The following is a 57,671-nucleotide window of genomic DNA, read 5'->3' on the forward strand; positions in this document are numbered from 1 at the left end:
TTTACGCCAAGACGGATTGATTCGTACGTATGTATTTTTCTGTTTCTCTACAATCCACTTCTGCAGTTTTTCTTCACTACGGTTGGCAGTTACAATATCTTTCAGACGCTGATAGTCTTCCGAAATTGTGGCTTTGTGTCCATCAATACGGTTTTTCAACTTGACGATAGCACACACTTCCTTACCTTTGGCATTGATCATGGTAAACGGCTGAGAAACCTCTCCAATTTGCATACCTTCTACGGTTTTGGCCACTTCCTGTGAAACCAATCCGGCCAGCTGCTGCATCTCGAAACGGGAAGTAGAAGTCTGAGGGTTGGCCAGCAAACCGTGGTTGTTACGTGTTTCCTTATCCTGGGATACCCATATAGCAGCCTCATCAAACGTCACTTTTCCTTTACGGATGTCATTTGCCAAGGTATCCAGTTTATTCAGTTCTGCTTCAATTTCCTTTTCATCCACACGGGGCTTAATCAAGATATGACGGTAGCTCACACGGTCACCACGCTTTTCAATCAGTTGGGCAATGTGATAACCATATTCTGTCTGGAATACTTTCGAAATTTTCTTGGGGTCTGTCAGGTTGAACACCACATTGGCAAATTCCGGAGTCAGCTCTCCACGCCCTGTAAAACCATATTCACCTCCACGACGGGCAGAACCCGGGTCTTCAGAATACATACGCGCCAAAGTAGAAAAGGTCGTCTCCCCCTTATTGATACGCTCCGTAAAATCACGCAATTCTTTCTTTACCCGTTCAATTTCTTCTTCCTTAATCTTAGGTTCACGTGTAATAATCTGTACTTCCACCTGTGTAGGTACAAACGGAATACTATCCTGCGGCAGACGACTGAAATAGTTTCGCACTTCTGCCGGAGTCAGTTTGATATCTCCCACAATTTTCTTCTGCATTTCCTGTACGGTCAGTCCGTCACGAATATTCTCACGCAACATCTCCCGAATCTGAGTAGAAGTCTTATTATAATATTCCTCCAGTTTTTCCTTTGAACCAATCTGTTCGGTAAGCCAAGCAATTCGTGACTCCACTTGCTGAAGCACTTCCTGATCACTGACTTCGATACTATCTATCTCTGCCTGATGAAGGAACAGTTTCTGCACAGCCAGTTCTTCCGGTATCACGCAATAAGGGTCACCATCAAAACGGCGTCCTTCATACTGGGCATTCAAACGTTCATTTTCTACATCCGATTTAAGAATGGCTTCATCGCCGACAACCCACACCACTTCGTCAATCACGTTATCTTGTGCCATCGTGGGAACTGTTCCAGTCAAGGCAAATAAGAAAGCCAAGACGCCAGTCATAATCAATTTATTCATTTTCTGTCTATTTGATTTGTTTGGTCCATTACATTACAAAGGACGAAGATACGGCATTAATTACTTTTTTCCGCTACAATTAACGGTTTTTAAAATGTCTTGGTTTATTTCAATTCTGAAACGTTGCTGCAATTCTTCCAACCGTGATTTTTCCATTGACAAACGATAATCACGCTGCACTTCAGCACGTACATCCGTAAAGTCTTCCGGACCTTTCTTCAAACGTTTTCCCAAGACAAATGTATAAGGCAAATCCGTACGAGGCGTAAAGTGTCCGCATTTAAAAGCCAGCTTATCCACATAAGGATTACTTCCTATCTGAAACAATCCAACCTCTACCTCTGCTTTCAGACTTGCATCCTCCTTCGAGAAGGCATCAATCTTCTCTTTCCATTCGTTCAAGGGAAGTTTTTTCAACTTCTTCTTCAGTTTAGAAGCAGCTTTTTTATTTAAACAATACACTACACCGCCTTTAAAATGAGGAAGTTCCCATGCATATTCCTTTTTATGAGCCTCAAAATAATCCTCCAACTCTTTATTGCCGACATTACCTGAAGGCGCCACCACATGACGTTTGTCCCAATAAGCTGCCAGCAGGCCCTCAGTGATTTGCTTCCACTCGATATTATCAGGTTCCGACTCCTCTTTTGGAATATTGGCCACCTCAGCCTTAGATGCAGGATAGTCTTCTTGCTTACAATCCAGCAGGCTAACCACATGAATACCCAACGGAGAGAAAAACGGCGCGGAAAAGTCATTTTTTTTCAGGGCGTCCAACTGCTCCGAGAATTCTTTTACCAGACAAACCTCCGGAATCCATTCCCCATCTGCATAAGGAGAAGACGCACTCGCCTCTGAAGAATAATTGCGTGCCAAGGCCTCAAAATCAGCCCCCTCTTTCAAAGCCGCATATACTGAATCCATGCGCTGCCTTGCCTGACGTTCTTGTATTGCCGACACATGCTGCGGCAACAGGATAGATATCTGACGAAATTTCACCCACTTCATGGGAACAGATTTCAGCACGCGCGACTCTCTCTCTCTACCCATCTCATTTTGCAGGACACTGCACTGCAAACGAAAATCAGGCAACGTATCCCATCCTTGCTTTTTGGCATCGGCCACTTTCAGCTTATAATACAAGAAATGCGGCAAGAAATGCTCGGTTGAAATACCATTCACCGCATGTATCCGCGCGTAATAATGTGCAAACTCCTCCACAGAAGTTGCTTCTCCGTCAATCCGAAACACAACTTCTCGCTCTTCCGCATAAGAAGTCACTCCCACACACATCAGATACAAGCATAATAATACGAGTCGACACATGGCTAACCTTAAAATTTCATCAAACAAAAAAATCATTCCAGCCGTCAGGCAAGTCTGCCTCACACAAACTTTCCTGACGTTTAGAATGATTATCTATAATATAAATAAAGTCAAAGACTGTTTTTATTATTGAGGACGGCTATAGTTCGGGGCTTCACTCGTAATAGCCACATCGTGCGGATGACTTTCCAGTACTCCGGCATTAGTGATGCGAGTGAACTTCGCATTATGCAGTTCCATAATGTTGTGTGCTCCGCAATAACCCATACCGGCACGCAGACCACCTACCAGCTGATAGATAACTTCAAACAAAGAACCTTTGTAAGGTACACGCGCAGCAATACCTTCCGGAACCAACTTCTTCACATCGGTAGTTCCACTCTGGAAGTAACGGTCTTTTGAACCATTTTCCATAGCTTCCAAAGAACCCATACCACGATAAGATTTGAACTTACGTCCATTGAAGATAATTGTGTCGCCCGGAGATTCTTCCGTACCAGCAACCAAAGAACCAATCATTACGCTATAACCACCGGCAGCCAAAGCTTTTACCACATCACCAGAATAGCGCAAACCACCATCTGCAATCAAAGGAACACCCGTTCCTTCCAAAGCTTTAGCGACATCGTACACAGCTGTCAGCTGAGGAACACCTACACCGGCTACCACACGAGTCGTACAGATGGAACCCGGACCGATACCTACTTTCACAGCATCAGCACCTGCTTCTACCAGCATCTTGGCTGCTTCACCTGTAGCCACATTACCTACCACAATATCAATATTGGGGAAGCGCTTCTTGGCCTCTCTTAATTTTTCAATGACATACATGGAATGACCATGAGCCGTATCGATGACAATGGCATCTGCACCGGCATTCACCAACGCTTCAATACGGTCGAAAGTATCGTTCGTCACACCAACACCGGCAGCCACACGCAAACGGCCTTTAGAGTCCTTGCAAGCCATCGGTTTGTCTTTTGCCTTGGTAATATCCTTATAAGTAATCAAACCTATCAGCTTACCGTCTTTGTCTACTACCGGAAGTTTCTCAATCTTGTTTTCCTGCAGAATTCTGGAAGCAGTTTCCATATCTGTTCCCGGTTCTGTAGTCACAATATTTTCTTTCGTCATCACCTCGTCGATACGCTTGTTCATGTCCTTCTCAAAACGCAAATCGCGGTTTGTCACGATACCTACCAGGTAATTTTCATCATCCACCACAGGAATACCTCCAATCTTGTATTCAGCCATCAAATCAAGTGCATCCTTTACGACTGAACCTCTTTTTATGGTTACGGGGTCGTAAATCATTCCATTTTCAGCACGCTTTACGATAGCTACCTGACGAGCCTGTTCCTGAATGGACATGTTCTTATGGATTACACCGATACCGCCTTCACGGGCAATCGCAATTGCCATCTGTGCTTCGGTAACTGTATCCATGGCAGCAGTTACAAACGGAATTTTCAACTCAATGTTGCGTGAAAACTTAGTCGTGAGTTCGACTGTTTTAGGTAATACTTCAGAATAGGCCGGAATCAACAATACATCATCGTAAGTTAATCCGTCCATTACAACTTTATCTGCAATAAATGACATAGGGCTTTATGCTTTAGATTTTATTGCGTGCAAATATACGAATTTTATTCAGAATAAAACGGACGATTAACATCTTTTTAAAAAGGAAGCTTTCGTGCGAAAAAACAATCGGCCGGTGTGAGATATTACACACCGACCGACAGCAAATATCAAAAAAAATCTTCCGTCAAAAATCAATTGGCCATTTCTGAGATAAACTTGATACGCACCAAGCGAATTTCGTCCTCCGTATAGTCGTCACCCAATTCATCCATGGCATCATCAATCTTATCGGTGGTCGATTCCTTGAAATAATCATAAATATCCTGCATGTGGTCCTCGTCCATGATTTCCTCCAGGAAATAATCAATATTCAGTTTGGTACCTGAATAAACGATGGCCTCAATCTCATCCAACAGTTCGCTGAATTCGATTCCCTTTGCCACTGCAATGTCATCCAATGCCACCTTACGGTCAATGCTCTGAATAATGGAAACCTTCAGCTTTGACTTGTTGGCCACCGTACGTACCCTCAAATCTTCCGGACGGTCGATTTCATTCTCGTCACAATGCTTTTTGATCAGTTCGCAGAATTCCTGACCATAACGTTTGGCCTTTCCGGCTCCAACTCCCGGGATATTCTGCAGCTCTTCCAGAGTCACCGGGTAAATTGTAGCCATTGCTTCAAGAGAAGGATCCTGGAATATTACGTATGGAGGAACATCCAATTTCTTCGACATCTTCTTACGCAAATCTTTCAGCATGGAATACAATACCGGATCGACCGCACAAGAAGCTCCACTCCGCATCGGAGTTTCTTCCACTTCCTCCTCATCAAAATCCGCATCTTCTACTATTTTGAATGACTTCGGCTTTTTCAGAAACTTATGTCCTTCCGGTGTCACCTTCAACAGACCGTAGTTTTCCACATCCTTTGCCAGGTAACCTGCAATGAGAGCCTGCCGAATGACTGCATTCCACAACCGTTCTTCTTCTCCCATCCCAGAGCCAAACACTTCCAAATCTTCATGCTTGTGCGCAAGTACTTCGGATGTTTCCTTACCTAACAATATATCAATTATATAATCTTGCTTAAAGTTTTCTTTTACGGCAATGATCGTTTCAATCACTGCACACAATGAATCCTGAGCCTCCACTTGTTTCTTTGGATTTAAACAGTTATCACAATTACCACAATTATCTTCCGTATATTCTTCACCAAAATAATGCAACAATATTTTCCTCCGGCACACTGAAGATTCTGCGTATGCCGCCGTTTCCTGCAATAGCTGACGTCCGATTTCCTGTTCCGAGATGGGTTTCCCCTGCATGAACTTTTCCAGTTTCTGCAAATCCTTGTTCGAATAGAACGTGATGCACTGCCCTTCGCCTCCGTCACGTCCGGCCCGACCCGTTTCCTGGTAATAGCCTTCCAGACTCTTCGGCACATCATAATGGATGACAAACCGCACATCCGGTTTGTCTATTCCCATTCCAAAGGCAATCGTAGCCACAATCACATCAATATCCTCTTTCAAAAAAGCATCCTGATTGGCATTACGGGTAGCAGAATCCATTCCTGCATGATAAGCACGCGCTTTAATGCCATTGGCCTGCAGTATTTCCGTCAGCTCTTCCACCTTCTTACGGCTCAAGCAATAAATAATACCCGACTTCCCTTCATTCTGTTTGATGAATTTGATGATATCCTTGTCCACATTCGCCGTCTTGGCACGTACCTCATAGTACAGGTTCGGACGATTGAAGGAAGATTTGAACTCTACGGCATCGGTCATCCCCAGATTCTTCTGGATATCCATTTTCACCTTTGGAGTAGCCGTTGCTGTCAAAGCAATTACCGGAGCTTTCCCGATTTCGTTGATAATCGGACGAATCCGGCGATATTCCGGACGAAAATCATGTCCCCATTCCGAGATACAATGTGCTTCATCCACCGCATAAAACGAAATCTTCACATGCCGCAGGAAATCCACATTCTCCTCTTTTGTTAAAGATTCAGGTGCCACATACAGCAATTTTGTCTTCCCGGCCAGGATATCCGATTTTACCTGATCCGTAGCCGACTTGGTCAGTGAAGAATTGATAAAATGGGCTATTCCATCCTCTTCACTAAAATTGCGCATGGCATCCACCTGATTCTTCATCAAAGCGATCAGCGGCGAAATCACAATAGCAGTTCCATCCATCAGCAAAGAAGGAAGCTGATAGCATAACGACTTTCCCCCTCCTGTAGGCATTAATACAAATGTATCCTTTCCAGATAATAAGTTCCGAATAATCGCCTCTTGGTTCCCCTTAAAAGTATCGAATCCAAAATACTTTTTGAGTGCTGCTGATAAACTGATATTTTCCGCCATTGTCCTTTGGATTTAGATGTTTGTTGATTGTAAAAATATTGTCTCCGTATGTAACAAAGTTATAAACAACTTTCCATATTACACAAATATTTCAGTGAATATTTCATCGGAAATTCTTTTTTTCTCACTAAAAATCTCTCTTTTTATGCCATTTGCAAACGAGATAGGTTAGCTTTCCCCATCTGTTGCTTGGCATAATCCAATGTTACGACAAAGCGTTCCACATGCTGTGAGGGTATTTCAAACATGACATCATTCATAATGGTCTCCACGATAGAACGCAGTCCCCGAGCTCCCAATTTATACTCGATGGCCTTGTCTACAATATATTCAAACACCTCCGGTTCAAACTCCAGCTTTACACCGTCCATTTCAAACAACTTGATATACTGTTTGATGATTGAGTTCTTGGGTTCTGTAAGAATATTACGCAAAGCCGTACGGTCCAACGGGTTCAAATAAGTGAGCACCGGCAGACGGCCAATGATTTCCGGAATCAGACCGAACGATTTCAAGTCCTGGGGAGCAATGTATTGCATCAGATTGCCCCTGTCTATTTTCACCGCCTCCTTTGCCGCACTATAACCCACCACGTTGGTGTTCAGACGCTGTGCAATCTTCCGTTCAATACCGTCGAAAGCACCTCCACAAATGAACAGGATATTCTTGGTATTGACCGGAATCATCTTCTGGTCTGGATGCTTGCGTCCCCCCTGAGGCGGCACATTCACTACGGAACCTTCCAGAAGCTTCAACAAGCCCTGCTGCACTCCCTCACCACTCACATCACGCGTAATCGACGGATTGTCTCCCTTACGGGCAATCTTATCTATCTCATCAATAAACACAATCCCTCTTTCTGCTTCTTCCACATTGTAATCGGCTACCTGAAGCAGACGGGTCAGGATACTCTCGATATCCTCTCCCACATACCCGGCTTCGGTCAGCACCGTAGCGTCTACAATCGTAAACGGCACATGAAGCAGTTTCGCAATGGTTCTTGCCAGTAAAGTTTTTCCGGTACCCGTACTTCCCACCATGATGATGTTCGACTTTTCAATCTCCACCTCATTCTTGTCTTTCGGCTGAAGCAAACGTTTGTAGTGGTTATACACTGCCACCGCCAGATAACGCTTGGCGTCATCTTGTCCGATGACATACTGGTCCAGAAAGTCCTTGATGTCCTTCGGTTTGGGAAGTTCCGACAAGTTCAATTCAGGACCTCCCTTACCCTGCTGATGCATCGCCTCCTTCACTATCTCGTGTGCCTGTTCCGCACAACTGTCGCAAATACATCCGTTGACTCCTGTAATCAGGAAGCCCACTTCATCCTCTGTGCGACCACAAAAGCTGCATCGTCTCTTCGCATTTCTTGAAGTCTTTTTATCTTCCAAAGTCTATCTAGTTTTGAATTAAATTCTCCTTAATTATAGTGAAGGCTTACGTGAAAGCACTTCATCAATCATACCATATTCCTTTGCCTCAGAAGCTGTCATCCAATAATCACGGTCAGAATCGGCCCAAACCTTGTCAAAATCCGTGTGAGAATGGTCTGCAATAATAGTGTACAATTCTTTCTTCAACTTCTGAATCTCACGAGCCGTAATCTCAATATCCGAGGCCTGTCCTTGAGCTCCTCCCATCGGCTGGTGAATCATCACGCGTGAGTGAGTCAACGCCGAACGTTTACCTTCTTTACCTGCCACCAGCAACACAGCTGCCATGGAAGCGGCCATACCGGTACAAATCGTCGCCACATCGCTACTGATGAATTGCATGGTATCATAGATGCCCAGACCGGCATATACAGAACCACCCGGAGAGTTGATGTAAATGGAAATATCCTTTCCTGAATCCACTGAATCCAGATACAACAGCTGTGCCTGCAACGTATTGGCCGTATAGTCATCAATCTGGGTGCCCAGGAAAATGATACGGTCCATCATCAGACGGGAAAACACGTCCAACTGCGTCACGTTCAACTGACGTTCTTCCAAGATATACGGATTCAAATATCCTGCCTGCGACTTAATGACGTCATCAAGCACCATACTGTTCATTCCGAGATGCTTGGTAGCATATTTTCTAAAATCATCCATCATAATTTCTAAAATTAAATGATAATAAAAGAGGCTTCTAACCTCCTTCTTCCGAAAAAACAAAAGTACAAAACACTTCCGTCTTACAGAAGAGGTCCCGTTAAAAGCCTCCTTTTTTAAACTATTTTAGCAGTCAATTCTGAATGCTAAAATGATTTATTGAAACATCTTGTTGAATTCTTCTGCAGAAACAGCCTTATGATTCAATGTAACCTGACCTTTCAGGATTTCAGAAAGTTTCGCTTCAATGACACGGTTCACCAAAGCTTCTACACTTTCACGTTTCTTCAACATTTCCTTAGAATAGTTTTCCAACAATTCATCGGGTACATTAATCATACCGTACTGGGCAAACTGAGCACGAGTAGCTTCTTTTGCCATGTTGGTGATATCAGCCTGTTCAACCTTAATGTTGTTAGCTGCCACCAGTTTTTCCTTAATCAGGTGCCAAGTCAATTCGTCCAAGCTCTTTTCGTAGTTTTCAGAAACGAATTCTTCACCTTTATCCTTGTTGTTTTCCAGCATGATACGCTTCATCAGTTCATCTGCAAACTGCAATTTACCCACTTTTTCAGCCAGATAAGTACGTACATCCAGCAAGAACTTGTAATCGCTGTCTGATTCAAACTGTTTTGCAATCACTTCCTTAATCTGAGCGCGGAATTCTTCTTCGTTGTGAGCTTTTCCTTCACCCAGAACCTGATCGAACAGTTCCTGATTCAGGTCGCCCGGAATCATACGAGTGATTTCTTCAATCTGGAAGCTGAAGTTGCCTTTGTAGTTAGCCACTTCTTCTTTCTTGATCTTCAACAGAGAAGCCAATTCTGCTTCGTTATTGTCAAAAGCAACCGACGGATTGAATACCAATACCGTGTTTACTTTCGCACCGTTGAAAATAGCTTTCTGTTCGTCGTTCTTCATGTAAGTAGGCATCATTACCGCACCTTCTACCTGAAGACCGTTTTCTTTTGTATTGCCGTTTTCGTCCAGCTCAGCCAACAAACCTTTCAGCATGTCGTTGTCCTGGTAATCTTCTACTTTGTCATATTTAGCAGTACGCTGAGTGTACATCTTCACCTGCTGGTCTACCATTTCATCCGTTACGTTGATGTCATAGTAGTCAATTGTATCATTGTTAGACAATTCCACGTTGAATTCAGGAGCCAAAGCGATGTCGAAAGAGAATTCAAAGTTTTCATCTGTTTCGAAGTTTGCGTTGTTTTCCTTCGGCAGCGGAGTACCCAACATATTTACTTTGTTGTCACGGATGTATTCGCCTACTTTTTCCTGCAACAGTTTGTCTACTTCTTCCAGCAATACAGAAGTTCCATACTGTTTCTTAATCAATCCCATAGGAACCATTCCCTTACGGAATCCCGGCATATTTACTCTCTGACGAAGCGTTTTCAGTGCTTTTTCAACCTTTTCCTGATAATCAGCTTTTTCAATCTGGACAGTAAGTACAGCACTTACATTGTCTACATTTTGCAATGAAATATTCATTTCCGACTTATTTATTTAATTATTAATTATTTCGTTCGAATCAAAAGTGGTTGCAAAAATAATGTTTAATCTTTCAATAACCAAACCGACAAGCTAAAAAATATTTACGGGCAACGAATCCAGCCACTTGCAGAAATTTCAGGAGCTCCGTTATCTTCCCCTTCCAATATCCTCTTCTCCATAAAAAAAGACGGCAGAAAGTTTCATCCTCCCGCCGTCTTTTTTACAAGTATTTCTTTACTTTTCCAACGCCAACTAAAGTTTTTGCGTCTTGTTATTCTCTTCTTTTTTCACCTTCTGCAACAAATCGGAAGCAAATATAAAGTTGTTCAAGCGTTCGTTCGTCGCATTGAAAACCTCATCTTTCGTTCCCTCCCATTCTTTGTGACCCTGATAGATATACAAAATACTGTCACCGATTCCCATCACCGAGTTCATATCATGCGTATTGATGATGGTAGTCATGTTATATTCCGTGGTAATGCTGTGAATCAAATCATCAATAACCAATGACGTCTTGGGGTCAAGCCCGGAGTTCGGCTCGTCGCAAAACAGGTATTTGGGTTGCAAAGCGATGGCACGGGCTATGGCCACACGTTTTTGCATACCCCCACTGATTTCGCCCGGATATTTAGACTGGGCATCAATCAAATTCACACGGTCCAGACAGAACCGCGCACGCTTCACCCGCTCCCGATACGTGTCATTTGAAAACATATCCAACGGGAACATCACATTTTCCAGTACTGACAAGGAGTCGAACAAGGCAGCACTCTGAAAAATCATCCCCATCTCCCGTCGTAAGGCTTTCTTTTCTTTCTTTCCCATATCCAGCAGGTTACGGCCGTCATACAGAATTTCTCCACACTCCGGGGTAAGCAATCCCACGATACACTTCATCAGCACCGTCTTACCGGAACCGCTCTGCCCGATAATCAGGTTCGTTTTCCCGCTATCAAACGAGAAATCAATATTTTCAAGGACCGTACGCCCCTCAAACGACTTACATATAGACTTTAATTGTATCATCCCATCAATAATTGTGTAAGTATTAAATCTGAAAACAAAATCAAGACACTGCTTGATACCACCGAATCCGTACTGGCTTTACCCACTGCAATGGAACCGCCTTCCACCGTATAACCAAAATAGGCCGATACGCTGGCTATAATGAAGGCAAAAAACAAGGATTTAATGAAGCTGCACCAGATATACCACTCCACAAAACTATATTGCAAACCATATTCCAAGTCCGTGGCATTCATGATTCCGGCAAACCAAGCCGTACAAAATGCGCCAATGATACCCGCAAAAATACTGAATATCACCAAGAAAGGAATCATGGTCATCAGCCCCAAAATTTTGGGAAGAATCAGATAGGATGCAGAGTTCACCCCCATAATCTCAAGGGCGTCAATCTGTTGTGTCACCCGCATCGTACCAATCTCAGAGGCAATGTTCGAACCGACTTTACCCGCCAGAATCAAACACATGATGGAAGAAGAAAATTCCAGCAACAAAATCTCACGCGTAGTATATCCCACCACAAAACGTGGCATCCAGGGACTTTCAATATTCAGTTTTATCTGGATACAAATCACGGCACCAATAAAGAAAGAAATCAGCAACACAATGCCGATGGAATTGATGCCCAGCTGTACCATTTCATTCCGGTATTGCTTTAAATACATCCGGATACGCTCCGGTCGGGAAAAGACACGCCCCATCAACATGAGGTACTTTCCCAGATTCGTGATAGGCTTTATCATACTGTTACAATCATATTTGGTACAAAAGTACTGCTTTTTAGCTATATTATGATAAAAGACGGGAGGATTTTCGAATTAAGAACCACAGAAGCCAAGATTTTTACTACTTTTGCACGACTGAACAGCAAACAGAAAAACAATGGCAGCGCAAGAAAATCAAGAATCTACAGCCGAAAAGTTTGAATTGCCTTCCGACGGAAGAATGGTGCTCCGTACCGAAAATCTGGTAAAGAAATACGGAAAGCGAACGGTGGTAAGCCATGTTTCCATCAACGTGAAACAAGGGGAAATTGTGGGATTACTTGGCCCCAACGGAGCCGGAAAGACCACTTCCTTTTATATGACCACCGGACTGATTGTCCCCAACGAAGGACATATCTACCTGAACGATAAGGACATCACCTCCTATCCCGTATACAAACGGGCCCAAAACGGAATCGGTTATCTGGCACAGGAAGCTTCCGTATTCCGCAAGATGAGTGTGGAAGACAACATTGCCTCTGTGCTGGAACTGACCAACAAATCGCCCGAATACCAGAAAGAGAAGCTGGAAAGTCTGATTGCCGAGTTCCGGCTTCAGAAGGTCCGCAAGAATTTGGGCGACCAGCTTTCCGGAGGTGAACGCCGCCGTACGGAAATCGCACGTTGCCTGGCCATCGACCCGAAATTCATCATGCTCGACGAACCGTTTGCCGGAGTCGACCCGATTGCGGTAGAGGATATCCAGCACATTGTCTGGAAACTGAAAGACAAGAACATCGGCATCCTGATTACCGACCACAACGTACAGGAAACATTGAGTATTACCGACCGCGCCTACCTGCTGTTTGAAGGAAAGATTCTGTTCCAGGGTACGCCGGAAGAACTGGCCGAAAACAAGATTGTACGCGAGAAATACTTGAGCAACAGCTTCGTGCTGCGAAGAAAGGATTTCCAGCTGAAAGAAATCAGAGAATAAGGACAAATGCTATAACCGTAAGGATATTCCTGTCCTTCCAAAAAGAGATACCCCCGCCACCAATTTCCGTGACAGGGGTATTTTCATATCAAGATATTCAGTCCTAGTCGAGGGATCCGATTCCCTCCGTAAAGTTCAACGAAATCTTTTGTCCCGGATTGGCAGTCAGGGAGTATTCCGCTCCCAAATCCGTCCATCCGTTATTCACTGCATTGTTTTCACGATAGAATATGGTGGCACCGTCCTTCAGTGTAAATTCAAGCCGCCACCAGTCTGTATCTGCCTTGATACACATGCGAACTTCACCCGTTGCGGTCAAAGCAGGGGAAACAAAGCTGCCATCCTTATCTTCCGGTACAGAGAACATATAGGCATCGTTATAGTTCCAGTCACCCACTGTATTGCCCAACACATACACATTCGGCTTGTAAAAATTCAAGGTGTACTGATAATCCTCTCCATTCACTTCCGCCACCAGATACACAATGTACCAGCCTCCTTTACTTACCTTGATATTATCGCCGCTGTCAGACAGTCCGGCTCCGGCATTATCCTTAAACTGCCGAATCTTGGAATAACCATTCCAATCCTGTTCAAACTTGCCGAACTTGAACTCTGCGCCCGCATCAAAATAAACCATGCTCCAGAATTCTCCAGCCAATCCGTTCACGCTCACCATCGGTTTCCACGTTGCCCAAGCTGTTCCGATACTAGAACCTACCAGATACATTTCCTCGGGAGGCGCTATCGTAGAGACCACTTCTCCCAGTTTCACTTGGCTGACTTTAACCACATTCGATACCGAACTGCCCAGTTCACTGCCGGTAATAAATGCTGTAAGCCGGAAATATACCGGAGTCACCGTACCGATATACGCATCTGCTTCCGGATTGGCCTGTTTCCACAAATCCACTACAGCCGTATTCAATTCCGCAGGCTTCAAAGCAATGGAAGTGGAAGTATAAGTTGTCGACAGAGTCTTGTAATTCGCCTCGGTTCCTTCTGCGCCATCCATAAAAGATTCATTCAGTGAAACCTGTACACTGTAAGTCGTAGCCGCTGTAAAGCCATAGGCAGGCTGCACACAATTCAAGACAATCGTATCCTGACCCGCTCCTAAATCATACACATTGTCCTCCGGAGTCTCCAATACAAAAGTCTCTGCTTCATGTAATGTCGGATTGTCGTCGCGGTCTGTATTACAAGCCGTCAATAACGGGAGTCCGCATCCGACTAACAACAAAATGGGAAATAATATCTTTTTCATGTTACTTGCTTCTAATAGATTAATAACCTTCATTCTGGTGCATGTTCGTATTGTTGTTCAAGTCTGTAGCAGGAATCGGATAGACATTGTAAATGTCACTGACCGACTTGCCTTCTTTCACGCCCCCTTTCCAGTCCCACAAATACTTGTCGGTGGTAAAGCAGTCGAAACGCACCAAGTCACTGCGGCGACGGCCTTCCAGATAGAATTCACGCGACCATTCATCCAACAAATACATCTCGGTAATCTCGTTCAAGGCAGGCTGCTTGACACACCCGCGTTTCGCACGCACAGTCTTGATATCTTCCCATGCCAGACTCTTTTGGTTCAAGCGATAGTTTGCTTCCGCACGGGTCAGATACGCTTCTGCCAATCGGAACAACGGGATATCCGTATCCGGATATTCGGTATGGCTGGTAGAAGCTCCATCCGAACGGATGTTCTGCCATTTCACAACAGACAATCCACTCTGAAAACCGGTGATGGATTTCGGGTCCATTGTCCTGCGTCCGCCACCTGCACCCGAATAGAACATGGCACGGTCATCACCCGCTGCCTGAATCATATCCTGTGTCCGCACGCCATACTGTGCATCCCAAGCATCAATGGCCTCATCGTTGGCAAAATCGCTCTGTCCGGGTACTTCCACATCTTCCGGAATCATTGGCACTTCGCCTTCCTTAAAGAATTTATATACCAGCGCATTGCGGGCAATCAGACACGACCATCCGTTAGTAGTTCCCATGTGGGGCATTCCTCCCGTACGTGTGCCACAAATCAAATAGGTGGAACCACCATAGTTTCGGGTCTTCATACCGTCCTGACGAATGGGAAGAATGATTTCCTTCATAGCCTTTTCATTCTGGTCGTTGTCGGCCATGAACATCAGCTTATAGTCATCACACAATTCATAATATCCGCTATTGATCACTTTATCCGCATACGTCTTGGCATCTTCATAATCTGCCGTACCGGTGTAAACCTCTGCATTCAAATAGACACGGGCCCTCAACAGCCAGTTGGCTGCTTTGTCTGCACGTCCGAAAGGAGCCTGACCCGGTTCATACATGTCCGCTTCACATTCATCCAATTCTTTCTGGATATAGTCATACAAGTCCTTTCCTGTTATCTCTACCGGAAGTTCATTATCAAAATGTTCCTTGAAAGGTGCCTTTCCAAACAAGTCCAGGAAATAAGAATAGTGCAAGGCACGCAAGAAACGCACCTCCGCACGCTGGCGAAGGGATTCTTCATCCGTTTTATCGGCAATCTGGTCCAAGAAGAAATTCATCTGGGTAATGTCATAACCCAAACGCACATACACCCATTCCGTCCGCTGACTGGAAGAATTCCACGCAATGCTGGTAAACTGAGAAATATCCACGTTGTCCTGCCATACCCATACACATTCGTCGGTAGGCAATTCCTGGCAATTAAAGATGGTACGATAGAATCCGGACTCCCCTTCATCCTGTCCATCCAGGTCGGGAGTACCTGCCAGACCTTTCTGTCCTGTCAGACCCAGCAAGGCATACTGCTTGACAAAAGCCCCCTCCTGATCAAAGCTGGAAGAACTTTGCGGGTCAATGGAACTGATATCCAAGTCATTGATGCACGATACATTTCCCAATGAAACGGCTACTATCAATGCCGCTGAAAATATATGTTTCAAATAGCTAGTTTTCATACGTCTTAATGTTTTCATAAATTAGAATTGTAAATTAACTCCCAGCAGGAACGTGAAGGCACGCGGATAAGGATTAGAGTCAATGCCACTCTGCACTTCCGGATCCAGTCCCTTGTACTTGGTGATAATAAACGGATTCTGAGCCGTTGCATACACGCGTCCGCCAATGCCTTTATAGGCCGAGGTCTTGAACAGGTTCTTAAACGAATACCCCAATGTAATGTTGTCACAACGCAGGAAAGAAGCATTCTGTACAAAATAGTCGCTCATGTAATAATCTCCTTTTCCTGTAAAGCCCAGTGCGATGGCTTCCGGGGTCGTATTCGAATACGCTGTATTGGAGAACAATCCCGAGCTGCTCACGTTCGCTTTTCCAGCCAGAAAGTCGTAATACACATAGTTATTCAGGCTGCTGCGCAAAGAAAAGCTGAAATCCCAATCTTTATAAGTCATCTTCGAAGTAAGTCCCATCATGAAATCGGCTGCCGGTTTCTTGTAGATATACTTATCAGAGCTGTTGATGATGCCATCCCCATTGCGGTCGACAAACATATTCTCAATCGGATTACCGTTTTCATCATATACCTGCTGGTACACATAGAAAGAGTTAGCCGCATAACCCACCTTGTTGACCTGTACCTTCGTATTGTTACCACGGGAGATGCTGTTACCTGTTTCTACGTAATAGTCTGCATCATCTCCACCGGTCAGCTTGGTAATCTCATTATGGTTCCAGGTAAAGTTATAGGTCACGTCCCACATAAAGTCTTTCGTAACCACCGGTTTCACGTTAAAGGCAAATTCCACACCGTAATTTTTCAGCGAACCGATATTCTGCAACATTTGTGCATTGAAGTTTGTACCCACCGGAATCTTCACACTGTTCAGCAAATCGTTTGTCTCACGATAATACCCGTCCACATTACCACTGATACGTCCGTTGAGGAATCCGAAATCCAATCCGGCATTATAGGTTGTGGTCTGCTCCCACTTCAAGTTCGTATTGAAGGCATTGGCACGCGAAGTATGATAATATGTATCTCCAAACGGATACTGTGCATAATCGTCACTCACCACATACAGCGGCATGTAGGCAAAATCCGAACTTACATCCTGCTGTCCGGTGATACCCCATCCCAACCGAAGCTTCAGGTCAGACAGGAAATTGACATCTTTCAAGAAGTTTTCTTCTTTCATCTTCCAAGCCAGAGCCAGAGAGGGGAAAGTACCCCAGCGGTTTCCGTCAGCAAAACGGGAAGAACCATCCCAGCGCATGGTGAAGGTAAACAGATAACGGTCTAACAACGTATAGTTCAAACGTCCGAAGTAAGAAACCAACGTATTGCGGGTAGCATACGCCGTCTGTTCCTTCAACACGGCATCATGAATATCTCCGGTATAAGGATCCACTCCATTCCCGATGGTAAATCCATTCCGGTGGAAATGCTGTTCCTCCCCGCCGGCCATGATATCAAAGGTATGTGCACCCAATGTCTTGATATATTGTGCATATACGTTATACGACAAATTGTATTTGTATTCAGTCACAGCCGAAGTATTCCCATAATAGTTGTAAGAGAATGAATAGGGTGAATAAATGGTAGTCTGCGTACCATCTGCATATTCACCACCCAAACTGGCATGCAAATGCAGGTCGGGCAAGAAATGGAATTTATAATCCACTTCCACATTCCCTACGAAATCGTTGCTGTTGGCACTGTCGTCTTTCTGTTCCAAGGCTGCCACCGGATTCTGCGGCGTATTCTTATTTGCCGTATACCGCCAGTCCGGATCCGAAAAATCAGAAGTAGACTGTGCATTCTGATAATAACCTCCAAACACGTCATACATGCTGTCACCGCCATATACCGGACGAGTAGGATCCATGGAAAGTGCACCTCCAATAGCGGCTCCGGCATCTGCATACCGGTTCTTTCCATTCATGTATTTGGCCGTTACATTCACCTTCAAATGGTCGTCGAAGAAAGAAGGAGCCAGATTAACCGATGCGGTAAAACGCTGGAAATTGGACGTCTTCAGAATACCATTGTTATAACTGTATCCCAATGAAACACGATATGGAAGATTCTTCAGTCCTCCGTTGATAGACACATGATGGTCGGTACTGATGGCCGGACGGAAGATTTCATCTTGCCAGTCGGTATTGGCCGTACCCAGCGATGCCGGCAACTCATCGCCAAAAATCTGCTGGGCGTATGCCCGGTATTCGTCTCCATTCAGTACATCGTATTTCTTCTGAATGGTGGATACGGAAACCGAACCATTGTAGCTGACTTTCGGAGCCTGACCGTTCTTTCCTTTTTTCGTAGTGATAATGATGACACCATTGGAAGCACGGGAACCATAAATGGCTGTAGCCGAAGCATCTTTCAACACCGTAAACGTTTCAATATCTTCCGGGTTCACCATGGAGAGACCGTTCGACATACCCTTGACACCGCTGTTATCGATGGCCAGTCCGTCAATCACAATCAGCGGATCGTTGCTGGCATTCAGGGAAGAACCTCCACGGATACGAATCTGCGCACCTCCACCCGGAGTTCCGTCATTGGAAATCACACTCACACCGGCTACCTTTCCGGTCAACATATCCTGCGCATTGGTGGTAATACCCTTACTCAGTTCATCCGGCTTGATGGCTGTTACTGACCCGGTGGCGTCATTTTTCTTCACCGAACCATAACCGATGACCACCACATCATCCAACACTTCCGTATCATCCTGAAGCGTCACATTCATGGTAGCCGCTGCAGGAAGTTCCTGCGTCTTATATCCGATAAAGGAAATGACAATCACATCCCCTTTCTTGGCTTCCAGTGTAAAATTACCATCCAAATCCGTAATCGTACCCACGGTAGTTCCCTTCACCAGCACATTGGCTCCGATGACTCCCATACCGGCGTTGTCTTTGACTACTCCTTTCACGATAAGGCCTTGTGCAAAAGCCTGTACGGAAAGTAAAATTCCGACTATCCATACAGACAGGAATTTACTCGCATTGTTCAATTTTATTTCCATATTATTAAATTAAAGTGTTACCTAAATTCGGGGTTCAAATACCTATTGAAAACCACAATCTTTTCCTTATTGTTTCCTATTTCACCTCCTTGATGGAAATGGCATAACCTCCACCCACAGCAGCTTTCAGGTTCAATTTAGTCTTATTGGTTACTTTTTTCTTGGTAATGGTATAAGCCTGCGGATTCTTGTCCCAGCTGGCATCCTTCGCATCTACATAAATGGTCGCTTCATATTTCTTTCCCGGCTGCAGGAAATCAAGAGACAATTTCGATTCATGACCGTTATATCCTGCAGTACATCCTACATACCAGTCGGTAGTACCCTTGGCACGGCGTGCAATGGTGATATACTCTCCCGGTTCAGCCTCCAGGTATTTGGTTTCGTCCCAGTCTACTGCCACATCCTTGATAAATTGGAAGGCATCCATGAAACGTTCATAATTTTCAGGCACATCGGCTGCCATCTGCAGCGGGCTGTACATCGTCACATAAAGGGCCAACTGGCGTGCCAGAGTGGTACGTGCATGCGACTTGTTATTCGGATTCATCTTACTGCAATCCGGTTCAAATATACCCGGTGTATAATCCATCGGGCCGCCAATCAACCGGGTAAACGGCAAAATGGTCGTATGGTTCACATTGTTTCCACCAAAAGATTCGTATTCCGTACCGCGGGCTGACTCATTGCCAATCAAGTTCGGATACGTACGGCACAAACCGGTCGGACGAACTGCCTCATGGGCATTCACCATAATCTTGTAGTCGGCCGCTTTCTTCACTGCATACAGATAGTGATCTACCATCCATTGTCCATAATGATGTTCTCCACGCGGAATGATGTCGCCCACATAGCCACTCTTTACCGCATGGTATCCGTTGTCCACCATAAACTGATACGCTTTGTCCATGTGACGCTCGTAGTTACGTACAGAGGCCGATGTTTCATGATGCATAATCATCTCTACCCCTTTGCTGGCCGCATAGCGATGCACTTCTTCCACGTCAAAGTCAGGATAGGGAGTCACAAAATCGAACACATAGTCCTTGCTCTTGCCAAACCAGTCTTCCCAGCCCTGGTTCCATCCTTCCACCAATACGGCATCAAAACCATTTTCGGCTGCGAAATCGATGTAACGTTTTACGTTTTCGGTATTGGCCGAATGTTTTCCGTTAGGTTTAGTCTTGGAATAATCCGTCTCACCCAGTTTCACACTCGCCAAATCGTCCGTATAAGCCCAGGTACCTTTATTGGTAATCATATCCCACCAAATACCGATGTATTTCACCGGATGAATCCAAGACGTATCTGCAATTTTGCAGGGTTCGTTCAAGTTCAGAGTGATACGTGACGCCAGAATATTGCGGGCATCGTCACTCACGATTACGGTACGCCAAGGCGAGTTACACGGTGTCTGCATATACCCCTTATCCCCTTTCGCATCGGGAGTCAGCCAAGATTCAAATACCAGATTCTTGTCATCCAGGTTCAGGCTCATGCAAGAATAATCTTTCAACGCCGCTTCATGCAGGTTGATGTACAATCCGTCGTCCGTCTTCATCATCAACGCCGTCTGTACCCCTGTCGGTGAGAACACAAACTGTGAAGAATTCTCAGTGACCGCCTCTTTCATCTTTCCGCGAATCTCTGAAAGACGGGAAGTCGTATAATCATATTCCTGCGTGTCATAATCGCCCGGAATCCAAAACGCAGTATGGTCGCCTGTCATGGCAAACTGCGTATGTTCTTCCTTGATGACAAAATAATTCAGGTTCTTCTGTTGAGGAAACTCATAACGGAAACCCAGTCCGTCGTTGAACAAGCGGAAACGAATCACGATGTAACGGTCATTTTCCGGTTGGTCGAGCGTGACTTCCAGCTCATTGTAATGATTGCGGATTTCACTTTCTTCTCCCCACACCGGACGCCAAGTCTCATCAAAGGTAGAAGTATGCGTTTCCCTTACTTTAAAACCTGTCATCAGATTGGTCTTTTCATCCACACGTTCCTTGTCCTTGCGTTCTGTCCATTCAAATCCAATCCGTTTTTCCGGGTCTTCCCGTTTCAACTCCAAGCCTAAAGTACTGGGCTTGATGACCTGTTTGTTCTTAAAGGTAAGCTCATATACCGGAGCACCTTTCTGGTTCAAACTGAAATCCATCACCAGATTACCATCCGGAGAAGTCAGTTTCTGTGCGTGTGCCAAAAGTGCACAACAACACATTGCTACAAAGGCAAAAGTTTTTTTTGTTTTCATACGTTTTTCGCGGTATTAATTTAATTGGATTTATGTTTTTCAATTACCGGAAGCAAAATTAGGCTTCCTCCTCAATTTTTATATTCGTAAACAGAAAAATAGAAATCCATAAAATATTTAATCATCTATAAATAAATCACTTAACTGAAAAACAAAAGGCTAAAAATAGAAATACATTAGAACTCCATCACAAGGTTCTCACGTCCCTCCAAAGCCAATTTTCCCTTCAGATTCACCTGCTTTCCCGTCAGCACGTCCCGTGCATTGCCTGCCGGAAGAATTTCCTTGTAAAGAATCAGGTCGAGTACTTTCGGTGAATCGGTTCCGTTCATCACCACCACCACCGATTTGCCATTAAATTCCCGTTGATAGACATACACTCCCTGACAGATGGAATAATGCTTCAGCGTACCTTTTCCGATAACCGGGTTCCCTTTCCGCCAGTTCAACAACTTGCGCGTAAACTCGAATGCCTCATTCTCCAGCGGTGTCCGTCCGCTGGCTTCAAAACAGTTACGGATATCGCCCGGCCATCCACCCGGAAAATCCTTACGCAAGTCACCGTCACCTTTTCCCTTGTCTCCGGTCATCAGGATTTCCGTACCGTAATAAATCTGCGGAATCCCCCGGGTAGTCAGCAAAAAGACCATAGCCTGTTTGTAACGCTTCAAATTCTGCGCCATCTCATCCGTCCGGGTAAAGCGCGAAGTGTCATGATTGTCCAGAAAGGTCAGCAAATTCATCGGGTTCGCATACACCAAATCCTGTGTCTGATAATCATACAGTTTATAAAGCCCTCCTCCCCACTCACCGGTCTCTTCATCAAAAGCCTGGTTCATGAGTGCCTGTAAAGGAAAGTCCATCACCGTCGGCAGATTGGAGTTCAACGGGGCAGCCAGCTTGCTGTCCTTCTGCCAGTAAGAAACCAGCACATTGCTGTTCAGCCAAGTTTCCCCTACGATATTAAAATGAGGATATTCCTCCAACACCTCCTTGCACCACTGGCTCATAAAATCAAAATCCGCGTATGGATGCGTATCCTGCCGGATACCATTGATACCTGCATATTCAATCCACCAGATACTGCTTTGAATCAGGTAACGCGCCACATGACGGTTACGCTGGTTGAAATCGGGCATCACGGAAGTGAACCAGCCATCGGTGGCAATCTTCTTTTCATACTCACTGGCATGGATGTCCATCACACTGGCTGTCTTGAACGAAGTCTGCACATAATTGGAATGAAAGTTGAACCACTCCTTCGAAGGCTTGTCCCTAAATAAATAATTCTCGCTGCCGCAATGGTTGAAAATCATGTCCATCACCACTTTCAAGCCTTTTTCGTGTGCCTTGTCCACCATGTCACGGAAATCCTCATTGCTACCGAAGCGTCTGTCCACCTGATAATAATCCGTAATGGCATACCCATGATAAGAACCTCCCTCCATGTCATTTTCCTGCGTCGGGTTCAGCCAGATGGCCGTCACTCCCAAATCGGCGATATAATCCAAATGGTTCGAGATACCCAGAAGGTCTCCCCCGTGACGGGCAAACGAATCCGTGCGGTCCAATTTCGTTTCTTTCATGCCTTTCACCACGTCATTATCCGGATTCCCGTTGGAAAAGCGGTCGGGCATAATCAGATACAGCACATCCTCGGAAGTAAACCCTTTCACATCTTCTCCTTTTCGCATACGCGCCTTCAGTTCATACGGAATCTGAAGCTGCTTCTTTCCATTCTTTAATTGGATATGGAAAGTCTGCGCCCCTGCCTCCGACAAATCAACATACAGCAACAGGTAATTCGGATTCTCCTGCTTCACGACTTCTTCCAAATAAACTCCCTCTCCCGACACGGTCACATCGGAAGAAGCCAAGTCATCACCATACAGCAAAATCTGCAATTCGGAATGTTTCATTCCCGCCCACCAGAAAGAGGGGGCAATCTTCTTTACGTCCATGGCCCGGGCAGTCTGCCCCATTCCCCACACGAAGAGGAACACAGCCCATAAAATCAATGTATGTTTCATGATATTGAGGTTGAATGTTTTTCATCACAAAAATAGATTCCTGAAAAAAGATTTCTTATCTTTGGAAGCAAAATATAAATACATACAGAATATAATCAACTGATTTGCAATATAATAACAAAAATATTAGTAATTAAAATATAAATTAGATAATACGTCCTATTCAACCTTAAGGCTATGAGAATACGATTTTTCCTTCTACTTCTCGTATTGGGAAGCGGCTTGCAAACCACTGTTTGCGCGCAAACCTCCAACGAGCGGATATTGGCACAACTTGACAAAGTCATCGCTCAAAAAGAAAAATACCGGAACGAACGGGAAGCCACCATTTTTCAGATGAAGCAACACCTGAATTATGCCACAGACCCCAATGAACAATACAAAATCTGCGGCACCCTGTTCAACCTGTACCTTCACTACCAGGCCGACTCTGCCTGCCATTATCTTCGTCGGAAGATACATTACAATTCCTTGCAACCACAGCCTGAAAGGAATATCGAAATCATCATCAACCGGGCAGAAGTAGCAGGAGTCATGGGAATGTACAATGAGGCCTTGGAAGAACTACAGACCCTCAATCCACACCAGTTAGACTCCCTCAACCAAAAATATTACTATTTCACCATCAGAGCCTGCTACGGATGGATGGCCGACAACACCGTCGACAAATCCGTCAAAGAAAAATACCTGGAAAAGACAGGACTCTACCGGGATTCCCTTCTAGAGATTCTTCCCCAAAGCAACAACCGCCAGATTATTCTGGCAGAAAAACTGATTCTGGAAGGACACCCGGACAAAGCCATTCCGCTCTTGAACAAAGTACTCACCTCTTCACTGAGTATGCAAGATAAGGCATACGTGTACTATACCCTTTCACTGGCGTATGAAGCAAAGAAAGACATGGACATGGAGATTTACTATCTGGCGCAGACTGCCTTAACCGACCTAACCTCTTCTACAAGGGAATATGCCGCCTTGCAAAAACTGGCCCGGCTGGTCTATCTGAAAGGTAATCCAGAAAGAGCATACACCTACGTCAGCTGTTCGATGAAAGACGCCGTGGCCTGTAACGCCCGCTTGCGTTTTCTGGAAGTCACCGAATTCTATCCCATCATTGACAAAGCCTACTCAGACAAGAAAGCCCAGGAAAAACGATTGGGATGGATTCTGATGGTCAGCATCAGTTCATTGGCCATCTCGCTGATTGTACTGGCATTCTATTTATACAATGGGATGAAGAAACTGGCTTTCATGAGACGAGACTTGTCGAAAACCAACAACGAACTGGTGGCGGTCAACAAACAACTGCAGCAAACAGGAAAAATCAAAGAGGTCTATATCGCACGCTATCTGGACCGTTGTGTCAGCTACCTGGACAAGCTGGAGCAATACCGGCGTTCCCTCGAAAAACTAGCCATGGCTTCCCGCATCGAAGAACTGTTCAAGGCCATCCGTTCGGAACAATTCCTGCGCGAAGAGCGCAAGAATTTCTACAACGAGTTTGATAAATCATTCCTGGAACTGTTTCCCCACTTCATCCGCGATTTCAACAATTTGCTTACCGAAGAAGGAAAGATTGAACCCAAACCGGGCGAGATACTGAACACCGAGCTCCGCATCTTTGCACTTATCCGGCTGGGAGTGACCGATGCCAACCGGATTGCTCATTTCCTAGGCTATTCTCTGGCCACGGTCTACAACTACCGTAGTAAGATACGCAACCGAGCCAAGGGAGACAAGGAGAACTTTGAGCAGGAAGTGATGAACCTGTAAACGCAAAATTCCCCACCCAATTCTTGCTTTTCCCTTTAATTATAACTACCTTCACCAAAGAGATTTCTCTGTTTCACACTGTGGGATACAAAAACCACAGTGTGGAATACATATTTCACAGTGTGAAATATGTATTCCACACAATGAAACAGAGAAATTACCGAAGGAAAAGAAAGAATTCGTTTAAACCTTTAAATTTATAACCAACGATGGCGGCAACTTACACCATGCAGGAGATGAAAGACCTGCACAACGAGGAGGAAACCCTTCTCTATCCGAGAATGATTATCAAAGGCCAATGCAGCACCGAAGACCTGGTGAATGACATAGCCAAACAAAGCAGCTACAGCGCGGGCGAAATAAAAGGCATGCTGATGGCCTTACACGAAGCCATGACCCGCGAAATGGCACGAGGCTACTCGGTCAAACTCGACCAAATCGGCACCTTCACTCCCTCCTTGGGACTGGCAAAAGGCAAGGAGGCTGAACTCCCCGAAGGAGATACCCGCCGCAATGCCCGCAGCATCCGCATCCGGAACATCAATTTCCGGGCCGACAAGGAACTGATTCAAAAGACGAGCCTGCACTGTACGCTCGAAAGAGAAAATGGCACGTCCCGACTGAAAACCTCCCGGCACAGCAGTGAGAAACGACTGAAAATGGCACAGAGCTTTCTGCAGAAGCATCCCTACCTTACGGTAGCCGACTATATGGAACTGACCGGACTGAGCCATACGACCGCGGCCCGCGAACTGCAAACCTGGAGCCGTACGCCCGACACGGGCATACAAGCCAAAGGACAGCGCACGCATCGGGTGTATGTGGCCGTTTCTCCTGAAGAAAAGTAAGGAGGACAAAGCCGGAAAGCAGCAGATAAAGAGTTTTTTTATACCTTTGCAAAACCATTCTTTTTTGACATGAAAAGATTTGCTATTTTATTCACACTGATGGCCTGCTGCCTGATGGCATGCACGGGCAATCAAAAAAAGACAACCGATATGGAAACTGGAAACGAAACACTTGTACGTCTGGAAACGACCATGGGCAACATCACGGTCAAACTGTATAACGAAACACCCAAGCACCGCGACAACTTCATCAAGCTGGTCAAGGAGGGCACTTACGACAGCACGCTTTTTCACCGTGTCATCAAGAACTTCATGATTCAGGCCGGCGACCCGCAGAGCAAAACGGCCACCGATACGACTACATTGGGCAACGGTGACGTGGGTTATACGCTTCCGGCAGAATTCAACCCGAAATTCTTCCACAAGAAGGGGGCACTGGCTGCAGCCCGTCTGGGAGACGACGTGAATCCGAAAAAAGAATCTTCCGGCTGCCAGTTCTACATCGTGACCGGACGGAAGTTTTCGGAGGCACAGATGATCAGCATGGAAAACCAGTTGAACGACGCCCGCCTGGAGAACGTGTTCAACGAACTGGCCCGTAAGCACATGAAGGAAATCTACAAGATGCGGAAAGCCGGCGACAACGACGGCCTGCTGGAACTGCAGGACAGTCTGGAAACGCAGGCACGGGCTATCGTGGCCAAGGAACCGGCCTTGAAGTTCAGCCGTGAACAGATTGCGGCCTACACCACCGTGGGAGGAGCACCTCACCTGGACGGAGCTTACACCGTATTTGGGGAAGTGACCGACGGAATGGACGTAGTGGACAAGATTCAGGCAGTCAAGACCAACCGGGCCGACCGTCCGGAAACTGATGTTCGTATCCTGAAAGCAACCGTGATTGAATAACCTGACACCCGCATGATTCAAGTAAACCGTTATACACTGGACAACGGGCTGCGGATTGTACACAATGAGGACGACTCTACCCAAATGGTCGCCCTCAACCTGCTGTACGACGTGGGAGCCCGCGATGAAGACCCGTCGCACACGGGCTTTGCCCATCTGTTCGAGCATCTGATGTTCGGAGGCTCCCTTCATATCCCTGATTATGACACGCCGGTACAAAATGCCGGAGGGGAAAACAATGCCTGGACCAACAACGACATGACGAATTATTACATCACCCTGCCGTTCCAAAACGTGGAAACGGGGTTCTGGCTGGAAAGCGACCGCATGCTCAGTCTGGACTTCAGCCCGAAAAGTCTGGAGGTGCAACGGCAGGTAGTCATTGAAGAGTTCAAACAGCGCAACTTGAATCAGCCGTACGGCGACGCTTCGCATCTGCTAAGGGAACTGGCTTACGAATCGCATCCTTACCGCTGGCCGACCATCGGCAAGGAGATTGCACACATTGCCCATGCCACACTGGAAGAGGTGAAAGACTTCTTCTATCGTTTCTATGCCCCCAACAATGCCATCCTGGCCGTAACGGGGCACATCACTTTCGAGGAAACCATCCGACTGGCGCAGAAATGGTTCGGTCCGATTCCGGCCCGGAAAATTCCTCCCCGCCAGCTTCCGAAAGAGCAGCCGCAAACGGCCATCCGCCGCAAGACGGTGGAACGGAAAGTCCCCGTGGATGCCATTTACATGGCTTTCCACATGTCCAACCGCATGCACCCGGATTATTATGTGTACGACATGATTACGGATATCCTCTCCAACGGACGTTCTTCCCGTTTCGTACAGTCGCTGGTGCAGGAACAGAAATTGTTCACTTCCATCGATGCCTATATCTCGGGCAGTCTGGACGAGGGATTGCTCCACATCACCGGAAAACCTGCCGCAGGAATTTCGCTGGAACAGGCCGAAGAAGCCATCTGGAAGGAACTGGAAAAGATGAAGACCGTACCCGTCAGCGAACAAGAACTGGAAAAGGTGAAAAACCGCTACGAGAGTGAGCAGATTTTCAACAACATCAACTATTTGAACGTGGCCACCAACCTGGCTTTCTTCGAACTGACAGGAAAGGCCGAAGACATCAACGACGAAGTGAACAAATACCGCGCGGTAACCGCTCCGCAAATTCAGGCGGTTTCCGCCAAATGTTTTGTACCCGAAAACTGCAGCATTCTTTATTACAAGGCAATTCCATGAAAAAATCCAACTACCGGGCGCTTCTCTGGCTGGGCATCCCCATTGTCATCGGACAAATCGGGGTCATCGTACTGGGTTTTGCCGATACCTTGATGATTGGCCACCACAGTACGCAGGAGCTGGCCGCCGCCAGTTTCGTGAACAACATGTTCAACCTGGCCATCATTTTCAGCACGGGATTCAGTTACGGGCTGACACCCATCGTGGGAAGCCTTTTCGGACAGCACCACCATGAAGCAGCCGGAAGGGCGCTGAAGAACAGTCTGGCAGCCAACACCTTGCTGGCGGTCATCGTCTGCCTGGTCATGGGACTGCTCTATTGGAACCTGGAACACCTCGGCCAGCCGGAGGAACTGATTCCGGTAATGCGCCCCTATTATCTGGTACTCCTTTCCTCCCTGCCTTTCGTGCTATGGTTCAACGGTTTCAAACAGTTTACCGACGGCATTACCGACACGCGCATTTCCATGTGGATTCTGCTGGGTGGCAACGTGCTGAACATCGTGGGGAACTACCTGCTGATTTACGGGAAAGCAGGCTTGCCGGAACTGGGGCTGTTGGGGGCCGGTATCGCGACCCTGACCTCACGTATCCTGATGGTGGTGGCCTACCTGGTTCTTTTCTTCGGCACTTCCCGCTACGAAGTATTCAAAAAAGGATTTACCCAAGGACATATCAACAAGACTGATTTCGGACAACTGAACAAGTTGGGATGGCCCATTGCCGGACAGATGGGCATGGAAACCGCCTCATTCAGCCTCAGCGCCATCATGGTGGGCTGGCTGGGCAGTACGGCACTGGCATCCTATCAGATTATGATGGCCGTATCGCAGGTTTGCTTCATGATGTACTACGGCATGGGAGCCGCCGTATCCGTACGCATCAGCTATTTCTTCGGACAAAAAGACTTGGAAAATGTACGCCGCACGGCCCGTGCGGGCTTCCATATCATTCTGGCGATGATTGTGCTGACCGGTATTCCCATTTTCCTGCTCCGCCACCACATCGGAGGCTGGTTTACAGACGATGCGGCCGTAAGCCTCATGGTAGCCCAGGTCATCATCCCCTTCCTGCTCTACCAGTTTGGCGACGGCCTGCAAATCAATTTCGCCAATGCCCTGAGAGGAATTGCCGACGTACGTCCCATGATGCTGTTCTCGTTCATCGCCTACTTCCTGATTTCGCTGCCGGCCGGCTATTTCTTCGGATTTGTCTGCCAGTGGGGTGTGACGGGAATCTGGGCCGCCTTTCCTTTCGGACTCACCAGTGCCGGAATCATGTATTACCTGCGTTTCAGATACAAAACCAAACAACCCTGTTAAACCATGTTTTCCACTTCTTCCAAAATCGTACTCGGCTACATCGTACTGGTCGGGCTGCTGATGGGAGCCTTTACCTACACCATCCAGCAGATGAACCTGCTCACCACTCCCTCCAACCTGAACGAACAGCTGGACCATCGCCGCCACATCACCCACCGCATCATCAGCCAGCTGTATGATGCGGAAATCATCGGACAGACCCTGCGTACCGGCAAACTGAATGAATACTATCATTATCTGGAGGCCATGAAAGAAGTGAATGCATCCATCGATACCTTGGAAATCATTCTGACCGACACCTTGCAGCAGGCCCGTCTGGATACGGTGAGGAGTCTGCTGCGCCACAAACAATGGAATATGTATGCCGTGCTGGAGGCCATGCGGAACACGCCGACCGACCAGATTTATCAGGAACAGCTGGACAGCCTGATTGCCCAGCAGGATTCCTTGCTCAGCACACCTCACATACGGAGAAAAGTCATCACGCACCACAATTCCTACACTATCCATCATAAAAAGAAAGGATTCTTCAAACGCCTGGCCGACGTATTCGCCCCGGGAAAGGAGGACTCTACCCAAGTGAGCAACGTGATACAAGAAGAATATACCGATACACTCGATGAGGTATATAACCCCATCGACACCATCAGCAGCATGATTACGGGCATCCAGCACAAGGTGTTCCAGACCCGGCAGAGAGAAACTGAAATGCTGAACGCACAAATCAACAGCCTCCGCGTCATTGGAAGCGGCCTCAGCCAGCGCGTCAACCAGCTGCTGGAGAACATTGAACAGGATGAACAGGAAGCAGCCCGCATCAAGCTGATGCAAGAGGAAGAGATACGGAAAGAGGCAGCCGAAACCATGGCGAAAATTGCCATTGCGGCCTTCATTCTGGTACTGGTGTTCTCCATCGTCATCGCTCGAGATATCACCCGCAACAACCACTACCGGAGAGAACTGGAGAAGGCCAAACTGTATGCCGAGAACTTGCTGGTGGCCCGCGAGAAACTGATGCTGACCATCACACACGATATCAAGGCTCCGGCCGGCTCCATCATCGGCTACATCGATCTTCTCATCCGGCTGGTTCACGACCGGAGACAGCAGTTCTACCTGTCGAACATGAAAAGCTCGGCCCAGCACCTGCTGGCTCTCGTCACCTCCCTACTCGACTACCATCGGCTGGAAGCCGGAAAAATGGATCTGCACCCGGTGGCCTTCAGTCCCCACGAATTGCTGACCGACATCTACCACAGCTTTCTGCCTCTCGCCGAGAAAAAACAACTCCAATTGACTTTCGACGACAAGCTTCCGGAGTCACTTACCTTGGAAGGGGACCCTTTCCGCATCCGACAGATTGTGGAGAACCTGCTGTCGAACGCCCTGAAGTTTACGGCAACCGGAAAAATCACGCTGGAAACAGAATACCATGGCAACCAGTTTGTGTTCCGTGTTTCGGATACGGGTTGCGGCATGACCGCCAAAGAACAGGAACGGATTTTCAAGGAATTCACCCGTCTGCGCAGCGCCCAGGGACAGGAAGGCTTCGGACTGGGACTTTCCATCACGCACAAGCTGGTGGAACTGCTGCTGGGAAAAATCGAGATTGAAAGTACTCCGGGCAAAGGCAGTACCTTCCAGGTATCCATGCCCTTGCCTTCCATCGCCTCCAAGACCGTTCAAGAAACGACAGAGGTGCCGCTCACCCTACCGGAAACCTTGTTGCGGGTACTCATCATTGATGACGACCGGATACAGATGCATCTCACGGAAGCCATGCTCCACAACGTCGCGGAGGAAGTGAAAGGACTAAAAGTGGAAACCGTCTGCTGTGAACATCCGGAAGAGCTTGTGGCCCAGCTACAGGCACACACCTTCCACCTGCTGTTCACTGACATCCAGATGCCGGCGATGAACGGATTCGAACTTCTCAAACATCTCCGCAGCCTGTCGCTGCCGCAAGCCCAGTCCATCCCGGTCATTGCCATTACAGCCCGCGGAGATATGGACGAAAACGATTTCCGTCAGAAAGGATTTGCCGGCATGCTGCAAAAGCCTTTCAACCAGTCGGATCTGAAAACGGTATTGAAGGCTGTGTTGTTCGGGGAAGAAACGAATCCGGACACAGTCTGCCAAGAAATCCCTCAGGAAAAACAGACAACGGAAGGAACGTACAACTTTTCTCCATTGACTGCCTTTTCGGAGGATGACCCTGAAGCAGCCAGAGAAATCCTCCGGACATTCGCACAGGAAACCCGCAAGAACCTGGAAAAGATACAGGTTGCCCTGCAAGCGGAAGACATGGAAACCTTGTGCGCCGTGGCGCATAAGATGTTGCCTACCTTCCTCATGATTGAGGCCAGACAGGCAGTTCCTTCCCTTCAATGGCTGGAACAACAGAGGGGCACACACACTTATTCACCCGAAGCCGCACGGGCTGCAAGCCTTATAGTGGAAGAAACACAAAAAATCCTTGAGTGTAAAATATTGAAGGATGCGGAAAGGGTATCGTAAAAAAGATTATCTTTGTAAAAGCTATTAAATAAAAAAACATGGTTCCGTCTATATTAATCGTTGAAGATGACTTAACATTCTCTACCATGCTAAAAACTTGGCTGGGGAAAAAAGGGTTTGAAGTGGAAACTGCGAGCACACAGGCAAAAGCGCGCAAGCAACTCGGTACGCGTAGTTTTGACCTGATTCTGTCCGACTTGCGTCTCCCTGACCAAGACGGGATGAATCTGCTTTCCTGGTTACGGGAACAGCAGAATGAGGTTCCTTTCATCATCATGACCAGCTATGCAGAAATACAAAGTGCCGTACGGGCCATGAAAGAAGGAGCTACGGACTATATCTCCAAACCGGTACAGCCCGATGAACTACTGAAAAAAATCAGAGAAGCCATCCAACCGGAAAAACCGTCTTCCCCTTCTGAGAAGAAAACGGTCTCTCCGACCGCCCACAGCTTTCTGGAAGGAGAAAGTGAAGAGGCCCGGAAACTTTACAATTATGTCAGCCTGGTAGCCCCTACCCAAATGTCTGTACTCATCAACGGAGCCAGCGGAACCGGTAAGGAATATGTGGCTCACCGTATCCACCAGCTCAGCAAACGTGCGGACAAACCTTTCATCGCCATTGACTGCGGCTCCATTCCCAAGGACTTGGCGGCTTCCGAATTCTTCGGACACGTGAAAGGCTCGTTCACCGGTGCCTTGAATGACAAAGTGGGAGCTTTTGAGGAAGCCAACGGCGGAACTCTTTTCCTCGACGAAATCGGAAACCTGAGCTATGAGGTACAGGTACAGCTGTTGCGTGCCCTGCAAGAACGGCGCATCCGCCGTATCGGTTCTACCAAAGAAATAGAGGTCGATGTCCGATTGGTCAGTGCAACCAATGAGAATCTGAAAGAAGCCATCGCAAAGGGAAATTTCAGGGAAGACTTGTATCACCGTATCAACGAGTTCACCTTGCAAATGCCAGCCCTAAAAGAACGTCAGGAAGACATTCTGCTGTTTGCCAATTTCTTTCTGGACCAGGCTAACCGTGAACTGGAACGTACATTAATCGGATTCGATGCACAAGCCAGCGAGGCCTTGCAAAAATATCCGTGGCCGGGCAACTTACGCCAGCTGAAGAATGTGGTCAAACGGGCTACCCTGCTGGCCCAAGGTGACTTCATTACCCTCAAAGATTTAGGAGAGGAAATCAGCGAAAGGAAAATACAGGAAAACGACGGCCTGAAAACAGAAGAATCGTTCATGCTGCACGATGAAGAAACGGAAAAGCAACGCATCTTGAAGGCTTTGCAACAAACCGGACACAACAAGTCGAAGGCTGCCGCCTTACTGGGTATTGACCGGAAAACCTTATACAACAAGCTGAAACTTTATCAGATTCCACAATAAACGTGTGGAATATTTCCACACGTTCCACACTTATTCCACAGCGTTTGGTTTCTAAACCCCTTCTACAAGGCTTCTGGCGGTTTGGCACGGGTTTTGTGTTACATTCTACAAATAAACAAAACAATGAACAACCCAAACAAACTAGGCTAAACCCAACCCCATAGAATAAAGTTCTGAGATTGTTTACCTCAATTTAATTGAACTCTCAATTATTTTACAATCTCATGATAAAATGAAGATGCCTATGTGTTAAGAGAAGGGGACGCTGTGAAGCGTTTACCTTCTTGTCTTTTTTTATACCATCCCAAAACCTTTCCAGAGATTTCCTTCGGGAAGAGGAGCTACCAGTTCGATGGGTTCCTTGGACACCGGATGGATAAACCGTACCCTGCGGGCATGCAAACAGATACTTCCATCGGGGTTGGAGCGCGGAAAACCGTATTTCAAATCGCCTTTGATAGGGCATCCCATCTTGGCCAGCTGACACCGTATCTGATGATGACGTCCGGTCTTCAGGTCTACTTCCAGCAGATAATAATTTTCCGAACGGCCTATCAGGCGGTAATGAAGGACTGCTTTCTTAGAGTTCTTCACCTCCTTATCGTAAGCGTACGATTTATTCTGTTTTTCGTTTCTGACCAGATAGTGCACCAGTTCTCCTTCCGTTTCCTTGGGTGCCTGCTTCACAATGGCCCAATAGGTCTTCTTCACCTCCCCGTTGCGGAACATTTCGTTCAGACGGCTCAAGGCCTTGCTCGTCTTGGCAAATACCACCAGCCCACTTACCGGACGGTCCAACCGGTGTGTCACTCCCAGGAACACATTGCCCGGCTTGGCATATTTTTCCTTCAAATATTGCTTCACGGTTTCCGACAAAGGCACGTCGCCTGTCTTATCACCCTGCACTATTTCTGAAGCAGTCTTATTGACTACTATGATGTGATTATCTTCGTAAACTACTGTCATATACAAAAAAATGAAGAACAGGAAATGAAAGAAAGCAGCTTCCCCCGATTCCCTATTCTTCACTCTCTATTATTATGGTTTGTATTACATGTTCATACCACCGTCAACCTGGATAACCTGTCCTGAAACGTATGAAGACATGTCGGAAGCCAGGAACAAAGCGATGTTGGCCACATCTTCCGGTGTACCGCCACGACGCAAAGGAATACGTTTGTTCCATTCAGCCTTCACTTCGTCAGACAATTTCGCAGTCATGTCGGTGATGATGAAGCCCGGTGCAATGGCATTGGCACGGATACCGCGTGAACCCAACTCCTGTGCGATAGATTTAGCCAAGCCAATCAGACCAGCCTTGGAAGCAGAATAGTTGCACTGTCCGGCATTACCGTGTACGCCTACTACAGAAGCCATGTTGATGATGTTGCCATGTTTCTGACGCATCATAATCGGAGTGCAAGCGTGGATGAAGTTAAATGCAGATTTCAAGTTCACAGTCAGCACTGCATCCCACTGTGATTCGCTCATACGCATCATCAGACCGTCTTTCGTGATACCGGCATTGTTCACCAGAATATCGATAGAACCGAAATCATTGTGAATCTGTTCCACTACCTTTGCGGTATCTTCAAAACTTGCCGCGTTGGAAGCATAACCTTTTACCTTTACACCATAAGCAGCAATTTCTTTCTCTGTATTCTGACCGTTCTCATCGATAACCAAGTCTGTGAAGGCGATGTTTGCTCCTTCAGCAGCAAACTTCAATGCAATAGCTTTACCGATACCACGTGCGGCACCTGTAATAATGGCTGTCTTTCCAGTTAATAATCCCATTTTCTTTATTTTTTAATTAAACGATATGATTATTTTTCTTTCTCTTTACACCCCAATGCGCCGAACACAATCTTCGACACATAGCGCCATCCCGTTTCATCATCCAGTTCCTCACCGATTTGACCGCGGATGTAGGGCACTTCAATTCCTTTTATGCAATAATGCAAGATGTCGGCCGTAATCTCCACATTGTCTATGTCAAAGAGATTCGCCTCCTTCCCTTCCCGCAGAATACGACGGAACAAGACCACCTCTTTCCGGTCAAAATCTTTCCGCATGGCCTCTACTCTCCAGATATCCCGGAAAAAATCGGCCCTCAACGTACCGTTACGATATACCACCATCTTGATGGCATCCAGATGCGTCATAATCAGTTCCAGAATTTTCTGGTCCGGAGAAATCGGTTTGGTTGCTGTCTTCTCCAGCTGGTCGGAAAGCATTTCCAGTTCAGACTCCACTACTGCCATGTAGATTTGCTCCTTACTTTTAAAATAAGTATAAAGCGTGCGCCGTCCTTTCTTCGAAGCCTGGGCAATGTCGTTCATTGTCGTATCTTCCACTCCCTTCTTCGCAAAAAGTTGCCGGGCTACATCTACCAGTTTAGCTCTCGTCTTTAATACTGTCATCTCTCTTTATTGCACAACTCATAAAAAACTGAGCAAAAGTACTGTTTTTCTTGATACTACACAAATATAAGGTCCCAAATTCACCCGAAAAGCCCGCTTCTCCTCTTTTTTCGTACCAAAAAACGGCCAACATTATTTATTATTCTAAATAAAGATAAAGTTTTCTATATTTCTTTCATAAATATTTGCTTTTATAAAACTAAGTCCGTACCTTTGCACCGCATTTAAGAAAAAACATCGCGGAGTGGAGCAGTTGGTAGCTCGTTGGGCTCATAACCCAAAGGTCGTCTGTTCGAGTCAGGCCTCCGCAACTAAAAGCGAATATCGCGGAGTGGAGCAGTTGGTAGCTCGTTGGGCTCATAACCCAAAGGTCGTCTGTTCGAGTCAGGCCTCCGCAACCAAGTAGAGGCTGTCTCAAAATGAATTGAGATGGCCTCTGTCGTTTCATATCAGACTGAAGTCGTTTGGATTTTTCTCAAAAAAAGGAATTTACAAGTTTCTTTCTACAGATTTCATCGCTTTAAACGGTTTTTTCTTGGTCAGAAGCCTCCTAAGAGGCTACTTTTGCAAGATTATGCGCTATGGCCAGCAGGCCAAATTCAATTTCCACCTTCTTCAGTCCACGGAGATGGAACCTCTTGAAGTGCTTGTTGTTCTTGAGGTTTCCAAATACGGCTTCCACATCCTGCGGCCGCTGGCTCCGGTATTTAAGACCTTCCGCAGAAAGGAGTTTCTCACGTTCCCTTTCCTTGATTTTCCTCAGCCTGTGGTTTACCTGCACAATCCTTTCCGACCGGCTTCTGTGACACCGGCATCTTAACGGGCAGCCCTTGCAGTTCCGGGCCCTGTACCTTGAGATGGTCTGTACAAAACCGTTGTCCGTCGTCCGCTTTACATCGGAGAGTCTTTTCATCCTCTGTCCCATCGGACAGTACATCCCGTCGGTTTCTTCATTATAGTAAAAGTTGGCAGACAGGAACGGGTCATTCCTGAAGCTCCTTTTCTGTTCCTTGTGGAAATAGCTGTACTTTATGAAGGTTTCAATGCCATGCCTGAAGGCGTACAGGTAGTTCTCCTCGCTTCCGTATCCGGCGTCACAGACGGACACGTCAGGATATCTGCCGTACAGGGAATGGAAGTCTTCCATGTGCAGGGGATAGGTGGAGGTGTCACCGGCACACTGGTGGAGGGTATAGTTCAGGATGAACTGTCTGTTGGTACTGACCTGCGGGTTGTATCCGGGCTTGAGCTGCCCGTTCCTCATGTGGTCCTCCTTCATCCGCATGAACGTGGCGTCGGGGTCTGTCTTGGAGTAGCTGTTGCGCCCATCGAGAATCTTTCCCTGGGATTCATATTTCTTCAGCTGTTCGGGCCATGCCTTCCTCACGCGCCGAACCTTGGCCTTCACTTTCCGGTCCGCATCCGTTCCCTCCAAGGCTTCATGTATCTGCTCCAGCGCCCTTTCCACCTTCTCGGGGGTGATGTCCTGGTAAGTGACGGGAGCGGAGTCGCGCAACTCCTGCTTGGTGACGGACTCGGCGTACCGCCATATTTCCTCAAGCTGTTCCGCGATTCTGGAGATGCGGGTGTGGATGGACTTGCCCCAGACGAACGTATAACGGTTGGCGTTTGCTTCCATCTTCGTCCCGTCGGTGCAGGCCACGTCCAGACTTACAAAGCCCTCCGCCACGAGGAACTTCACGATGGTGGCGAAGACGGTCTTGAGCACATCCTTCAGCCGACTGCTGCGGAAACGGTTGATGGTGTTGTGGTCAGGAGTCACATTGCCGGTCAGCCACATGAAGCGGATGTCATTGCGGCAAAACTCTTCGATGCGGCGGCTGGAATAGATGTTGCGCAGATAGGCATATACCAGAATCTGCAGCATCATGCGGGGATGGTAGGCCGGACAGCCTTTGACGGAGTACTTGCGGTAAAGTTCTTCCAGGCTGATCTGTTCAATGATACGGTGAACAACCCGGACCGGGTCGTTCTGGGGAATAAAATCGCCTAAACACGGAGGTAAAAGCAGATTATCGTTGGAGGTATAGTTTTTAAACATTATCTTTGGGATATATTGCTTGATTCCCTAAGATACAAAAAATTAGGGAGACGGGCAAGTCCTGACTGAGCGAAGTTGGGGCTTGCCCGATTTTTTTTGCAGACACAAAAAAGGCCATCTCAAATTATATTTCAATTTGAGACAGCCTCATTTTTTATACCCTAATATACCCTAAAAAAGGTATTTCCTCTTATCCATCTTCCCCCTACCTTTGCAGAAAAAAGAAAAAACTATGGAACGAATCAAGAAACAACTTACAGAACTTATCGGGCATACTCCTTTACTGGAACTCGCACGTATCGGAAAAGCACACGATGCCCAGGCACGTATCATCGCCAAACTGGAATATTTCAACCCGGGCGGCAGCGTAAAAGACCGTATCGCCTTGGCCATGATTGAAGATGCCGAACAACGAGGCCTTCTGAAGCCTGGAGCGGTCATCATTGAACCAACCAGCGGAAATACAGGAGTCGGACTGGCCTGGGTAGCAGGGGTGAAAGGATACAAAACCATTCTCACCATGCCCGAAACCATGAGTGTAGAGCGACAGAACCTGCTGAAGGCTATGGGAGCCCAACTGGTACTGACTCCTGGAAACAAAGGTATGCGCGGAGCCATCGAGAAAGCGAATGAATTGCGCGACAACACGCCGGGAGCCGTCATCCTGCAGCAATTTGAGAACCCAGCCAATCCGCGTACGCACGTATCTACCACCGCACAAGAAATCTGGGAGGATACCGATGGAAAAGTGGATGTGTTTATTGCCGGGGTAGGCACAGGCGGTACCGTAAGTGGAGTCGGTGAAGGACTGAAGCAGCATAATCCACATATTGAAATCATTGCTGTAGAGCCGGACGCATCGGCTGTACTCTCAGGCGACAAACCGGGCATGCACAAGATACAGGGAATCGGAGCCGGATTTATTCCTAAAACCTTCAATCCCAAAGTGGTGGACAAGATTATCCGTGTAGCCGACGACGATGCCATCCGCACAGGACGCGAACTGTCTCTAAAAGAAGGACTGTTGACGGGTATTTCCGCCGGAGCAGCCACCTTCGCCGCCTTACAGGTAGCCTCACAACCTGAATATGCAGGAAAAAACATTGTCGTACTACTGCCCGACACGGGAGAACGATATTTATCGACCGCCTTGTTCGCATTCGAAGAATATCCGCTCTAAAAACACAATCAAACCATCAGATACAATATTCTACCGGATTGACAATGCCTGCACGAAGCGCATACCGAATCGCTTCGTGCGCATTGTTCACCTGTAGCTTGCGAAAGATGTTCTTCCGGTGAGTGGCCACCGTGTACACACTCGAAAAACGTTCTGCCGCAATCTCTTTGGTACCCTTCCCCAAAGCCATCGCCCGCAAGATTTCTTTCTCTGTCTGTGTCAAAGGAGATACCTTTTCTACCTCTCTCTTTCCAACCTCCCCCAACAAGTCTTGCGCCTTCCGGCAAACAAACTGGCGACCAACGGATACACTTTCCCAACACTGCTTGACTTCCTCCCAAGCCGCATCTTTCATCAACACATGAAACACTGACCCGGCCCACAGCATACGGCGTACAAAATCCATTCCCAGCTGCTCACTGAACAAAATAAAATTAGCCTCCGGAAAGCGCTCATGCAATACCAACAACTGACTCACCGTACAATCAAGCAGCGTGTAATCCAAGACTACGCAAGCAGTGGGAATCTCCTTCAGGCATTTTGCCAGATGCTTCCAATCGGGCACCTCCACACATATACACTTCGGAAACAGCTCCAACGCAATGGCTTTCATCCCATAGCGAGTGATATCCTGATTATCTGCCAGAATCAATGTTTGCATATATACAAAAGGAATTAAAAAAAGAAAGCCTCGCAACATTGCGAAGCTTGACGTGGGCGTTGACGGATTCGAACCGCCGACCCTCTGCTTGTAAGGCAGATGCTCTGAACCAGCTGAGCTAAACGCCCAATAAGGGAAAGTTGACAATTAATTCGGTGTGGGCGTTGACGGATTCGAACCGCCGACCCTCTGCTTGTAAGGCAGATGCTCTGAACCAGCTGAGCTAAACGCCCGAATAATCTTTCTTTTTGGGAAGTGGGCGTTGACGGATTCGAACCGCCGACCCTCTGCTTGTAAGGCAGATGCTCTGAACCAGCTGAGCTAAACGCCCCAAAAAGAAAAAGCAATGATTTACGAGAAATTCGTTGAGTGGGCGTTGACGGATTCGAACCGCCGACCCTCTGCTTGTAAGGCAGATGCTCTGAACCAGCTGAGCTAAACGCCCGATAGTCTCGTTCTCAATTGCGGTTGCAAAGGTACAACTAAATTTGTAACCTGCAAACTTTTGGTTCATTTTTTTGGTAAAAAGTGGAAAAAGAGAAGCAGTAAAGGCGGAAAATTCCATTTTAAAGGGAAAATTCGCCAGAAAGAACCGAAACAAATTGAATTATTGTACGTACCTTTGCAAGGCAGAAACGGATAAAAAGCTCATGGAAGAAACATTTGCAAAATACATCAATGTCAAAGGAGAATTGCTGGACTTATCCCAGCCTAAGGTGATGGGAATCCTCAATGTCACTCCGGATTCTTTTTACGCAAACAGCCGGAAGCAAACCGAAAAAGACATTCTCTGCCGAGTTCACCAGATTCTGGACGAGGGAGGCACTTTCATTGACATGGGAGCTTATTCTTCACGTCCGGATGCGGCAGACGTCTCTCCGGAAGAAGAAATGCAGCGGCTGCGACAAGGACTGGCAATCATTCAACGGGAATGCCCTGAGGCCGCTGTTTCAATTGATACTTTCCGAGCCGATGTAGCCAAGATGTGTGTGGAAGAATATGGCGCCGCTCTTATCAACGACATTTCTGCAGGAGATTTGGACCCGGAAATGTTTCCTACCCTTGCCCGGTTGAAGGTTCCCTACATCCTGATGCACATGCAGGGGAATCCACAAAACATGCAACACGCTCCCCACTACGACAATCCGGTAAAAGAGATTATCCGTTACTTTGCCGAAAAGATAGAAAAACTGCGGGTGTTAGGCGTAAAAGACCTGATTATTGACCCCGGATTCGGTTTCGGGAAAACCCTGCAACATAATTACGAAATACTGCACAAACTGGAAGAATTCCAAATATTCCAACTGCCTGTACTTGTCGGAGTATCCCGCAAATCAATGGTTTACAAGCTGGTGGGAGGAGGTCCTGAAGATGCACTGAATGGAACGACCGCCTTACATGCCATTGCTTTAATGAAAGGAGCCCAAATACTTAGAGTACACGACGTGAAAGCCGCAGTGGAAACCGTCCGTATTTTCAATGCACTGAATGAACCACAATATTAAACACACATTCACCTAAACATTTTACAGATTATGCCTTTCGATATCTACATACTTAGTTTCAAGGATATACTTGATATACTACTGGTAGCCTTTCTGTTGTACAAGACCTACAAGCTGATGAAATCGTCGGGCTCCATCAATATTTTCATTGGGATTCTGGTATTTATCATCATTTGGATGATTGTATCGCAGGTACTCCAAATGCGGCTGCTGGGCTCCATCTTCGACAAGCTGGTCAGCGTGGGCGTCATCGCACTCATCGTCCTGTTTCAGGATGAGATACGTCACTTCCTGCTTTCCCTTGGCTCCAGACACCGCAGCAACAGTTTGTTCCGCTTTCTGAAAGGAAACAAGAAAAGCGAAACGGAACGGGAGGACATCATGCCCATCGTCATGGCCTGCCTGAACATGAGTAAAGGCAAAGTAGGGGCCTTGATTGTGATTGAAAAAGATTTTCCACTGGACGATATCGTACGCACAGGCGATGTGATTGATGCCAACATCAACCAGCGGCTGATTGAAAATATATTCTTCAAGAACAGTCCGCTCCACGACGGGGCCATGATTATCAGCCACAAACGGATAAAGGCAGCCGGATGTATCCTGCCGGTATCCCACAACTTGGAAATCCCCAAAGAATTAGGACTCCGCCACCGTGCAGCACTGGGTGTTTCACAAGAAACGGATGCCATGGCCATCATCGTATCGGAAGAGACGGGAGGTATCTCCATAGCCTACCACGGACAATTCCACCTGAAACTTACTGCCGAGGAACTGGAACGCATGCTGACTTCTGACAGCAACCAATAATCGGCCCTTAATTCAGCATCAAACTCATATATGGATGTTTTCCATCAAACAGCAGGCGAGTCAATTCTTCAATGGAGAGTACACGGTATTCACGTTCTTCCATCCGTCCGTTAATATAACATCCATCTTCGATATTATGCCAGCCATTATTCTCGGGGATAGCCTCATCACCTTCTACCTTTATATAAAGATTTTCGTGAAATTTCTTGGCCAATAAACGGAACATTGCTTCCACATGGATAATTCGTGCCATCCCCAGCCCATAAAACACCTCCCCTTCTCGGCCCAAGCATTCTGCCTGAGGTCGATGATAATGAGACAGCAAATAATCTACCAACACCTGTTTCACTTCTTTCTCCGTACTAACCAATTCCGTAATCTTCAATAGACTTTCATCTGGAACACAAAAGCACAGCCCCTGCAAAACGTTATCTCGGTAAGCCCCCCACAAAGCACCGCCACTCAAATGCAAATCGGTTAATATAATGTGGAAATCTTCCCAGTCATGTTGTATGTAAGCCTCCTGAGACGACTGGAAATGATAAAAAAAACGATAAGCATCGTTGCACAGAGCACTTCCTGGGGTGATTTCAACTATTTTCAACAGGGGGGAAAAGTTATCAACAGATAGAGAATAAGCTGTTAATAACTTTTTCGTCTGTGAGAAACAGGTCGCATATCCTGAACAAGCATAATACCCCTTCAACCATTCCTCCGCCGGAATCAAGGTGGAAAACATAATCCCTTCCCGATACATCCGACGGTGTGCCTCTGCCAATAGATGACGCATCACGCCTTTGTTGCGGTAAGACGGTTCCGTACAAGCTCCAGAAATATACGCGACAGGCATCTCCATTCCTTCGTAAGTCAGCAAATAAGGGATACGCTGCAAAGCAGCAATAACCCGACCGTCCGTTTCCACATAACTGTTCAGGTCATCGGCATACCGCTTCCGAAAATAAAAATCAATGAATTCATCCGTATCATGGAAACACTGTTTCCAGAGGATCTTGACTTGTTCCTTTATTGTCATTTCAATTCTGCCACATATTTTTCGAGAAGCACCTCCGGATGATACGACAATTTCGCCCTGCGGAGCCCTTCCAAGCCCAGATCCTCTTCCCGATTGATATAAGTATACTGTTCCGGGATATGATTGGCAAACTCATAATTAATCATAGCGTATGCCCCCTCAATCTCCGTATTAGCCTTTTCCACACACGTATCAAAAGTCTCGTGGTTAATGGGAGCTCCAAAAGTAAAGGCCGCAATCTTGCCATCCACATAAAGTACCCCACCTTGTATATCCAGCTGTTCCATGTGTTGCAAAGCCGCTGTCATCGAGCGACGCTCGTCTTGCAAAGCCTGATTCTCGGCACAATCGTTCGCCTTACACCACTCCGTTTCCAGTTGCAGACATTCCGGAATCAGTTCCGGAGTCAGAAGTTTGTATTCATAATCCGGATAAGCCGCCTTGAACTTGTTAATGTGATTTCGTTTGGGCTGGTATTTCTTTCCACGCAAGGTAGCCAGGTCAGTCCGTAAATACACATAATCAAAATAGTCTCGGTCGGCCACAAAATCAAACTGAAAAGGAAAAGCCGATTCCAGTTCCGCACGCATCCCGACGCATACACCCAACAAGCGGAAAGGAGCTCCCAAGCTGCGTGCATCTGCCATCAGTTCTTCCAGTATGGAACGTATATTACCCTCTCCTACCGGCATCATGTAGGCCAGCTGATTGTCGGCATAAAAGCGAAACAGCAAGAAACCGTCCTTCTCCGCAATCTCCGTACGATACAAGAAACGCCAGCTATACAAATTAGAAAATGACAGGTCACAGTTACGACGCCAGCTGCGCAACGTATATTTCTGGACCATGTCCTTATCGTCTAGTTCAATAGGTTTAAATGTGATCATAACAAATTGGATTCCTTGATTGAGGGAACAAATATAATTCATTCTGCCAAAAGAACAAATTGTCTGTCCCCTGATACACATCCCATCAAGGACAATAAACCTTTTGTAACTCCCTTTAATACAATCCGAGCAAATGTAAGATTGTCGGCGAAAGCAAGGCCGTCAAGATTCCGTTCAACGTCAATCCCAAGCTGGCGTATGCACCGTACTTTCCACTTACCTCCATGGCACGTGAGGTACCTACCGCATGGCTAGCCGTACCCATAGACAATCCCTGGGCAATCGGGCTGGCCACACGTCCCACCTGCAAAAGCTTAAAGCCACAAATCGCCCCAAACAGTCCCACAACAATCACAACTGCCGCTGTCAGAGAAGGGATTCCTCCCACGGCATTCGAAACTTCCATAGCAATCGGAGTGGTTACCGACTTCGGAGCCAAAGACATAATCACCTCGGGAGAAGCACCTAAAAGTTTGGCTATAATGGTGACAGACACCAGCCCTACCACACATCCGGCCAACTGGGAAACCAAAATCGGCATCAGCTGCTTCTTAATCATTCGCAACTGCAAATACAAAGGAACGCCCAATGCCACAACCGCCGGCTTCAACCAAAATTCCACAAGATAACCCGCTTCTGAATAAGTCTTATAAGAAACGCCTGTACATTCCAAAAAGCAAATCAGCAACGCAATCGCCACCAAAATGGGATTCAACAACACCCAACCTGTTTTTTTCTGCAACAATTTTGACAAGAAATAAAAGCCAAATGTGATGGCCAGCAGAAAGAATTTATTTTCGAAAAAATCCATACTTACGCACCAATTGATGAACCCAACCTGTAACAACTAACACTAACACCGTACTAACCAACGTAGCAATCACAATTGGCCAGAACTGAGCCGTAATAATGTCGAAGTAAAGCATCAATGCCACTCCCGACGGCACGAAGAAAAAGCCTAGATTAGCAACCAGAAAATTAGTTAGACCTTGCACCCACTCCAGCTTTATCCAACCTAGCTGAAGGAATAAAGTCAGCAACAGCATACCGATAATGCTCGAAGGCAATTTCACACCTGTCAAATACACAATCAGTTCACCCAATGCCAGACATCCAAAAAGAATAGAACACTGTCGAATCATTTTTACCTTAAATTTAATATATTGAAAACCGGCGCAAATTTACATAATCGGAAAAACCGATATACCTAAAAACCTATTTTTATTCTACCCAACAAGAAGAGTGACGGTTTTTGCATACTTTAAAGCAAAAAAAAACCTCTTTTGCAAACTAGATATTACAAAAATAGCTATTTTTGCAGTGGATAAAGGAAGATATCCGTTACCGCACACAACAAGCATTTACTATTTAACATATAAATCATGGATTTAATCAGTGAAATCGTTGAACGCGCTAAAGCAAATAAACAGCGCATCGTGCTTCCGGAAGGAACAGAAGAACGTACTTTGAAGGCTGCCAATCAGGTATTGACAGACGGTGTAGCAGACCTGATTCTGTTGGGCAATCCCGATGAAATCATGAGCCTGGCAAAAGAATGGGGATTAGGTAACATTCACAAAGCTACCATCATCGATCCGGAAAACCATCCGAAGAAAGAAGAATACGCACAACTACTTTGCGAACTTCGTAAGAAAAAAGGCATGACCATCGAAGAAGCCCGCAAACTGGTTTTGAATCCGCTTTACTTAGGCTGTCTGATTATCAAATCAGGAGATGCAGACGGACAGCTGGCCGGTGCCCGCAACACTACAGGCGATGTACTCCGTCCGGCATTACAGATTATCAAGACAGCTCCGGGTATCACTTGCGTTTCAGGTGCCATGCTGTTACTGACACACGCTCCTGAATGTGGTGACAACGGTATCCTGGTAATGGGCGACGTAGCTGTCACTCCGGTTCCTGACGCCAACCAGCTGGCACAGATTGCTATCTGTACCGCACGTACAGCCCAGTCTGTAGCCGGTCTCGATCCACGTGTAGCCATGCTGAGTTTCTCTACCAAAGGTTCTGCCAAACATGAAGTGGTAGACAAAGTGGTAGAAGCCCTGAAAATTGCCAAAGAAATGGATCCGTCTCTGAAGATTGACGGAGAGCTGCAGGCCGATGCCGCACTGGTTCCGAAGGTAGGTGCCAGCAAAGCTCCGGGTTCAGAAATCGCCGGAAAAGCCAATGTACTGGTTGTTCCATGTCTGGAAGTCGGAAACATCTCTTACAAGCTGGTAGAACGTCTGGGACATGCCACTGCTGTAGGCCCGATTCTGCAAGGTATTGCCCGTCCGGTCAACGATTTGTCTCGCGGATGCAGCGTGGACGACGTATATAAGATGATTGCCATTACAGCCAACCAGGCCATCGCAGCCAAAGCTCAGTAATCATCCACGTTTATCAATATTCCATAATGCCACTCCCCTTCTCACAGAGTGGCATTATGATTTTCATCATTCATAAAAAACAATTCCAACTATATGAAAGTATTAGTACTCAACTGCGGTAGCTCTTCAATCAAGTACAAATTGTTTGAAATGACTACAAAAGAAGTCCTCGCTCAAGGAGGCATCGAAAAAATCGGCCTTCCGGGCTCTTTCCTGAAACTGACTCTGCCGAACGGCGAAAAGAAAATCCTCGAAAAAGACGTTCCGGAACACACTACCGGCGTACAATTCATCTTCGATACACTGACCAATCCTGAATACGGGGCAGTAAAGAACCTGCATGAAATCAAGGCCGTAGGTCACCGCGTACTGCATGGAGGAACCAAGTTCAGCGGTTCTGTACTGATTGACGATGCCGTAATTGCAGCCGTAGAAGAATGCTGCGACCTGGGCCCGCTTCACAACCCAGCCAACCTGAAAGGTATCTATGCCGTTCAGAAACTGTTGCCGGAAGTGCCGCAGGTAGCCGTGTTCGATACAGCTTTCCATCAAACTATGCCAGACTATGCATACCTTTATGCCATTCCTTACAGCTATTATGAGAAATACGGTATCCGCCGCTATGGTTTCCACGGAACTTCTCACCGCTATGTATCCAAGCGCGTATGTGAATTCCTGGGTATCCCGCAGGAAGGTAGCCGTATCATCACCTGCCACATCGGTAACGGTGGTTCCATCGCTGCTGTAAAAGACGGAAAATGCATCGATACCAGCATGGGACTGACCCCGCTGGAAGGCTTGATGATGGGTACTCGCAGCGGAGACATCGACGGAGGCGCTATCACTTACATTATGAAAAAAGAAGGTCTGACTCCCGACGAAATGTCTACCCTGCTGAACAAGAAGAGTGGTGTGCTGGGTATGTTCGAAAAATCAAGCGATATGCGTGAACTGGAAGATGCCGTAGCCAGAGGCGAAGAACGTGCCATCCTGACTGAAAACATGTATTTCTACCGCATCACCAAATACATCGGTGCATACGCTGCTGCCATGGGAGGTGTCGACGTCATCCTGTTCACAGGTGGTGTAGGTGAAAACCAGGCTACGGCCCGTGCTGGTGTCTGCAAGACTTTGGGCTTCCTGGGCGTAGAAATCGACCCGGAAAGAAACAAAGTACGCAGCAAAGAAGCTATCATCTCTACTGATAACTCCAAAGTAAAAGTTGTAGTTATCCCGACCGATGAAGAGCTGATGATTGCTACCGATACAGTCAACATCCTGAACAACAAATAATCCGCAGGAATCCTAAAAGAGTTAAAAGAGGATACCCCCTGACAGGAATTCACTATCTTTGCCGAGGAAACGAAAGCAAGGAAAAGGAACCCTGCAAGGAGTATCCTCTTCTTTTTGCTCCGCTTTCAGTTAAAATAAAAACATCCCACTATGAGCAAAAAGATTGTAACATTTGGAGAAATCATGCTCCGTCTCACCACCCCCGACAACCTGCGTATTCAACAAAGCCACGACTTCCTCGTCAATTATGGAGGAAGTGAAGCCAACGTAGCCATTTCCATTGCCAATTTCGGCGGAGAAGTGGAATACATCACACGTCTGCCGGACAACGCATTGGGAGAAACTTGTATTGCAGAACTCCGTTCACATAACATCGGTACGAAGCACATTCTTTTCGGCGGACACCGACTTGGAACTTATTACATGGAAAAGGCTGCTGCCATGCGTAACTCCAACGTCATCTACGACCGCGAGAATTCGGCTTTTTCCGAACTGAAACCTGGCATGATTAACTGGCGGGAAATCTTCAAGGATGCCGCCATCTTCCACTGGTCCGGAATCGATGCCGCACTGACTCCAGGTTTGGCCGACGTTTGCAAAGAAGCCATCGACATTGCCAAAGAAATGGGATTGACCATCTCTTACGACATCAACTACCGCAAAAACCTGTGGAACTACGGAAAGAGCGCACAAGAAGTACTGCGCCCGCTGATGACCAGCAGCGACATCATGTTCGGAAGTGAAGGCGAATATGCCCTCGTGACCGGCATACCGGCTCCCGGCTTCAAAGCCACCAAAAGCGGTGAAAAATATGACACGGCTGCCTACGAGAAATTCTGCCAAGGCATCAGCCAGCAAATTCCGAACTGCAAGTACATCTATATTGCCCTGCGCAACGTCATGAGTTCCGAGCACCACACATTTGCCGGTGTACTCTACGCCAACGGTGAAATGAAATACAGTCGTGTATTCGACATCGACAATGTCATCGACTGTGTAGGAGTAGGTGACGCCTTCTGCGGCGCCATGCTGTATGCACAGAATGCGTTTGATGACAACCAGAAGCGCGTAGATTTCTCAACAGCCGCTTCCGTATTGAAAAATACCATTGCCGGAGACTACAATATGGTCAAGGTATCCGAAGTGGAAGGCCTGCTTGCCCGTCAGGAAAGCGGAGAAGTGGCCCGATAAAAAACATACCGGCCCCTATAAGCCACAGGCGGTGACAAGAATATTCTCAGCTCTTGTCACCGCCTGTGGCTTTTTCTCTTCATCGCGAATCACTCCACCGAAGTCTCGCCTTCAATATATTGTTCCAGAAACATATTCTCTCCATCGAACACCGCATACGAGAACTCCGTAATCCAGTCGCCCAGAATCATCATCCGCGAGGTTCGGCTCAGCATCAAATCCAGCATGATGTGGCGATGCCCATAAATGAAATAATTGATATCCGGATGATTCTTCAGGTATTCTTTTGAGAATACGACCAACGGTTCCTTGTCCTCTCCCATATAATCCGGCTCCCGCCCGTTTTCTCTTTTCAGACGGCTGTGCTTGGCCCATTCCAGTCCAAACTCTACACTCCATCGCGGATGAAGCATCGAAAACAGGCGTTGCAGCGTCTTGCTGTGAAACATCGTCCGCAACAGCTTGAACTTCCGGTCGTTATCGCCCAGTCCATCACCGTGTCCCAGGAAAAACTCCTTTCCGTAAATCTCGCACGTCAAGGGCTCACGATGAAGAATCACGCCACACTCTTTTTCCAGATAATCCCCACACCAGATGTCGTGGTTCCCGATAAAAAAGTGCACTTCCACCCCCATGTCTGTCAGCTCGGAAATTTTTCCCAGGAAACGGGTATAACCCTTCGGAACCACCAGCTTGAACTCATACCAGAAATCAAACATATCGCCCAGCAAATACACCGCCGCCGCCTGATGCTTGATGCTGTCCAGAAAGTTCACCAGCCGACGTTCTTGCGTACGACCGTGCGCAATGGCCCTTGAACCCAAATGAGCATCCGAAAGGAAATATACACTTTTCATCGTATCCATAAGTATTTGTTTACATAAATCCCAATTCCAGTTTCGCCTCTTCCGTCATCATGTCCTTGTCCCATTCCGGCTCAAAGACCAGATTGATTTGCGCAGATTTCACTCCTTCCACCGACTCCAGTTTCTGACGTACATCCTCCATGATAAAATCGGCCGCCGGACAGTTGGGAGCCGTCAAAGTCATGTCGACAGTCAGCTCACCGTCATCCTGAAGGTCTATCTTATAAATCAAGCCCAAATCGTACACGTTCACCGGGATTTCCGGGTCGTACACCGTTTTCAGCATATCCACAATCTTTTCCTCAATTTTCAACTTCTTATCGTTGTCCATAATCATTCAATCTTTATTCTTTGTTGCAAACATAGGCAAAAATCTCCATTTTTTCATCCTTAGCCTGCAAAAAAACGAACTTAAAGACGTCCTTCATCCCCGTAACTGTAGTAATCCCCATCCGAAACGACCAGATGGTCCAGCAGACGGATATTCATGGTGCGGCCAGCTTCCAGTAAAGCATGAGTCAGGCGGTCATCGTCCTGGCTCGGCCGGGTATTACCCGAAGGATGGTTATGACAGAGAATCATGGAAGTAGCCCGTTTCAACAGTGCCTCCCGCAAGATACAACGCACGTCCACCTGCGTGGAGGCCAGTCCTCCCTGACTGATTTTCAGGGTATCGATTACCTTGGCTGCCTGATTGAGCAGCATCACCCAGCACTCTTCTACCGGCAAATCACACATCAACGGATGAAAGAAAGCATACACGTCCTGCGAACTGGTGATACGTTTGCGTTCGGAAGGCTCTTCCTCCCTTCTGCGCTTTCCCAGTTCCGAGGCTGCCAGAATCGTGACCGCTTTTGCCGGACCGATACCTTTGTAGCGACAGAGGTCGTCCACCGTACACTTCCCCAGTTCACTCAACCGATTATGACAATCATCCAGCACTTTCCGCATCAATCCTACAGCCGTATCCTCCGCATTGCCGGAACCAATCAAAATGGCCAGCAATTCTGCATTACTCAGTGCCGCAGGCCCATGCAGCATCATTTTCTCCCGAGGCCGGTCCTCTTCCGCCCACTGGTTGATATTCAATTTTTCATTCATGGTTCTTCCTCTTCAAAAGTGACTGACGGAACCATCGGACCGGGAAAAAAATTCTTCTATTTATAGAAAGTTTTTTCGAAAGCAGAGAATGACTTTCCTCCGCACACGCAGCGTTTCCACCACGCCCGTAAAAAACCGGAACCATAGCCTGTCAATTGTATAAACGCAGCAAGGACGGACAGTCCTCCAATTTTAACACTTTTATTACGCAGGGAAGCATCTGTAAAAATAACGACGGCAAACAAAGCCAACAGGAGCAAGCTCCACGGACAGATAAAGGCGGCCAGCAAGACCAGTACCACACCGACCGTAAATACAGCCGGCAACAGATGTACCACTTTCAACGATTCCGGATATTTCTTGTACAGGTCAATCCGGGCAATACCGGAATTGTGTACCTGCTTGAAAAATTTCTTCAGGTCCGTACGACGCTTGTGCCATACCCACGCTTCCGGAAACAACCGACAGCGATATCCTCCTTTGAAGATACGGATACTAAAGTCAATATCCTCACCGAAACGCATCCGGGAGAATCCACCCAGTGCCTTATACACATCAGCCCGGACTCCCATATTGAAACTGCGGGGATAGAACTTATCCATTTTCTTTTTTCCCCCACGGATTCCTCCGGTAGTGAAGAAAGAAGTCATGGCGTAATTGATGGCTTTCTGCACATCGGTAAACGAATCGTGCGCACGGTCAGGCCCTCCGAACGCATCCGCCGGTTCCCGCTGCAGTTCGATTTCTACCGCCGCCAGGTAAGTAGCGGGCAAAATGCAATCGGAATCCAGAATCAGCAGATACTCTCCACGACTCCGTTCCGCTGCATAGTTCCGCGTCTGCCCCGGACCGGAATTCGGCTTCTCAAAATAATGGACATCCAGTTTTCCTTCATACTTTTCCACTACCTGCTTGCATGGAATGGAAGAACCGTCTTCCACCACCACTACCTCGAAGTCCTTATAAGTCTGTCCGGTCAGGCTCTGCAACAGTTCATCCACCTCATCCGGGCGGTTATACACCGGTATGACCACTGAATATTTCGGATTCATCGTTTATCCTCCCCGTCAGTCCTTTTCAATTAACACCGTAGCATACGCCGAGATACCTTCTTCCCGTCCGGTAAATCCCAGCTTTTCAGTCGTGGTTGCCTTGATGGAAACATCGTCTGCTTCTACGCCCATCACCTTTGCCAGTACCTCCTGCATTTCCGGAATACGGTTTTTCAGTTTTGGACGTTCGGCACACACCGTCGCATCGATATTCCCTACCCGATAGCCTTTCCCGGCAATCAGTTTCACAGTTTTTGCCAGCAGAATCTTGCTGTCGATATTCTTGAATTCCGCCGAATTGTCGGGGAAATGATAACCAATGTCACGCAGATTGGCCGCTCCCAGCAGTGCATCACAGATGGCATGAATCAGCACGTCGGCATCCGAATGCCCCAACAAGCCCAATTCATGTTCCAGACGGATTCCACCCAGCCACAATTCACGTCCCGGCACCAGACGGTGCACATCGAACCCAAATCCTACTCTTATCTTCATCGTATGTAAAAATCAAGAAGTTTTTCATTTTCCAAATATCCCTCCAGATGATTGCCTATCTGCACAGGGCCTACCCCGACCGGCGTACCTGTAAACAGCATATCTCCAATCTTCAAAGTGCAGAAACGGCTGACGTAAGCAATAATCTGGTCTACGGTAAACAACATGTCGCCCGTATTTCCCTGCTGTACCGTCTTTCCATCGATATCCAAATGGAAGTTTACGTGCTGAATGTCACCTACCTTTTCTACCGGTACCCAGTCACCGATAGCAGCCGAATTGTCAAATCCCTTACACAACTCCCAAGGCTTTCCCTCAGCACGGAACTTACGCTGCAAGTCGCGGGCCGTAAAATCAATACCTACGGTCACGGCATCATAGTAGCGATGGGCAAAACGTTCGGAAATATTCTTTCCCAAACGGCAGATGCGCACCACCATCTCCGTTTCGTAATCCACCTGTTCACAAAAATCAGGAATAAAAAAAGGCTTGCTGTCTTTCAGCAAGGCAGAATCCGGTTTCATAAAGATGACCGGCTCTTGGGGCAAGGCTTCTCCTGCATGCAACTCATGGCAATGCAAGCTGTAGTTCATGCCTATAGCAATAATTTTCATGGAGTTATTTCTTTATAATTTCATTCAAACGATTGAACATCACGGCCAGATGGGCATACAGTGACGTGTTCTGCACCACGATGGTTTCTGGCACACGGATACGGAACGGCGTAAAATTCCACACGGCCTTGATTCCTCCGGCCACCATTTTGTCTGTAATGTCTTGTGCAATGTTGATGGGCACAGTCAGCACTCCGATTCTCACCCCGTCCTTTGTCATACGCTGCTCAAACTCATCGGTATGATAGATGGGAATCCCTTCGATAGTAGTACCTACCAGATTCGGGTTGATGTCGAATGCACCCACAATCTTCAATCCGAAATGCGACAGACCGGAGTCTCTCAGCAAGGCGCCTCCCAAACTACCAACCCCGAACAGGTAGGCCTTGTGTATGTTCGTAAACCCTAGGAAATCTTCCAGCACCCGAATCAGCAAATCTACTTCATACCCCACCCGCGTACGTCCGGAGATATCCACATACGAAAGGTCTTTCGCTATCTGCGAGGCATCAATGTTTATCTGTCTGGAAATCTGGGTAGAAGACACATATTTTTCCCCTTTCTCTTTCATCAGCTTCGCATTCGAAAGATACCAAGGGAGTCTGCGTAAAGTAGGCTCAGGAATCTTGTCCATAATTTTACGACTTCGTACAGCCATCCAGATTGTGCTCTATTAATCAGTAATGCAAAATTAAACTATTTCTCGCAAACCTTAGACACGATTTCTGAAAAATGTCATACCTTTGAGGCGGATTAAATTAAATTCACATGAAAAAGAACGACTGGAAAGATCGCCTGAATATTGTATATTCCACCAACCCTGATTTCAACTATCACGTAGAAGAAGAGGAAGAAACAGAAACCATCGACCCGAAACAGCAGAAGCTGAGAGTCAATATTGAGAAGAAAGGACGAGGCGGAAAAACTGTTACCGCCATTTCTGGTTTTGTGGGTACAGAAGAAGACTTGAAGGAACTAGGCCGAAAGCTCAAGACAAAATGCGGCGTGGGAGGTTCCGTGAAGGATGGAGAAATTCTCATCCAAGGAGAATTCAAGCAACGTATCATTGATTTACTGAAAGCAGAAGGATACAGCCAGACCAAATAAAAAATCCGGACTTGCAAGTCCGGATTTTTTGTTCATAATAGAATACTTTTTATTCCACTTGTCCTAACTGGTTGCCATACTCCATTTCGCCCTGTACGACAAAGAAGATTGCATCCGGATCAAACGGTCCCATGCCATCCTTCGTAGACTCCTTGACGATGTAGTTCACAATCTCATCCTGATCGATGTTGATATAACCTTCGTCGTCCGGCTGTGCATCCAGACAACCGCTTGTGGTATAGTAATCCACAATCAAATCCAGAATGTAGTACAAGTCATCGTCCGAGAAAGCCTCTTTCATGTCCTGAGGCAAATAGTTCTTAATGAACTCGATGGTTTTCTCATCGTCCTCGTCTTCCAACAAGAAATCGTCTTCCATTCCCATAACTTATCTGATTTTGAATTATTTCAACAAAGCTTCCACTTTTGCCTGCAAAGCAGCCTTGGTAGTAGCACCTACCTGCTTGTCAACCACTTCTCCATTCTTGATGAACAGCACGGTAGGAATACTGCGAACGCCGAACTGTACAGGAAGATCTGCATTGTCGTCCACATCGCACTTGCCGATATTTACCTTATCCTTATATTCCTCTGCCAGTTCTTCAATATATGGAGCGATTTGTTTACAAGGTCCACACCATGTAGCCCAAAAATCCAACACTATCGGTTTACCTTCAGCTACAACAGCTTCAAAATTGTCATCTTTAATGTTCAATGCCATAATCGTTTATGTTTTAAGTTCTACGCAAATATATACTAATTTATTTTATAGTCCAACAATGGCTGGTTTTTTAAATAATTCACCAGGTCTTTCTGTACGGAAATCTTCATCGTGCGTGACATCAGGTTGACATACATCTGTCCATCCTCATCGCGTACCAGGAAGTGCAGCTCCGCATTTCCCGGACAATCCTTCACCAAAGACGAGAATTCCATAATCATCTGGTCGTCGATTGCCGACAAAGGAGCAGTCACAGTCAGTTTCTCGATGACCTTTTCCTTCACCTCGGGCAGCAGCTCAATGGAATTGACTTTCACCTCCCATTCTTCCTGCCGCCATTGCTTGGGCTGGCACTTTCCCCGCATGAACAGGAACATACCTTCCATGAAGAAATTCTTCTTTTCCACCCACTCGTTACCGAAGAAGGCAAATTCCGCCGTACCCGAATAGTCTTCCACCTTGGCGATGCCGTAGGGCTTTCCGGTCTTGGTGTACCCTTCGCGTACCCCAGTCACAATTCCTCCCATCACCAGGTCGTGATTCTGCAACGGAGTCAGGTCGGCCAGTTCTGCCATGTGCACGTTGCACACATTTTCCAGAATCACTGCAAACTCATCCAGCGGATGAGCCGACAAGTAAATACCCACCAAATCACGTTCCTTATTCAGTCGCTCCAAGTCGCTCCAAGCCGGTGCCGGCACAATTTCCGGAGTGGCCACCTCTACCTCATGTTCACCACCGAACAGGGAATTGGCAGCGGCAGCCTTGTCCAGCTGGTATTTGTTGCCGTAGCGGACCAATATATCCGAGAAGGATTCATCCTTGGCATTTTTTACAAAGAAGTCTTCCCGTTTGATACCCGAAAAGCTGTCAAATCCCCCGGCCAGTGCCAGGTTTTCAATGTTCTTCCGGTTGCAGGCCGACAGATTGACCCGCTGTACAAAATCAAATATGTTTTTGAATTCTCCATTTTTCCGGCGTTCATCCAAAATACTCTGTACCGCCGATTCCCCCACGCCTTTTATCGCTCCCAGTCCGAAGCGGATATCCCCGTGGTAATTGACAGAGAATTTCAGGTTACTTTCATTCACATCCGGGCCCAACACCTTGACACCCATCGCCTTGCATTCGTCCATAAGTTTTGTGATTTCGGTAATGTTCGAAATGTTCCGGCTCATCGTGGCCGCCATGTATTCCGAAGGATAGTTGGCTTTCAGATACGCTGTCTGATAAGCCACCCACGAATAACAGGTGGCATGCGATTTGTTGAACGCGTACGACGCAAACTTTTCCCAGTCAGCCCAAATCTTTTCAAGTACCTTCGGGTCGTGTCCGTTCTTCTTTCCACCCTCAATGAATTTCGGCTTCATGTGGTCCAGCTTGTCACGCAGTTTCTTACCCATAGCCTTACGCAAGGCATCCGATTCGCCTCGGGTAAAGTCGGCCAGCAAACGCGACAACAACATCACCTGCTCCTGATACACCGTAATGCCATACGTATCCTTCAGGTATTTCTCCATCACCGGGATATCATACTCAATCGGTTTCCGGCCATGCTTACGGTCGATAAAGTCCGGAATGTAATCCATCGGCCCCGGACGATAGAGCGCATTCATGGCAATCAAGTCCTCGAACGTACTCGGTTGGAGTTCACGCAAGTACTTCTGCATACCCGCCGATTCAAACTGGAACGTACCGATGGTGCGCCCTTCACTATACAAGCGGTAAGTAGCCGGATCGTCAATCGGCACTTCATCAATATTCAATACAATGCCCTTGCTCTGACGGATATTCTCGATGGCCTCCTTGATGATGGACAGCGTCTTCAGTCCCAGGAAGTCCATCTTGATCAGTCCGGTATCTTCAATCACCGAACCTTCATACTGAGTCACCAGCATCTTCTCACCAGTTTCCTTGTCGTCGGCCGTACTTACCGGTACCCAGTCAGTAATATCGTCACGGCAGATAATCGTACCACAGGCATGCACGCCCGTATTGCGCACGTTACCCTCCAGCATCTTGGCATACTTGATGGTATCACGCAAAATCGGATTCGGCGACACTTCCGCTTCCTGCAACTCCGGCACATACGCTATGGCATTCGGCAAATTCAGTTTCTTATCGGGAATCTTATCCGGAATCAGTTTACACAAGCGGTCAGATTCCGAAAGCGGAAGTTTCTGCACACGAGCCACATCCTTGATAGCCAGTTTTGTAGCCATGGTACCATACGTAATGATATGGGCCACCTTCTCCTGTCCGTACTTTTCCGTCACCCAGTTCAACACGCGGCCTCGACCATCATCATCGAAGTCCACATCGATATCCGGCAAGGAGATACGGTCGGGATTCAAGAAACGCTCGAACAGCAAGTCATACTGAATCGGGTCAATCTGCGTGATACCCAAACAGTAGGCCACTGCCGAACCGGCTGCCGAACCACGTCCCGGTCCAACCGACACATCCAGCTGGTTACGCGCCGCATTGATAAAGTCCTGCACAATCAAGAAGTATCCAGGGAAACCCATGGTCTTCATGATATGCAGCTCAAACTTGATACGTTCCTGCACTTCTTCCGACAGATGCTCACCATAACGTCTTTTCGCTCCATCGTAGGCCAGTTTTGCCAGATAATCCGCTTCCAGTTTGATACGGTACAATTTCTCATATCCCCCCAGACGCTCAATCTTCGCTTTGGCCGCAGCCTCATCCATCACCACATTGCCGTTTTCGTCACGGGTAAACTCATCAAACAAGTCTTTCTCCGTGAACTTCTTGCGGTAGTCCTCTTCCGTACCAAAGTCCTCCGGAATGGCAAATGTCGGCATGATGGGCGCATGGTCAATGGAATAAAATTCCACCTTGTCGCACACCTCCACCGTATTGCTCAACGCTTCCGGCACATCGGCGAAAATCTCGTTCATCTCCTCCCGCGTCTTCATCCACTCCTGTTTGGTATAAAGCATACGGTTGGGGTCGTCCAGGTCTTTTCCGGTACTCAGACAGATAAGCCGGTCGTGGGCTTCGGCATTTT

General features: G+C 47.0%; 48 protein-coding genes and 6 tRNA genes (2 of these 54 running past the window's edge). 17 read left to right on the top strand and 37 right to left on the bottom strand.

Going from position 1 to position 57,671, the window contains the following annotated elements:
• The 9 genes from BQ7480_RS15415 to BQ7480_RS15455 form a co-directional block, all read right to left on the bottom strand.
• A protein-coding gene (locus tag BQ7480_RS15415) for a peptidylprolyl isomerase (protein ID WP_139255834.1) crosses the window boundary here: on the bottom strand, nt 1-1,323 show its 5' portion. It extends 36 nt beyond the left edge of the window; only the first 1,323 of its 1,359 coding nucleotides appear in the window; the start codon lies at nt 1,321-1,323; the stop codon falls past the left edge of the window.
• Between the two features lie 75 nt (nt 1,324-1,398).
• Nucleotides 1,399-2,664: a peptidylprolyl isomerase gene (locus tag BQ7480_RS15420; protein WP_072543539.1), complete on the bottom strand. Its 1,266-nt coding sequence runs from the start codon at nt 2,662-2,664 to the stop codon at nt 1,399-1,401.
• A 126-nt stretch (nt 2,665-2,790) separates the two neighbouring features.
• Entirely contained in the window at nt 2,791-4,266 is a 1,476-nt protein-coding gene (gene guaB, locus BQ7480_RS15425) for an IMP dehydrogenase (protein ID WP_072543540.1), read from the bottom strand.
• A gap of 173 nt (nt 4,267-4,439) precedes the next feature.
• Nucleotides 4,440-6,623, bottom strand: a complete 2,184-nt coding sequence (gene recQ, locus BQ7480_RS15430; protein ID WP_072543541.1) for a DNA helicase RecQ — start codon at nt 6,621-6,623, stop codon at nt 4,440-4,442.
• Nucleotides 6,624-6,766: 143 nt separating this feature from the next.
• Nucleotides 6,767-8,017, bottom strand: coding sequence for an ATP-dependent Clp protease ATP-binding subunit ClpX (gene clpX / locus BQ7480_RS15435; protein WP_072543542.1), 1,251 nt, complete (start codon nt 8,015-8,017; stop codon nt 6,767-6,769).
• Nucleotides 8,018-8,050: 33 nt separating this feature from the next.
• The gene (clpP, locus tag BQ7480_RS15440) at nt 8,051-8,722 is read right to left on the bottom strand and encodes an ATP-dependent Clp endopeptidase proteolytic subunit ClpP (protein ID WP_022053439.1); all 672 of its coding nucleotides are present in this window, start codon (nt 8,720-8,722) and stop codon (nt 8,051-8,053) included.
• Nucleotides 8,723-8,878: 156 nt separating this feature from the next.
• Nucleotides 8,879-10,225, bottom strand: coding sequence for a trigger factor (tig, locus tag BQ7480_RS15445; protein WP_072543543.1), 1,347 nt, complete (start codon nt 10,223-10,225; stop codon nt 8,879-8,881).
• A 255-nt stretch (nt 10,226-10,480) separates the two neighbouring features.
• Nucleotides 10,481-11,254 carry an ABC transporter ATP-binding protein gene (locus BQ7480_RS15450; RefSeq protein ID WP_072543544.1) on the bottom strand — a complete coding sequence of 258 codons (774 nt, stop codon included), beginning with the start codon at nt 11,252-11,254 and terminating at the stop codon, nt 10,481-10,483.
• Complete coding sequence (locus BQ7480_RS15455) at nt 11,251-11,994, bottom strand: MlaE family ABC transporter permease (RefSeq protein WP_072543545.1); 744 nt, start codon at nt 11,992-11,994, stop codon at nt 11,251-11,253. Before BQ7480_RS15455 ends, BQ7480_RS15450 begins: the two co-directional genes overlap by 4 nt.
• Nucleotides 11,995-12,133: 139 nt before the next feature.
• On the opposite strand from BQ7480_RS15455, the gene lptB reads away from it, so the two are divergent.
• Nucleotides 12,134-12,952, top strand: coding sequence for an LPS export ABC transporter ATP-binding protein (lptB, locus tag BQ7480_RS15460; protein WP_072543546.1), 819 nt, complete (start codon nt 12,134-12,136; stop codon nt 12,950-12,952).
• A gap of 103 nt (nt 12,953-13,055) precedes the next feature.
• On the opposite strand, the gene BQ7480_RS15465 is transcribed toward lptB, so the two are convergent.
• The 5 genes from BQ7480_RS15465 to BQ7480_RS15485 all read right to left on the bottom strand — a co-directional run bounded on the left by BQ7480_RS15465 (nt 13,056) and on the right by BQ7480_RS15485 (nt 23,232).
• A complete protein-coding gene (locus tag BQ7480_RS15465; RefSeq protein WP_072543547.1) occupies nt 13,056-14,219 on the bottom strand; it encodes a SusF/SusE family carbohydrate-binding protein in 1,164 nt (387 codons plus the stop codon).
• Between the two features lie 19 nt (nt 14,220-14,238).
• Nucleotides 14,239-15,906 (bottom strand): starch-binding outer membrane lipoprotein SusD, encoded by a 1,668-nt coding sequence (gene susD, locus BQ7480_RS15470; RefSeq protein ID WP_072543548.1) that lies wholly within the window; start codon nt 15,904-15,906, stop codon nt 14,239-14,241.
• 21 nt (nt 15,907-15,927) lie between these two features.
• Nucleotides 15,928-18,945, bottom strand: a complete 3,018-nt coding sequence (locus BQ7480_RS15475) for a SusC/RagA family TonB-linked outer membrane protein (protein WP_072543549.1) — start codon at nt 18,943-18,945, stop codon at nt 15,928-15,930.
• A gap of 76 nt (nt 18,946-19,021) precedes the next feature.
• Nucleotides 19,022-21,202, bottom strand: a complete 2,181-nt coding sequence (locus tag BQ7480_RS15480) for a glycoside hydrolase family 97 protein (RefSeq protein WP_072543550.1) — start codon at nt 21,200-21,202, stop codon at nt 19,022-19,024.
• A 176-nt stretch (nt 21,203-21,378) separates the two neighbouring features.
• Nucleotides 21,379-23,232, bottom strand: coding sequence for a glycoside hydrolase family 13 protein (locus tag BQ7480_RS15485; RefSeq protein ID WP_072543551.1), 1,854 nt, complete (start codon nt 23,230-23,232; stop codon nt 21,379-21,381).
• 177 nt (nt 23,233-23,409) lie between these two features.
• Here BQ7480_RS15485 and BQ7480_RS15490 point away from each other — a divergent pair, with 177 nt between their 5' ends.
• From BQ7480_RS15490 to BQ7480_RS15520, 7 genes are all read left to right on the top strand, one after another.
• Nucleotides 23,410-25,005, top strand: coding sequence for a DUF6377 domain-containing protein (locus tag BQ7480_RS15490; protein ID WP_072543552.1), 1,596 nt, complete (start codon nt 23,410-23,412; stop codon nt 25,003-25,005).
• A gap of 209 nt (nt 25,006-25,214) precedes the next feature.
• Entirely contained in the window at nt 25,215-25,853 is a 639-nt protein-coding gene (locus BQ7480_RS15495; RefSeq protein WP_072543553.1) for an HU family DNA-binding protein, read from the top strand.
• Nucleotides 25,854-25,922: 69 nt separating this feature from the next.
• Nucleotides 25,923-26,762 (top strand): peptidylprolyl isomerase, encoded by an 840-nt coding sequence (locus tag BQ7480_RS15500; protein ID WP_072543554.1) that lies wholly within the window; start codon nt 25,923-25,925, stop codon nt 26,760-26,762.
• A gap of 12 nt (nt 26,763-26,774) precedes the next feature.
• Nucleotides 26,775-28,013 carry a M16 family metallopeptidase gene (locus BQ7480_RS15505; protein ID WP_072543555.1) on the top strand — a complete coding sequence of 413 codons (1,239 nt, stop codon included), beginning with the start codon at nt 26,775-26,777 and terminating at the stop codon, nt 28,011-28,013.
• Nucleotides 28,010-29,335 carry an MATE family efflux transporter gene (locus tag BQ7480_RS15510; RefSeq protein WP_083581849.1) on the top strand — a complete coding sequence of 442 codons (1,326 nt, stop codon included), beginning with the start codon at nt 28,010-28,012 and terminating at the stop codon, nt 29,333-29,335. The genes BQ7480_RS15505 and BQ7480_RS15510 overlap by 4 nt, the downstream gene beginning before the upstream one ends.
• Nucleotides 29,336-29,338: 3 nt before the next feature.
• The gene (locus BQ7480_RS15515; protein ID WP_072543557.1) at nt 29,339-31,852 is read left to right on the top strand and encodes an ATP-binding protein; all 2,514 of its coding nucleotides are present in this window, start codon (nt 29,339-29,341) and stop codon (nt 31,850-31,852) included.
• Between the two features lie 38 nt (nt 31,853-31,890).
• Nucleotides 31,891-33,243 (top strand): sigma-54-dependent transcriptional regulator, encoded by a 1,353-nt coding sequence (locus BQ7480_RS15520; protein WP_072543558.1) that lies wholly within the window; start codon nt 31,891-31,893, stop codon nt 33,241-33,243.
• Between the two features lie 294 nt (nt 33,244-33,537).
• Here BQ7480_RS15520 and BQ7480_RS15525 read toward each other — a convergent pair whose 3' ends face one another.
• The 3 genes from BQ7480_RS15525 to BQ7480_RS15535 form a co-directional block, all read right to left on the bottom strand.
• On the bottom strand, nt 33,538-34,209 hold the full coding sequence (locus tag BQ7480_RS15525; RefSeq protein WP_072543559.1) for an RluA family pseudouridine synthase: 672 nt from the start codon (nt 34,207-34,209) through the stop codon (nt 33,538-33,540).
• 84 nt (nt 34,210-34,293) lie between these two features.
• Nucleotides 34,294-35,040 carry a 3-oxoacyl-[acyl-carrier-protein] reductase gene (gene fabG / locus BQ7480_RS15530; RefSeq protein ID WP_072543560.1) on the bottom strand — a complete coding sequence of 249 codons (747 nt, stop codon included), beginning with the start codon at nt 35,038-35,040 and terminating at the stop codon, nt 34,294-34,296.
• A 29-nt stretch (nt 35,041-35,069) separates the two neighbouring features.
• Nucleotides 35,070-35,666, bottom strand: a complete 597-nt coding sequence (locus tag BQ7480_RS15535; protein ID WP_072543561.1) for a TetR/AcrR family transcriptional regulator — start codon at nt 35,664-35,666, stop codon at nt 35,070-35,072.
• Nucleotides 35,667-35,904: 238 nt separating this feature from the next.
• Between BQ7480_RS15535 and BQ7480_RS15540 the strand changes: the two genes are divergently transcribed.
• Together BQ7480_RS15540 and BQ7480_RS15545 are read left to right on the top strand one after the other, a co-directional pair.
• Nucleotides 35,905-35,977, top strand: a tRNA-Met gene (locus BQ7480_RS15540).
• A gap of 14 nt (nt 35,978-35,991) precedes the next feature.
• Nucleotides 35,992-36,067: transfer RNA gene (locus tag BQ7480_RS15545), tRNA-Met, on the top strand.
• A gap of 149 nt (nt 36,068-36,216) precedes the next feature.
• On the opposite strand, the gene BQ7480_RS15550 is transcribed toward BQ7480_RS15545, so the two are convergent.
• On the bottom strand, nt 36,217-37,728 hold the full coding sequence (locus BQ7480_RS15550) for an IS1182 family transposase (RefSeq protein ID WP_083581734.1): 1,512 nt from the start codon (nt 37,726-37,728) through the stop codon (nt 36,217-36,219).
• Between the two features lie 232 nt (nt 37,729-37,960).
• On the opposite strand from BQ7480_RS15550, the gene cysK reads away from it, so the two are divergent.
• A complete protein-coding gene (gene cysK, locus BQ7480_RS15555) occupies nt 37,961-38,908 on the top strand; it encodes a cysteine synthase A (protein ID WP_072543562.1) in 948 nt (315 codons plus the stop codon).
• Between the two features lie 16 nt (nt 38,909-38,924).
• Here cysK and BQ7480_RS15560 read toward each other — a convergent pair whose 3' ends face one another.
• The 5 genes from BQ7480_RS15560 to BQ7480_RS15580 form a co-directional block, all read right to left on the bottom strand.
• Nucleotides 38,925-39,569 carry a response regulator transcription factor gene (locus tag BQ7480_RS15560; protein ID WP_072543563.1) on the bottom strand — a complete coding sequence of 215 codons (645 nt, stop codon included), beginning with the start codon at nt 39,567-39,569 and terminating at the stop codon, nt 38,925-38,927.
• Between the two features lie 53 nt (nt 39,570-39,622).
• Nucleotides 39,623-39,697 (bottom strand) — tRNA-Val (locus BQ7480_RS15565).
• Between the two features lie 30 nt (nt 39,698-39,727).
• A tRNA-Val gene (locus BQ7480_RS15570) sits at nt 39,728-39,802 on the bottom strand.
• A 23-nt stretch (nt 39,803-39,825) separates the two neighbouring features.
• Nucleotides 39,826-39,900, bottom strand: a tRNA-Val gene (locus BQ7480_RS15575).
• 39 nt (nt 39,901-39,939) lie between these two features.
• Nucleotides 39,940-40,014, bottom strand: a tRNA-Val gene (locus tag BQ7480_RS15580).
• 205 nt (nt 40,015-40,219) lie between these two features.
• Between BQ7480_RS15580 and folP the strand changes: the two genes are divergently transcribed.
• Nucleotides 40,220-41,074, top strand: a complete 855-nt coding sequence (gene folP, locus BQ7480_RS15585) for a dihydropteroate synthase (protein ID WP_072544083.1) — start codon at nt 40,220-40,222, stop codon at nt 41,072-41,074.
• A gap of 30 nt (nt 41,075-41,104) precedes the next feature.
• Nucleotides 41,105-41,884, top strand: coding sequence for a diadenylate cyclase CdaA (cdaA, locus tag BQ7480_RS15590; protein WP_072543564.1), 780 nt, complete (start codon nt 41,105-41,107; stop codon nt 41,882-41,884).
• Nucleotides 41,885-41,891: 7 nt separating this feature from the next.
• On the opposite strand, the gene BQ7480_RS15595 is transcribed toward cdaA, so the two are convergent.
• From BQ7480_RS15595 to BQ7480_RS15610, 4 genes are all read right to left on the bottom strand, one after another.
• Nucleotides 41,892-42,917 (bottom strand): GNAT family N-acetyltransferase, encoded by a 1,026-nt coding sequence (locus BQ7480_RS15595; RefSeq protein WP_072543565.1) that lies wholly within the window; start codon nt 42,915-42,917, stop codon nt 41,892-41,894.
• Nucleotides 42,914-43,804 carry a DUF2156 domain-containing protein gene (locus tag BQ7480_RS15600; protein ID WP_072543566.1) on the bottom strand — a complete coding sequence of 297 codons (891 nt, stop codon included), beginning with the start codon at nt 43,802-43,804 and terminating at the stop codon, nt 42,914-42,916. Before BQ7480_RS15600 ends, BQ7480_RS15595 begins: the two co-directional genes overlap by 4 nt.
• Nucleotides 43,805-43,919: 115 nt before the next feature.
• Nucleotides 43,920-44,615 carry an LrgB family protein gene (locus tag BQ7480_RS15605; protein WP_072543567.1) on the bottom strand — a complete coding sequence of 232 codons (696 nt, stop codon included), beginning with the start codon at nt 44,613-44,615 and terminating at the stop codon, nt 43,920-43,922.
• Nucleotides 44,596-44,946, bottom strand: a complete 351-nt coding sequence (locus tag BQ7480_RS15610) for a CidA/LrgA family protein (RefSeq protein WP_072543568.1) — start codon at nt 44,944-44,946, stop codon at nt 44,596-44,598. The genes BQ7480_RS15605 and BQ7480_RS15610 overlap by 20 nt, the downstream gene beginning before the upstream one ends.
• A 240-nt stretch (nt 44,947-45,186) precedes the next feature.
• On the opposite strand from BQ7480_RS15610, the gene pta reads away from it, so the two are divergent.
• The 3 genes from pta (at nt 45,187) to BQ7480_RS15625 (ending at nt 48,681) form a co-directional block, all read left to right on the top strand.
• The gene (pta, locus tag BQ7480_RS15615) at nt 45,187-46,197 is read left to right on the top strand and encodes a phosphate acetyltransferase (RefSeq protein WP_072543569.1); all 1,011 of its coding nucleotides are present in this window, start codon (nt 45,187-45,189) and stop codon (nt 46,195-46,197) included.
• 93 nt (nt 46,198-46,290) lie between these two features.
• Entirely contained in the window at nt 46,291-47,490 is a 1,200-nt protein-coding gene (locus tag BQ7480_RS15620) for an acetate kinase (RefSeq protein WP_072543570.1), read from the top strand.
• A 150-nt stretch (nt 47,491-47,640) separates the two neighbouring features.
• Nucleotides 47,641-48,681, top strand: coding sequence for a sugar kinase (locus BQ7480_RS15625; RefSeq protein WP_072543571.1), 1,041 nt, complete (start codon nt 47,641-47,643; stop codon nt 48,679-48,681).
• Between the two features lie 89 nt (nt 48,682-48,770).
• Here the strand turns inward: BQ7480_RS15625 and BQ7480_RS15630 are convergent, their stop codons facing one another.
• The 7 genes from BQ7480_RS15630 to BQ7480_RS15660 all read right to left on the bottom strand — a co-directional run bounded on the left by BQ7480_RS15630 (nt 48,771) and on the right by BQ7480_RS15660 (nt 53,467).
• Nucleotides 48,771-49,538: a UDP-2,3-diacylglucosamine diphosphatase gene (locus BQ7480_RS15630; RefSeq protein ID WP_072544084.1), complete on the bottom strand. Its 768-nt coding sequence runs from the start codon at nt 49,536-49,538 to the stop codon at nt 48,771-48,773.
• Nucleotides 49,539-49,557: 19 nt separating this feature from the next.
• Nucleotides 49,558-49,878: a metal-sulfur cluster assembly factor gene (locus BQ7480_RS15635; protein WP_022354465.1), complete on the bottom strand. Its 321-nt coding sequence runs from the start codon at nt 49,876-49,878 to the stop codon at nt 49,558-49,560.
• 80 nt (nt 49,879-49,958) lie between these two features.
• Complete coding sequence (gene radC, locus BQ7480_RS15640; protein WP_072543572.1) at nt 49,959-50,648, bottom strand: RadC family protein; 690 nt, start codon at nt 50,646-50,648, stop codon at nt 49,959-49,961.
• A gap of 56 nt (nt 50,649-50,704) precedes the next feature.
• Nucleotides 50,705-51,700 (bottom strand): glycosyltransferase family 2 protein, encoded by a 996-nt coding sequence (locus BQ7480_RS15645; protein ID WP_072543573.1) that lies wholly within the window; start codon nt 51,698-51,700, stop codon nt 50,705-50,707.
• Between the two features lie 15 nt (nt 51,701-51,715).
• Nucleotides 51,716-52,195, bottom strand: coding sequence for a 2-C-methyl-D-erythritol 2,4-cyclodiphosphate synthase (ispF, locus tag BQ7480_RS15650; RefSeq protein WP_072543574.1), 480 nt, complete (start codon nt 52,193-52,195; stop codon nt 51,716-51,718).
• The gene (locus BQ7480_RS15655) at nt 52,192-52,809 is read right to left on the bottom strand and encodes a fumarylacetoacetate hydrolase family protein (RefSeq protein ID WP_022354469.1); all 618 of its coding nucleotides are present in this window, start codon (nt 52,807-52,809) and stop codon (nt 52,192-52,194) included. The genes ispF and BQ7480_RS15655 overlap by 4 nt, the downstream gene beginning before the upstream one ends.
• Nucleotides 52,810-52,813: 4 nt before the next feature.
• Entirely contained in the window at nt 52,814-53,467 is a 654-nt protein-coding gene (locus tag BQ7480_RS15660) for a redox-sensing transcriptional repressor Rex (RefSeq protein ID WP_072543575.1), read from the bottom strand.
• A 110-nt stretch (nt 53,468-53,577) separates the two neighbouring features.
• Here BQ7480_RS15660 and BQ7480_RS15665 point away from each other — a divergent pair, with 110 nt between their 5' ends.
• Nucleotides 53,578-53,916: a translation initiation factor gene (locus BQ7480_RS15665; RefSeq protein ID WP_072543576.1), complete on the top strand. Its 339-nt coding sequence runs from the start codon at nt 53,578-53,580 to the stop codon at nt 53,914-53,916.
• Nucleotides 53,917-53,965: 49 nt separating this feature from the next.
• On the opposite strand, the gene BQ7480_RS15670 is transcribed toward BQ7480_RS15665, so the two are convergent.
• The 3 genes in view from BQ7480_RS15670 to dnaE are tightly spaced (at most 35 nt apart) and all read right to left on the bottom strand, a layout consistent with a single transcriptional unit that may run on beyond the window.
• Nucleotides 53,966-54,301: a hypothetical protein gene (locus BQ7480_RS15670; RefSeq protein WP_072543577.1), complete on the bottom strand. Its 336-nt coding sequence runs from the start codon at nt 54,299-54,301 to the stop codon at nt 53,966-53,968.
• An 18-nt stretch (nt 54,302-54,319) separates the two neighbouring features.
• Nucleotides 54,320-54,637: a thioredoxin gene (gene trxA, locus BQ7480_RS15675; protein ID WP_072543578.1), complete on the bottom strand. Its 318-nt coding sequence runs from the start codon at nt 54,635-54,637 to the stop codon at nt 54,320-54,322.
• 35 nt (nt 54,638-54,672) lie between these two features.
• Nucleotides 54,673-57,671: the 3' portion of a DNA polymerase III subunit alpha gene (gene dnaE, locus BQ7480_RS15680; RefSeq protein ID WP_072543579.1), read on the bottom strand. Its footprint extends 799 nt past the window's final position; 2,999 of the gene's 3,798 nt are visible here — the last part of the coding sequence; the start codon falls outside the window, past its right edge; the stop codon is at nt 54,673-54,675.

This window comes from Bacteroides mediterraneensis (assembly GCF_900128455.1).
GTDB lineage: Bacteria > Bacteroidota > Bacteroidia > Bacteroidales > Bacteroidaceae > Phocaeicola > Phocaeicola mediterraneensis.

What these genes read in the sequence shown, in the direction of transcription:
- BQ7480_RS15420 (WP_072543539.1), bottom strand. Translation starts at nt 2,664, where the DNA reads ATGTGTCGACTCGTATTATTATGCTTGTATCTGATGTGTGTGGGAGTG.
- guaB (WP_072543540.1), bottom strand. Translation starts at nt 4,266, where the DNA reads ATGTCATTTATTGCAGATAAAGTTGTAATGGACGGATTAACTTACGAT.
- recQ (WP_072543541.1), bottom strand. Translation starts at nt 6,623, where the DNA reads ATGGCGGAAAATATCAGTTTATCAGCAGCACTCAAAAAGTATTTTGGA.
- clpP (WP_022053439.1), bottom strand. Translation starts at nt 8,722, where the DNA reads ATGGATGATTTTAGAAAATATGCTACCAAGCATCTCGGAATGAACAGT.
- tig (WP_072543543.1), bottom strand. Translation starts at nt 10,225, where the DNA reads ATGAATATTTCATTGCAAAATGTAGACAATGTAAGTGCTGTACTTACT.
- BQ7480_RS15450 (WP_072543544.1), bottom strand. Translation starts at nt 11,254, where the DNA reads ATGATACAATTAAAGTCTATATGTAAGTCGTTTGAGGGGCGTACGGTC.
- BQ7480_RS15455 (WP_072543545.1), bottom strand. Translation starts at nt 11,994, where the DNA reads ATGATAAAGCCTATCACGAATCTGGGAAAGTACCTCATGTTGATGGGG.
- lptB (WP_072543546.1), top strand. Translation starts at nt 12,134, where the DNA reads ATGGCAGCGCAAGAAAATCAAGAATCTACAGCCGAAAAGTTTGAATTG.
- BQ7480_RS15465 (WP_072543547.1), bottom strand. Translation starts at nt 14,219, where the DNA reads ATGAAAAAGATATTATTTCCCATTTTGTTGTTAGTCGGATGCGGACTC.
- susD (WP_072543548.1), bottom strand. Translation starts at nt 15,906, where the DNA reads ATGAAAACTAGCTATTTGAAACATATATTTTCAGCGGCATTGATAGTA.
- BQ7480_RS15475 (WP_072543549.1), bottom strand. Translation starts at nt 18,945, where the DNA reads ATGGAAATAAAATTGAACAATGCGAGTAAATTCCTGTCTGTATGGATA.
- BQ7480_RS15480 (WP_072543550.1), bottom strand. Translation starts at nt 21,202, where the DNA reads ATGAAAACAAAAAAAACTTTTGCCTTTGTAGCAATGTGTTGTTGTGCA.
- BQ7480_RS15485 (WP_072543551.1), bottom strand. Translation starts at nt 23,232, where the DNA reads ATGAAACATACATTGATTTTATGGGCTGTGTTCCTCTTCGTGTGGGGA.
- BQ7480_RS15490 (WP_072543552.1), top strand. Translation starts at nt 23,410, where the DNA reads ATGAGAATACGATTTTTCCTTCTACTTCTCGTATTGGGAAGCGGCTTG.
- BQ7480_RS15495 (WP_072543553.1), top strand. Translation starts at nt 25,215, where the DNA reads ATGGCGGCAACTTACACCATGCAGGAGATGAAAGACCTGCACAACGAG.
- BQ7480_RS15500 (WP_072543554.1), top strand. Translation starts at nt 25,923, where the DNA reads ATGAAAAGATTTGCTATTTTATTCACACTGATGGCCTGCTGCCTGATG.
- BQ7480_RS15505 (WP_072543555.1), top strand. Translation starts at nt 26,775, where the DNA reads ATGATTCAAGTAAACCGTTATACACTGGACAACGGGCTGCGGATTGTA.
- BQ7480_RS15510 (WP_083581849.1), top strand. Translation starts at nt 28,010, where the DNA reads ATGAAAAAATCCAACTACCGGGCGCTTCTCTGGCTGGGCATCCCCATT.
- BQ7480_RS15515 (WP_072543557.1), top strand. Translation starts at nt 29,339, where the DNA reads ATGTTTTCCACTTCTTCCAAAATCGTACTCGGCTACATCGTACTGGTC.
- BQ7480_RS15520 (WP_072543558.1), top strand. Translation starts at nt 31,891, where the DNA reads ATGGTTCCGTCTATATTAATCGTTGAAGATGACTTAACATTCTCTACC.
- BQ7480_RS15525 (WP_072543559.1), bottom strand. Translation starts at nt 34,209, where the DNA reads ATGACAGTAGTTTACGAAGATAATCACATCATAGTAGTCAATAAGACT.
- fabG (WP_072543560.1), bottom strand. Translation starts at nt 35,040, where the DNA reads ATGGGATTATTAACTGGAAAGACAGCCATTATTACAGGTGCCGCACGT.
- BQ7480_RS15535 (WP_072543561.1), bottom strand. Translation starts at nt 35,666, where the DNA reads ATGACAGTATTAAAGACGAGAGCTAAACTGGTAGATGTAGCCCGGCAA.
- BQ7480_RS15550 (WP_083581734.1), bottom strand. Translation starts at nt 37,728, where the DNA reads ATGTTTAAAAACTATACCTCCAACGATAATCTGCTTTTACCTCCGTGT.
- cysK (WP_072543562.1), top strand. Translation starts at nt 37,961, where the DNA reads ATGGAACGAATCAAGAAACAACTTACAGAACTTATCGGGCATACTCCT.
- BQ7480_RS15560 (WP_072543563.1), bottom strand. Translation starts at nt 39,569, where the DNA reads ATGCAAACATTGATTCTGGCAGATAATCAGGATATCACTCGCTATGGG.
- folP (WP_072544083.1), top strand. Translation starts at nt 40,220, where the DNA reads ATGGAAGAAACATTTGCAAAATACATCAATGTCAAAGGAGAATTGCTG.
- cdaA (WP_072543564.1), top strand. Translation starts at nt 41,105, where the DNA reads ATGCCTTTCGATATCTACATACTTAGTTTCAAGGATATACTTGATATA.
- BQ7480_RS15595 (WP_072543565.1), bottom strand. Translation starts at nt 42,917, where the DNA reads ATGACAATAAAGGAACAAGTCAAGATCCTCTGGAAACAGTGTTTCCAT.
- BQ7480_RS15600 (WP_072543566.1), bottom strand. Translation starts at nt 43,804, where the DNA reads ATGATCACATTTAAACCTATTGAACTAGACGATAAGGACATGGTCCAG.
- BQ7480_RS15605 (WP_072543567.1), bottom strand. Translation starts at nt 44,615, where the DNA reads ATGGATTTTTTCGAAAATAAATTCTTTCTGCTGGCCATCACATTTGGC.
- BQ7480_RS15610 (WP_072543568.1), bottom strand. Translation starts at nt 44,946, where the DNA reads ATGATTCGACAGTGTTCTATTCTTTTTGGATGTCTGGCATTGGGTGAA.
- pta (WP_072543569.1), top strand. Translation starts at nt 45,187, where the DNA reads ATGGATTTAATCAGTGAAATCGTTGAACGCGCTAAAGCAAATAAACAG.
- BQ7480_RS15620 (WP_072543570.1), top strand. Translation starts at nt 46,291, where the DNA reads ATGAAAGTATTAGTACTCAACTGCGGTAGCTCTTCAATCAAGTACAAA.
- BQ7480_RS15625 (WP_072543571.1), top strand. Translation starts at nt 47,641, where the DNA reads ATGAGCAAAAAGATTGTAACATTTGGAGAAATCATGCTCCGTCTCACC.
- BQ7480_RS15630 (WP_072544084.1), bottom strand. Translation starts at nt 49,538, where the DNA reads ATGAAAAGTGTATATTTCCTTTCGGATGCTCATTTGGGTTCAAGGGCC.
- BQ7480_RS15635 (WP_022354465.1), bottom strand. Translation starts at nt 49,878, where the DNA reads ATGGACAACGATAAGAAGTTGAAAATTGAGGAAAAGATTGTGGATATG.
- radC (WP_072543572.1), bottom strand. Translation starts at nt 50,648, where the DNA reads ATGAATGAAAAATTGAATATCAACCAGTGGGCGGAAGAGGACCGGCCT.
- BQ7480_RS15645 (WP_072543573.1), bottom strand. Translation starts at nt 51,700, where the DNA reads ATGAATCCGAAATATTCAGTGGTCATACCGGTGTATAACCGCCCGGAT.
- ispF (WP_072543574.1), bottom strand. Translation starts at nt 52,195, where the DNA reads ATGAAGATAAGAGTAGGATTTGGGTTCGATGTGCACCGTCTGGTGCCG.
- BQ7480_RS15655 (WP_022354469.1), bottom strand. Translation starts at nt 52,809, where the DNA reads ATGAAAATTATTGCTATAGGCATGAACTACAGCTTGCATTGCCATGAG.
- BQ7480_RS15660 (WP_072543575.1), bottom strand. Translation starts at nt 53,467, where the DNA reads ATGGCTGTACGAAGTCGTAAAATTATGGACAAGATTCCTGAGCCTACT.
- BQ7480_RS15665 (WP_072543576.1), top strand. Translation starts at nt 53,578, where the DNA reads ATGAAAAAGAACGACTGGAAAGATCGCCTGAATATTGTATATTCCACC.
- BQ7480_RS15670 (WP_072543577.1), bottom strand. Translation starts at nt 54,301, where the DNA reads ATGGGAATGGAAGACGATTTCTTGTTGGAAGACGAGGACGATGAGAAA.
- trxA (WP_072543578.1), bottom strand. Translation starts at nt 54,637, where the DNA reads ATGGCATTGAACATTAAAGATGACAATTTTGAAGCTGTTGTAGCTGAA.